Raw genomic sequence first — 56,855 nt, forward strand, 5'->3', positions numbered from 1 at the left:
GTTTTGGGCGCCCAAAACGACAACAAATGCGAGCCAGTTGGGGGATTCACCCGGGGGAGCGCAGGACGGTGAAGCCTGCCCCGTGTTCCGGGAGGCCGTGTTCCGGGAGGCCGGGGCCGGGGAGCACGACGGCGATCGGGGCGCCCGGCGCCGTCACGCGCCCGAGTTCGCGGACGACGTCGTCCCTCTCCCCGGGCGGCAGGCCCGCCAGGGCGTCCACCGCCCAGACCGCGGGAAACACCGAGTCGGCAAACGGCAGCACGGCGTCGGCAGCCACCGAGGCCTCCAGGCCCCTGGCGCGCGCGGAATGGATGTTTTCCTCGGACGGGTCCACGCCGGTGAAATGGATGCCGGACGCTACGAACAGGAGCCCGTCCGTGCCGTGGCCGCAATCGAGGCCGAGCACCGAATGCCGGCCCTCGGACTTGAGCAGCGCCACGAACCCGGCCAGCCGGTCCTCCCGGATACCTGCCATAGCTCCAGTCAAGGACGGTGGCGGCCCAAAGACAATGGCCAGTTATCGGCCGTCCAGTCGGAAACCGTTCAGTTGAAGACCACGGTCCGGTTGCCGTCAAGGAGCACCCGGTGTTCGGCGTGCCACTGCACGGCCTGGGCCAGCGTCCGCGCTTCCACGTCGCGGCCCATCTGGACGAACTGTTCGGGCGTGCGGCGGTGGTCCACCCGGATGACTTCCTGCTCGATGATCGGACCCTCATCCAGGGCGGCCGTGACGTAGTGGGCGGTGGCGCCGACGAGCTTCACGCCGCGGGCATGCGCCTGGTGGTACGGCCTGGCGCCCTTGAAGGACGGAAGGAAGGAGTGGTGGATGTTGATGGCGCTGCCGGTGAGCTCGGCGCACAGGTCGTCGGAGATGATCTGCATGTACCGGGCGAGGACCGTGAGCTCGATGTCGTGCTCCGCCACGAGGGCGCGGAGGGTGTCCTCGGCCTGGACCTTGGTGTCCGGGGTGACCGGGATGTGGTGGAAGGGGATGCCGTAGAACTCGGCCAGGCCGGCCAGGTCCTGGTGGTTGGACACGATGGCCGGGATCTCGATGGGCAGGGTTCCGGAGCGCTGAAGGAACAGCAGATCGTTGAGGCAGTGCGCCGAGGTGCTGGCCATCAGCAGGGTGCGGACCTTGCGGCCTGCCGGGTTGAGGCTCCACCGCATGCCGAAGGCCTGGGCCACCGGCTCGAGTGCGGCCTGGAGCCCGGCGTGCGGCGCCGCCGTCGTGGCCTCGACCCGCATGAAGAAAGTGCCTGTGCTCTGGCTGCCGTACTGCTGGGAGTCCGTAATATTGCAGCCCGCCACGAGGAGGGCGCCGGCGACGGCGTGGACGATTCCCGGCCGGTCGGGGCAGGAAAGGGTCAGGATATAGGAGGCAGTCAGCTGGTCGTCAATCACGTAGAACAGCCTACCCGCGCGTAACCGCGGGCCCGGGCACCGGGCGCGGCCACCGGGTGCGGGCAGGGCCCTGGGGTAGGCTTAACCCGTCGCAACTGGCGTTGGGTGGTGAACCACCAGGGAGCGGCACTCACGAAGACCACGGATCGTACGCCTGGGCCGAGGGTCCTGTTTTGCCGGCTGGCAGCACGATGCTGCCAGCCCGCCGCCGGCACCCGCTACGGGTGCCGGTCCCCGGCTCGTGCCCCGTCTTCCGGGTGCCGTAATCTGGGGGCGCCGCAGCGGGCCAGCCGGTAACCTGACCTTAAAGCAGTGCCGTCGCCTAGCCAGGAGTTATCCGTGACCACTTCCGTTAGCCTTTCATCCGCCGCCGTGAGCAACCAGCCGCTGGCCGACCTTGATCCCGAAATCGCCGCAGTCCTTGCCCAGGAGCTTGGCCGCCAGCGCGGCACCCTGGAAATGATCGCCTCCGAGAACTTCGCCCCGCGCGCCGTCATGGAGGCCCAGGGCTCGGTCCTGACCAACAAGTACGCCGAGGGCTACCCGGGCCGCCGCTACTACGGCGGCTGCGAGTACGTCGACGTCGCCGAGCAGCTGGCGATCGACCGCGTCAAGGACCTCTTCGGCGCCGAATACGCCAACGTGCAGCCGCACTCGGGCGCCCAGGCCAACGCGGCCGCGCTCGCCGCCATGATCACTCCGGGAGACAAGATCCTGGGCCTGTCGCTGGCCCACGGCGGCCACCTGACCCACGGCATGAAGCTGAACTTCTCCGGCAAGCTCTACAAGGTTGCCGCGTACCAGGTCGAGGAAGACACCTTCCGGGTCGACATGGACAAGCTGCGCGCGCAGGCCGTCGCCGAGAAGCCGCAGGTCATCATCGCCGGCTGGTCCGCGTACCCCCGCCATCTCGACTTCGCCGCCTTCCGCTCCATCGCCGACGAGGTCGGCGCGCTGCTCTGGACGGACATGGCCCACTTCGCCGGACTCGTGGCCGCCGGCGTGCACCCGAGCCCGGTGCCGCACTCCGACGTCGTGACCTCCACCGTGCACAAGACCCTCGCCGGCCCGCGCTCCGGCGTGATCCTGGCCAAGCAGGAATGGGCCAAGAAGCTCAACTCCGCCGTCTTCCCGGGCCAGCAGGGCGGCCCGCTCATGCACGTGATCGCCGCGAAGGCTGTGGCCTTCAAGATTGCCGGGACCGCTGAATTCAAGGAGCGCCAGGAGCGCGTCCTGGAAGGCGCCCGGATCATCGCCGACCGCCTCAACCAGGCCGACCTGGCCGACGCCGGCGTGTCCGTCCTGACCGGCGGCACGGATGTGCACCTGGTCCTGGTGGACCTGCGCAACTCCGCGCTGGACGGCCAGCAGGCCGAAGACCTGCTGCACTCCGTCGGCATCACCGTCAACCGCAACGCCGTGCCGTTCGATCCCCGCCCGCCGATGGTCACCTCGGGCCTGCGCATCGGCACCCCGGCCCTGGCCACCCGCGGCTTCGGTGCCGAGGAGTTCACCGAAGTTGCAGAGATCATCGCCGCGGCGCTGAAGGCCGGTGCGGCCACGGACGTGGAGGCCCTGCAGTCCCGCGTGGACAAGCTCGCGGCGGACTTCCCGCTGTACCCGCAGCACGAGCAGTGGTGACGCGGATGAGCAACCCGGCCCGGGAAACAACGGCCACGGCAACAACGGCGCAGATCCTCGACGGCAAAGCCACCGCCGCCACGATCAAGGCCGAACTGACCGAACGCGTTGCCGTGCTCAAGGCCCAGGGCGTCGTCCCCGGCCTGGGCACCATCCTGGTGGGCTCGGACCCGGGCAGCACCTGGTACGTGGCCGGCAAGCACAAGGACTGCGCCGAGGTGGGCATCACGTCCATCCGCCGCGACCTGCCCGAGGACACCAGCCAGGACGAACTGCTGGCCGTGGTCCGCGAGCTTAACGGGAACCCGGAATGCACCGGCTACATCATCCAACTTCCGCTGCCCAAGCACATCGACCAGAACACCGTCCTGGAGGCCATGGATCCCGAGAAGGACGCCGACGGCCTGCACCCGATGAACCTGGGCCGGCTCGTGGCCAGCGTCAGCGGGCCCATGACGTCCCCGCTGCCCTGCACGCCCAAGGGCTGCGTGGAGCTCCTGACCCGGCACGGGATCAACCTCAACGGCAAGCGCGTGCTGGTCGTCGGCCGCGGCGTCACCATCGGCCGCCCGGTGGGACTCCTGCTCACCCGCAAGGACGTCAACGCCACGGTCATCCTCGCCCACACCGGCACGGTGGACCTGCCCGCCGAACTCCGGCAGGCCGACGTCGTGATCGCCGCAGCCGGACAGCCGCACATGATCAAGGCGGGCGACCTCAAGCCCGGCGCGATCGTGCTCGACGTCGGCGTCAGCCGCGTCGACGACGGCAACGGCAAGGCCGTGGTCACCGGAGACGTGGACCCGGCTGCTGCCGGCGTCGCCGCCTGGCTGTCCCCGAACCCCGGGGGAGTGGGCCCGATGACCCGCGCCATGCTGCTGGCCAACGTGGTGGAAACCGCGGAACGCCACGTGGGAATCGCTTAGCCCGGTGGTCGAGCCTGTCGAGACCTGATTTCGACGGGCTCAATCACCGGTCCGCCCCAGGGCTCAATCGCCGGTCCGGCAGGGCGCCTACTCCCGCGGGAGTAGGCGCCCTGCCCCGTTAATGCCCCGACAAGCAGACGACGCCGGCCCGCTCCGCCGCTAGGCTCGGGGTATGCAGCGCCGATTCCAGGGTCCGCCCACGAGCTTCGTGGTGATCGCCGTGGCTTCGGTCCAGGTGGTGGGCACCCTCTTCGCCGCAGCCCGGCAGCCGGACCACAGGCCGCTGGACGCGCTGGCCTTCGCGCTGCTGCTGGCCGGCCCGGCCGCGCTGTCCCTGCGGCGCCGCGCACCGCTGGTCATGCTTCCCGCAGCCGTGGCAGCCGCCGGGGCCTACCTGGCCCTCGGCTATCCGTGGGGGCCGGTGTTGCTCTCGCTGGCGCTGGCCCTGATCCTCACCGCCGCAGCCGGCAAGCGCTGGCAGGCATGGACCGTGGCCGCACTGTGCGCCGCTGCCGTGACCATCGGCTCGGTCCTCAGCGGCGCTGAGACCGCGCTGGTCCGCGCGTTCGCGGGCACCGCCTGGCTGGCCATCCTTGTCCTGCTGGGCGAGGGCATCAGGCTCAGGAGCGAGCGGGTGGCCGAACGGCACCGCCAGCGCGAAGCCCGGGAGCAGGCAGCGCGGGATGAATACCGCCTGGCGCTGGCCCGCGATATCCACGACGTGGTGGCCCACTCGCTCTCCCTGATCAACGTCCGGGCCTCCGTTGCGCTGCATCTGGGCGACCGGGATCCGGAGCAGTTCCGGCCGGCGCTGGAGGCCATCAAGGCGGCCAGCAAGGAATCCCTGGACGAGGTCCGCCAGCTGCTGGGAGTGTTGCGCGACGATGTCCCGCTCGGCCCGGCGGCCGGTCGCGGGCTCGGAAGGCTGCCCGCACTGGCCGAGACCGCGCGCCGGGCCGGACTCGAAGTGCGGCTGGAGGAGCGGATCGAGGTCCCGCTCACGGCTCCCGTCCAGGAGGCCGCCTACCGGATCGTGCAGGAGGCCCTGACCAACGTGGTGCGGCACGCCGGAGCCGGCCGGACCGCCGTCGTCCTGGCCGCTCCCGCTGCCGGCCCGGACGCCGGACGGCTCACCGTAACGGTCGACGACGACGGCCGTGGCGCTGCCGGGGCCGCCGAAGGAAACGGGGTGACCGGCATGCGGGAAAGGGCTGCGGGGCTGGGCGGAACCGTGGAGTTCCTGCCCCTGGACCCGGGCTGGCGGGTCCGGGCGGTCCTTCCGGCGGCGGGGGTTCCCGGGCCGGCGCCGTCGTCCCGCGGCACGGGGAACGGCCGGCGGTGATCCGCATCCTGATCGCCGATGACCAGACGCTCATCCGCGCCGGATTCCGGGCCCTCCTGGACGCGGAGCCGGACATGGACGTGGTGGCGGAATGCGGCACGGGGGACGAGGCGGTGCGCCTGGCGGCCCGGGACAGGCCCGACGTCGTGCTGATGGACATCCGGATGCCGCACGGCGACGGGCTGGACGCCACCCGCCGGATCCTGGCCGATCCCGGCCTCGCGGGAACGCGGGTCATCATCCTGACCACCTTCGAACTCGATGAGTACATCGCCGAAGCGGTGCGGGCCGGGGCAGCCGGGTTCCTCGTCAAGGACACCGAACCGGCGGAACTGCTCCGCGCCGTGCGCGTCGTGCACGACGGCGACGCGCTCCTCTCGCCCTCGGTGACCCGCCGGATCATGGCGGCGCTGGCGGTGCAGTCCCGCGCCGCCACACCGCCCACGGCCCTGGACCGGATCACCGAACGCGAACGGGAAGTCCTGCAACTCGTGGGCGAGGGGCTTAACAACGCGGAAATCGCGGAGCGGCTCTTCATCACCCCGCTGACCGCGAAGACCCACGTGTCCCGGATCATGGCCAAGCTGCAGGTCCGCGACAGGGTGCAGCTGGTGGTCCTGGCATACGAATCGGGCCTCGTCCGGCCCGGCTGGGCCGGGTAGTGGCCTGCCGGGCTGCCGGCGAGGGTGCGCCGGGCGGGGCGGACGGTGCGGGTGCACCGGGCGGACTCCCGCCGGAGTACGCCGGGCGGGGACAATGACTCCCGGCGGCGGACGCGGCGCGAACGCCCGCGCGGAAGACTCGGTACAGGGCCGGAAACACGGCCCGAACCGAGAGTCTGGACAACTGACATGATTACCTCAATGACCGCGGCAACCGCCGACGTCCTCACCACCTACGGGCCCTGGCACGACGGCGGATTCTCGCCCTGGTTCCTGCTGTTCCCGCTGTTCTGGATCCTCGTGATCGGCCTGTTGATCTTCATCGGCCGGCGCACGTGGCGCTCCAACCGCCGCTGGGCCGCGACGCAGGGCGGCGAAAGCGTGCTGCGGGAACGCTATGCCCGCGGAGAAATCGACGAGAACGAATACCGCAAGCGCCTGCAGGTGCTGCGCGGCGACACGAAATAGGCCGGCGCGGGCCGGGGGATCCGTTGGGTCCGCCCGGCCCGGGGCGGGCTGGGCTGGCCCGGGCCGGTTCCCGGCGCAGCGCCGACGCAGCCAGCAGTCGAAGACAAGGAGCAGGCTTGTGTCCTCATCGGTGCTTTACATGTCGATGTCCCTGGACGGGTACATCGCGGGTCCGAACGACGAGCCGGGAAACCCCGGCGGCGATGGCTTCGGCCGGCTGCACGAGTGGTTCATCACCGTGGACGGGGAGTTCTTCCGGCCGTCCGGGGCCGCCGGGGAGTTGTTCGACGAGATGAACGCGCCCGGTGCGGTGCTGGCGGGCCGGTGTACCGCGGAGCAGGCCGATCACTGGAAAGGTGATCTTCACGGTGTCCCGATCGTGGTGCCCAGCCACCGGCCGCCGGATCCCTCGGTGGCGGACTATCCGTTGGTGATGTATGTGGCCGCCGGCTGTTCGAGCTGTTGCCGTCGCGCGTCGAGCTGGAGGTCATGCGGGTGATCGACACACCGGAGGCCACCCACATCCGTTACCGGGTCCGCCGCTGAGCCGGCCGCGGCGGACCCGCCCACGACCATCGACCCGCTGCTCAGGCCGCTCCTCAGGCCGCCGCCGGTGTCATCCGCAGCGCCAGCATCCCGCCTTCGAGGAGCCGCGGTTCAACGATCCGCAGCGTGTGCCGGGTTCCGTCCTCCGGCAGCATCTTCTTGCCGTGCCCGAGCACGATGGGCGAAACCAGCAGAACGTACTCGTCGACGAGATTCTCCGCCATGAGCGTCTTGACGAGCGTGGGGCTGCCCCAGACGATCACGTTCTCCCGCTCGCGAAGGGCGCGGACCCGGCCGGGTATGTCAGCGGCGATAATCGTGCTGTTGTTCCAGCCGGCGTGTTCCAGGGTGGTGGACACGACGTACTTGGGCATGGCATTGAACTTGTCGGAGATGAAGTCGCCCGATCGCGACGGCCAGGCGGCGGCGAAGCCGTCATAGGTGACCCGGCCGAGCAGCATCGAGTCCGCCTCGGCCAGCACTTCGCCGTTGAACGCGCCGGTGGCGTCGCTGAAAAACGGGCCCGTCCAGAGCTGGGGCTCCTCGGCGACGTTGTCCAGGGTGGTAAAAGCGGTGACGGTGAGCTTGCCCATGAAGATCTCCTTCGGCTTGGTGACGGTTGGCCTGCAGCGCGGTTGGCCTGCCGCGCCCGGATGTGCAGAGCCTGCACTTCACGACATTGTGCGCGGCCTCCGCGACCCTGGACAAGGTATCGGCTCAGCTGAAGTCGTTGTTGCACTGTCCAAAAGCGACCGCGAACCCGTGATTCCGATGACGGGGAATGGGCCGAATTCGAGGAACATTTCGATAAAAGCAAAGTCCAGTTCGGCAACTGCGGGCCACCCTACGCCACCCCCCTGCGAGCACGAGCATGCCTGCATCCGTTGCCCCATGCTCCTCGTTGACCCTGTCATGATCGACCGCCTCGACGAGATCAACACCGACCTCACCTTTGAGTGGGTCAGTTGGTGCGGGATCTTTTTCATGAGAGGTGGTCCTTGGATTGAGGGGGTGATGGGCGGAAGCCCTCAGGGGGCGGCCCCGCGGGTTGGCCGGCCGCCGTTCCTGCAGGACGTCAGCGGGGATGTTGGGTATCAGACCGTCGTCAGCACGGGGACGGTGAGTTTACCGTCGCGCATGGTGGCGACAGAGTCGGTCAGGGGGACGAATTCGGTGTCGTGGGTGACCATGACAGTGGCAACCATGAAGTCGTCGGTGACGCGGCGGAGGAGCCGGACGATGGAATCGCTGCGTTCGTGGTCCAGGGCCGCGGTTGGCTCGTCCACGAGCAGGACCTTGGGATGGCCCATCAGGGCGCGGGCGATGTTGACCCGCTGCCGCTGGCCGCCGGAGAGCTGGTGCGGGCGTTTGTCGGCGCTGGAGCTGAGTCCGACGATGTCGAGGAGTTCGGTGGCTTTGGCCCGGGCAGCCTTGAGGGGTTTTCCGCGCAAGTGGTCGCCGATGATGAGTTGTTCGACGGCGGTGAGGGACGCGAGCAGGTTCGGCTGCTGGAAGATGATGCCGATGTTCTCCCGCCGCAGCGCGGTGAGGTCCTTGTCCCGGAGCCCGGTGGCGTCGGTGCCGTCGATGATCACCAGTCCATGGGTGGGGCGGACGAGGGTGGCGGCGGCGGCCAGCAGACTGGATTTTCCGGATCCTGACGGGCCGACGAGGGAGATCATCTGGCCGGCTTGCACGGTGAGGTTCACGGCGTCCAGGGCTTTGATGGTTTCGTCCCCGTCCGGGTATTCGAGCGTGACGTTGACGAGGTTCAGGGGGCTGGGAGTGGAGGACATGGTGTTACTTCCTTTCAGAATGTGCACGGGTCGGAATCTGTGGCGGGGCCGCGGGCGGGACCCGCTGGCTGCGGAGGGCCTCTAGTTCCCGCCGAGGGCGATCAGGGCGTCGACCTTGGTGACGCGGCGGACGGCCAGTGCCGCTCCGGCCAGGCCGAGGGCGATGATTCCGAGGATGGGCAGGAGTGTCGTTGCGGGGTTGACCAGGAAGGGGGCTGCCCGGGCTGCGAAGAAGCCGCCGAGGATGCCGATCCCGCCGCCGATTCCGGCCCCGGCCACCAGGACGATGGCGGCCTGGGCGATGGCGTCGCGCAGGACGTAACCGCCGGATGCTCCCATGGCCTTCAGGACAGCGATGTCGCGGGTCCGCTGGACGGTCCATACGGTCAGGAAGGCCACGATGACCAGGGCGGAGATGCCGTAGAGGAAGGCCTGCATCAGCGTCAGGGAGCCGTTTTCGCTCTTGAAGGAGCCCAGGGCCTGGAAGGATCCGGTGCGCGAAGCGCTCACGCTGTTCGCTGCCGCGTTGGCGGCGGCCTCGTCAACGGTGGCGCCGTCCTTGTAGGTGATGGCGGCGACGGTTCCGAGCTGGTCAGGGTCGGTCAGGTGGGCGAGTTTGGCCCAGGTGGGCAGGGCGGTCCAGATGACACTGGTGTGGGAGTACCACCGGTCCTCGACCACGGCGCTGACAGTCAGTTCGGTTCCTCCGACGCTGGCCTTGTCCCCGATGTTCAGGGACAGAGCCGTGGCCACGGTCTTGCCGATCACGACAGTGTCGGCGGTAACGGGTGACGGTGCCAGCTGGCCGTCCGGTGCAACGCCGAAGACTGCGACGTTGGTGGTCCCGGTGCCCGTGCCGCCGTCTGTGGCCACGGACTGGAACCGGGTCTGGCTGATGCCCAGGGCTTCGGCGTTTTGGACTCCGGCCCGGTTCTTCCAGCTGTCGACCTGCGCGGCGGTGACTTCACTTTCCGTGAAGGATGCCTTGGGCTCGTTTGTGCCGGGGGCGCCGAAGACGATGCTGTCCACCGCCTTGGACGCGACTCCGCCGCCGTGGCTGCTGCCGAGTTTGTCGATCGCTGAGGTCGACTGGTCGCCCAGGCCGGCCGTCAAGCCGGAGAGCATGACGAGCAGCAGGGTGATCAGCGCGATGACGCCGCCCATCAGGGCGAACCGTCCTTTGGCAAAGCGGATATCGCTTAGGGCAAGAAACACGTTTTTTCTTCTTTCAATTGGTGAGGCAACGGCAGGGAGGTCTCTTGTATCCACTCTCCCGCGGGTCGGAACCGGCACCATCGGGGAGTCGGTTGATAGGCGGGGGAAGAACGGTTGATCCCCGGGTCAACCATGTGGTTGATCCCGCCCGGGCCGGGCACGCATAAGCTGATCCAATGCCTGCCACGGAACCACTCCGCCCCCTGGACGAGTCCGATCTCAACGGACCCGGCGACCCGCTCAGCGGCCTGGACGCTGCACCCTCCGTTGCGATCCTGCGCGTCCTGAGATTGACGCTGCACGTCGGCTTCGCCGCCCTGCTGGGTGTGGCTGTCCTGAGGCTGCTGGTCTCCGGTGGCGGGGACCCGCTGCGGTATGTCTGGGCCGGGACCGCGCTTGTTCTGGCCGGGGTTTACCTGACCGGCACCATCCTGGAAAAGCGCTTCGCCGCCGGCACCACGGGTTTCGATCCGCGCCGCTACGGTGTCCTGTGGCTGGGGCTCGTCACCGCCCTGTGGGCCATCCTGCTGGCCGGGAGCGCCGACTTCGCCTGGCTGGCATTCCCCCTCTTCTTCCTCCACCTGCACCTGTTGCCGCGACGGATCGCGCTGTTGACCATCGCGTTGATGACGGCGGCGGTGATCGCCGCCCAGTGGGCCGCCAGCGGAGTCCCGGCCCCCCAGGTGGCGGTCGTCCTGGGTCCGCTGTTTGGTGCGGCGTTTTCCGTCGTCACCGGGCTGGCCTACCTCGCGCTCTACCGCGAGGCGGAGAACCAGCGCCGTGCAGCCGATGAACTCCGCCGGACCCGTGCGGAGCTGGCAGCTTCCCAGCACGACGCCGGCGTGCTAGCCGAGCGCGAACGGCTGGCCCGGGAAATCCACGACACCCTTGCCCAGGGGCTCTCCAGCATCGTGCTGGTGGCCCGCGCGGCGGAAAAATCGCTCTCCGACGGAGATACCGCCGCCGCTGCCGCACGCTTCGCGCTGGTGCAGCAGACCGCCTCGGAGAACCTGGCCGAAGCCCGGAATTTTGTCCGCGGGCTCTCCTCCCCGCACCTGCAGGAATCCTCCCTGGTGGATTCCCTGCGCCGGCTCTGCGAGAGTACGGAAACCAGCGCCGTGGCCCGGGGCTTAGAGTTGCGGTGCCGGTTTGAACTCGACGGCGACCCCGTTGAACTGCCGCAACCGTACCGGGTGGCCCTGCTCCGGGCCGCCCAGGCCAGCCTCGCCAACGTCAGAGACCACGCCAAAGCCAGCAACGCCGTGGTGACCGTCGCATTTCTGGGCAGCGAAGTCACCATGGACATCTTTGATGACGGTGTCGGCTTCGACCCCGCAGGGTTGGCCGCCCACATGAATGCCCGGACGGACGGGAGCGGTTTCGGGATCCCGGCCCTGCAGGAACGGGTGACCGCGCTGAAAGGCTCTCTCGAACTCGAATCAGCACCGGGGGAGGGGGCCGTAGTGGCTATCCGCCTGCCCCTGGACGACGTGCCTGAGAGGGAAGAACAATGAACGACATCCGCATTCTGCTGGTCGATGACCATCCCGTGGTCAGGACCGGGCTGCGGGCCATGCTCACCGAATTCGAGGGCATCTCAGTAGCAGCCGAAGCAGCCGACGGCGACGCAGCGCTCAAGGAACTAAAACGGTTACAAACCCTGGGCGACCCGGTCGACGTCGTGCTCATGGACCTGCAAATGGGTGCCGGCATGGACGGAGTCACCGCGACCGCACAGATCAGGCTGCTGGAAGTGGCCCCGCCGGTCCTGATCCTGACCACCTACGACACGGATGCGGACATCCTGGCCGCCGTGGAGGCAGGCGCCAGCGGGTACATGCTCAAGGACGCACCGCCAGAACAGATCCGGCAGGCCGTGCTGGCAGCCGCCGCCGGCCAGACTGTCCTGGCCCCCAAAATAGCGGCCCTGCTCATGAACCGGATCGCGAATCCTGCTCCTGCCCTCACCCCACGGGAAATCCAATTGCTCGGGCTGCTGGCGACCGGACTGTCCAACCGGGCCATCGCAAAACAGACCTTCATCTCCGAGGCAACCGTGAAAACCCACCTGGTGCACATCTACGGAAAGCTCGGCGTGGACAACCGCACCGCAGCCATCGCCGCAGCAACCCGGCGACGCATCATCCGGGCCCCTGGTCAGTAGCTGCATGCGCTGAACCGAGGCGCTTCCACAACTCGACCATGGAAGTCGCGTCGTGAAAAGTGCCGAGGCGTCGGGGATCACGGGGGTTGAGAGGTGACGAACCGGATCGCTTGCAAGGTAATCCAGGCACTTCCCATCGGCCGAGAATGGCCCTTGGAACTGGCCGAAAGCCGCCGGGCAGCCCACGCCGGCACCGCGCGCCCTTTCCTTGTTCGAACGCCGCTACTAACGTGGTGCGGGTGGCTGAACTCCAGTCGAAAGCGTCCCCCGTGGACAGGCCCCCCGGCGCCGGGGCGCCGCAGTACGTCATCACCGCCGGGAACCTGACGAAGTACTACGGCGACGTCGCCGCCGTCGACGGTATCTCCTTCCGCGTGGCGGCCGGAGAGGCCTTCGGGCTGCTCGGGCCCAACGGGGCCGGCAAGTCCACCGCGATGAAGATGATCGGCGGGGTTTCCCGGCGGACCTCCGGCAGCCTGAGCGTCATGGGGCTGGATCCGGACCAGCACGGGCCCGAGGTCCGCGCCCACCTGGGCGTCGTGCCGCAGCAGGACAACCTGGACGAGGAACTCCGGGTCCGGGACAACCTGCTGGTCTACGGACGCTACTTCGGCCTGCCGATGAGCTACCTGCGGCCCAAGGCAGACGAACTGCTCGAATTCGCCCAGCTCACTGACAAGGCCAGGTCCAGGGTCGACGCGCTCTCCGGCGGCATGAAGCGCCGCCTCACCATCGCCCGCTCACTCATCAACGAGCCCCGGATCCTGCTGCTGGACGAGCCCACCACCGGCCTGGACCCGCAGGCCCGGCACATCCTCTGGGACCGGCTGTTCCGGCTCAAGGAACAGGGCGTCACGCTCATCCTGACCACCCACTACATGGACGAGGCCGAGCAGCTCTGCGACCGCCTGATCGTGGTGGACAAGGGCAGAATCATGGCCGGAGGCTCACCGGCGGCCCTGATCCGCGAACACTCCAGCCGGGAGGTCCTGGAGCTGCGGTTCGGCTCGGACCGGAATGCGGGCATCGGCGCCGAACTGGCAGGCATCGGCGAACGGGTGGAAACCCTTCCGGACCGCGTGCTGATCTACGCCCACGACGGCGAAGCCGCCCTCGAGCAGGTTTCCGCCCGGGGACTGCGCCCGCTGGCCTCCCTGGTGCGCCGCTCCTCGCTCGAGGACGTCTTCCTGCGCCTGACCGGCAGGAGCCTCGTTGACTGAGGCGGCACCGGGGGGCCAGAGGCCCCTGTCCCAGCCGCCACACGCCGCACCCGTGCACGCCCACGCGCCCGCCGTCTCGGCGGCCCGGGCGCGGCGGTGGGGGGCCTTCTACTACGCCGAGCAGGTCCTGCGGGTCATGAAGGGCTACGGCTGGACCATCATCATGTACGGCGTCGGGCAGCCGGTGGCCTACCTCTTCGCCATGGGCGTAGGCCTGGCGACGCTGGTCGAGGCCAACGGCGCGCCGGGCTTCGGCGGCGTCAGCTACCTGGTGTTCATCGCCCCGGCCCTGCTGGTCTCCGCCGCCGTCATGACGGGCGCCAGCGAGTTCACCTTCCCGGTGATGGACGGCTTCAAATGGCGCCGGGTCTACTACGGCCCGCACGCCTCGCCGCTGACCCCGCAGCAGATCGCCGCCGGGCAGATCATCGCCGTCACCGTACGTTTTGTGCTGCAGTCGGCCCTCTTCTTCGCCGTCATCGCGCTGTTCGGGGCGTCCCCCGGCGGCTGGGGCGCGGTCTCGATCGTGGTCGCGACCCTGGCCGGGCTGTCCTTCGGACTGCCCCTGATGGCCTACGCGGCGTCGATCACGGACGACAAGGGCCAGTTCGCCATGGTCATGCGGTTTGTCGTCACCCCGCTGTTCCTCTTCTCCGGCACGTTCTTCCCGCTGGACACCCTGCCGCCCGCGGTGCGGTGGATCGGCTGGATCTCACCGATCTGGCATGGAACCCAGCTGGGCCGGGTCTTCACCTACGGGTACCAGGAGCCCCCGCTGCTCACCGCCGCCCACCTGGTGTTCCTGCTGGCCCTCAGCGCCGCCGGCTGGACGCTGACCAGGCGGCAGTTCGCCCGGCGGATGGGCCCATGAGCGTCACGGAGGCCGCCCGCAACCGCCGCTACGGGGCGCTGTACTCCCGCAACGTGCGCGCCGTCGTCGGGCGCGGGCTGATGGCCACCAAGAGCAGCAACGCGCTGGTCATGCTCTCGGGCTTCTTCGAACCCGTGCTCTACCTGATCTCCATGGGCGTGGGCCTGGGCGCCATCGTCGGTCCGGTGCAGGGACCGGGCGGGCAGGAGATCAGCTACGCCGCCTACATCGCGCCGGCGCTGCTGGCCGTCTCGGCCATGAACGGCGCCGTCTACGACTCCACCTGGAACGTCTTCTTCAAGATGAACTTCGCCAGGCTGTACCAAGGCATGCTTTACACCTCGCTCGGGCCGCTGGACGTCGCCATGGGGGAGATCTTCCTGGCCCTGCTGCGCGGGCTCCTGTACGCCACCGGCTTCACCGCGGTGCTGGGCGTGCTGGGGCTCATCACCACGCCGTGGGCCGTCCTCATGATTCCGGCCTCGGTCCTGATCGCGTTCGGCTTCGCGAGCCTCGGGATGGGCATCACGAGCTTCATGAAGACGTTCCAGCAGATGGACTGGATCAGCTTCGTGATGCTGCCGATGTTCCTGTTCAGCGCCACGTTCTACCCGCTGAGCGTCTACCCGCAGCACATCCAGTGGCTGATCCAGGCCATGCCGCTGTGGCACGGGGTGGAGCTGCTGCGCCAGATCAGCGTGGGGGTGTTCAGCCCGGCCACCGCGGTGCACCTCGGCTACTACCTGGCCATGGTCGCCGTGGGCATCCTGCTCACCACGGGCCGACTGCGCGCGCTCTTCCTGAAGTAGGGCGGTCCCGGACCCCAACTGACTAGCAGTAGTTGTCGTTTTGAGCACCCAAAACGACAACTACTGCGAGCTAGTTGGGATGGACGGCGGCAGCGCGTTCGCCCGGGGTGGAAGCGTCCGGCGGCGGGGGCCGCGTTTGAGACAATGGAGTCATGCGAACTCTGGGCAGCCTCAACTCCTCGTCCAAACCGGCCAAGGGCGGGTTCTCCATGTTCCGGATCAGCGGGCCCGGCATGATGGTCTTCATCATCGCGTTCCTTGTCGCCGTCATCTTTGCGGCCAACCAGAACGACGTCGTGGGCTGGGTCGTGGCGATCATCGCCGCCTTCTGGCTCGCGCTGGCATCCTTCGTCGTCTTCAGCATCCAGAAGGCGGCCAAAAAGGCCGGAGCCAAGCTCAACGAGGCGCAGAACGCGTTCAACGCGGCGACCGGCCGGGCGCCTTCGACGGCCAGCGCCGACCACGGCGGCACCCGCCTCGTGGGGGCGCGCCGCGAAGCGGACGAGGTCCGCGACCTCAAACTCGACCACTCCTTCAAGATCGTCCAGGTCCAGGCCCGCGTCGTCGAGGACGAACGCGCCAAGGGGGCGGCCGCGGACCAGGACAGGATCCGCCGGGCCCTGGAGACCATCGCCATCACCGCCACCAACGCCCGCGACATGATCAAGTCCGGCGGCGCCGACGAGCCCGTGGCCGGAACCATCATCGACTAGAGTGGATCGGGTGATCTCGGCATTGAAGAAGGACCACCTTCGCATCGCATCAGTCAACGTCAACGGCCTGCGCGCCGCCTACAAGAAGGGCATGGCGGAATGGCTGGAGCCCCGCGGGGTGGACATCCTCTGCCTCCAGGAAGTCCGGGCACCGGATGCGATCGTGGCGGAACTCCTCGGTGAGGGCTGGTACATCCTGCACGCCGAAGCCGAAGCGAAGGGTCGCGCCGGCGTCGCCATCGCCTCCCGCGAAGAGCCCCTCGCCACCCGCACCGGGATCGGGGACGACTACTTCGCCACCACCGGCCGCTGGGTCGAGGCAGACTACACCGTCCGGAACGCCGAGGGCCAGGCCTCCCGGCTGACGGTCGCCAGCGCCTACGTGCACTCCGGCGAGGCCGGCACTCCCAAGCAGGACGACAAGTTCCGATTCCTCGACGTCATGGTCAACCGGCTGCCCGAGCTGGCCAAGCACAGCGACCACGCCCTCGTCGTGGGCGACCTCAACGTCGGCCACACCGAGCTGGACATCAAGAACTGGAAGGGCAACGTCAAACGTGCCGGCTTCCTTCCCGAGGAGCGCGCGTATTTCGACCGCTTCTTCGGCGATGAAATCGGCTGGAAGGATGTTCACCGGGGCCTGGCGGGTAACGTCGACGGCCCCTACACCTGGTGGTCGCAACGCGGCCAGGCCTTCGACAACGACACCGGCTGGCGCATCGATTACCACCTGGCCACGCCCGCCCTCGCTGCTGCCGCAGTGTCAGCCGTCGTCGACCGGGCACCGTCCTGGGACACGCGCTTCTCCGACCACGCCCCGCTGGTAGTGGACTACCGGCTCTAAGCCCCTGAAGGTTTTCACATCATGACGACTCCGACCACCCCTGGTACCAAGAAGCGCATCCTTTCGGGCGCGAAGCCCACCGCGGACTCCCTGCACCTGGGAAATTACATCGGTGCTGTCCGCAACTGGGTGGACATGCAGTCGGAATACGACGCCGTGTTCTTCATTCCCGATCTCCACGCGATCACCGTGGACTTCGAGCCTTCCGAGCTGGCCAAACGCACCCGCGTTGTCGCCGCCCAGTACATCGCCGCCGGCATCGACCCGGACAAGAGCATCTTCTTCGTCCAGTCCCACGTTCCCGAGCACGCGCAGCTCGCCTGGGCCCTGAACTGCATCACCGGATTCGGCGAAGCCTCCCGCATGACGCAGTTCAAGGACAAGACCCAGAAGTCCGGCGCCGACGCGGCAACCGTAGGCCTGTTCGCGTATCCCACGCTGATGGCCGCCGACATCCTCCTCTACCAGACGGATCTGGTGCCCGTCGGCGAGGACCAGCGGCAGCACCTGGAGCTGACCCGCAATCTGGCCCAGCGCTTCAACACCCGCTTCGGGCACACCTTCACCGTGCCGGAGGCCACCATCCTCAAGGCCACCGCCAAGATCTACGACCTGCAGAGTCCCACGGCCAAGATGTCCAAGACCGGCGGGTCACCCCACGGTTCCATCCAGCTGCTGGAGGACCCCAAGATCGCGGCCAAACGCATCAAGTCCGCAGTGACGGACACCGGCACGGAAGTCCGCTTCGATGCCGAAGCCAAGCCCGGGGTGTCCAATCTGCTGACCATCTATTCCACGCTGACCGGCAAGTCGGTGCCGGACCTTGAAACCGAATACCAGGGCAAGATGTACGGCCACCTCAAAGCGGATCTGGCGGAGGTGATGGTGGAGTTCCTCACGCCGCTGCGGAACCGTACCAACGAGCTCATGGCGGATCCGGCAGAGCTGGACAGGCTGCTGGCCCGGGGCGCCGAGCGTGCCCGCGAAATCGCGTCGGTGACGCTCAGCCAGGTCTACGAGCGCATGGGTTTCCTGCCGTCGCTGAGCCTCGCGGGAGTCTACTAGCCCGATGGCGTCCGTCAGCAAAGCCACCGCAGACGACACCGGCCGGGCCACTGCCCGTGGCGCGGGCCCCCGCCGGAACGGGCAGGACCGCAGCGAGGGCATCAGCATCGGCGTGATCCTGGGCTTCCCGCCGGACATTGCCGAGGAACTCCAGCGCTGGCGTGCCTCGTTCGGGGACCCCATGGCCGGCGTCATCCCGGCACACATCACGCTCGTCACCACCACCCTGACCCAGGACTGGGAGGCGACCTGCCGCCACGTGCGGGAGATCGCCCGCCGGCAGCCGCCGTTCACCGTCACCATCGCCGGCACCGGGTCCTTCCGGCCGGTCTCCCCGGTGGTCTTCCTCAACGTCGACGACGGCTTCGAGGACTGCGTCAGCCTGCACCGGCAGCTCCAGGCCGGGCCGCTGGAGAGCGAGTTGCCCTTCGCGTACCACCCGCACGTCACGGTCGCCCATGACGTCGCGCCGGAAAGCCTCGATGAAGCCGAAACCGCGCTCAAGGATTACCGGGCCACGTTCCCGGTCGCTAGCATGGGACTTTACGAGCACGACGACAACGGCATCTGGCAGCTACGGGAAGAGCTTGACTTTGGCACCGAACCCGACGACGACGGCGGCCGCGCCGCCTGCTGAACCTCCCCTTCCCACCGATCTTGCCCTGCTGAAGCGCGAAGTCATCCGGAAACGGGTCGACTGGGGCAGGGCCCGCCGCTCCGGCGGCGGACCGCTGGCCACCCTGCTGCCGCTGGTCCAGTGGCTCCTCGCCCGGCTCAACGCGTTCCGGCCCATGCGCGCCTTCCAGCACTACAACCTCCGGCACGGCCCGCTGATGAGCGCCGGCATCGGCTTCAGGATGTTCTTTTCGATCACGGGCCTGCTGGCCACCGGTTTCTCCGTCGCGGGGCTGCTGCTGCGCGGGCAGCCCGCCCTGCTGGACCGGATCATCAGCTCCGTCGTTTCCAGCGCTCCCGGCCTGTTGAAGGTCGACGGCGGTGAGGGCCTGGTTGACCCGCAGGAACTGCTGAATCCCAACGGCCTCGGCTGGGCCGCCGTGATCGCCGCGGCGGTGACCCTGGTGACCTCGCTCGGCTGGATCGACGGCCTGCGCGACGGCCTGCGCGGCGTCATGGGGCTGGGTCCGCGGAAGCTGAACCCGGTCCTGGTCAAGCTCCGCGACCTCGGTACCCTGGTGCTTTTGGGCCTGGCCCTGGTGATCAGCGCCGGCGCCTCGCTCGTGTTCGGCACGGCGGCCGGCTGGGTCACCGACCAGCTCCGCCTGGATCCCCTGGTGGCCGGGCCGCTGGCCACCTCCATCAAGATTGCCGTGCCCCTGCTGCTGGGCTGGTGCACGGCACTGATCATGTTCCGGCTCGCGGCGGGGCTGAAGCTGGCCCGGCGGGCCCTGCTGGAAGGCACCATCCTGGCCGCCGTGGGCACCGGTGTGCTGCAGATCTTCAGCGCCGAGCTGCTGGCCGGTGCCGGCCGGAACCCGATCCTGGCGCCCTTCGCCATCATCATCGGCCTGCTGATCTGGTTCAACCTGGTCAGCCAGGTCTACCTGCTCTCCGCCGCCTGGGCAGCGGTCCGCGAGACGGACCTGAACGCCGGCCCCGCGGCGGCGACGACAGGATGGGGCGCCCGCCAGGTGCAGCCGGGCAAGACCCCGCCCGCGGGAAAACAGTCTGCGGGAAGTCAGCCTGCCGGCGGTGTGTTCAGGCGTCGAGGTACTGGTCGGCCCACGCCGAGATGATCTTCGCGGCTCGCGCCGCCTGGCCCTTGCCGGTCAGCAGGTGGTCGCTGCCCTCGAGCGAGACGAAGCTGCGCGGGTGCCGGGCCGTCTGGAAGATGGTGCTGGCGTTCTCGATCCCCACCGTGTTGTCGGTGGGGGAGTGGAGCACCATGAGCGGCTTGTGCAGGGCCCTGATGCAGTCCGTCAGGTCGGCGTTTTCGAGATCCTCGACGAAGTGCCGGCGGATCTGGACCCGCTTGCCGCCGAGATCGACTTCCGCGCTGCCCTCGCTGAGGATCCGGTCCAGCGCCGCGTCGAAGACGTGGGCCACGTGCTTGGGCGAGAACGGGGCGCCCACGGTGGCCACGGCGTCCAGGTCCGGGATCAGCCGGGCGGCCGCCAGGACCGCGGCCCCGCCGAAGGAATGCCCCACGAGCAGCGAGACCTGCCGGCCCGAGGCGCCCATGAATTCGGCCGCCTTCACGGTGTCCGCCACCTTGTGGCTGAAGGATCCCTCGGACCACAGCCCGGCGGACTCGCCCAGGCCGAGGTTGTCGAAGCGGAGCATGCCCACCCCGTTGTCCGCCAGCGCCTTGCACATCCGGGACGCCGCGGGGCTGTCCTTGCCGAGCGTGAAGCCGTGCGAGAAGACGCCCCAGCCCTTCACCTTCCCGTCGGGGACGTCGATGATGCCGGAGAGCAGTTCACCGGTGGAACCGTGGAATGAGACTTTTTCGGAACGGGACATGGCGGCCCTTTCGTTTAATTCGGATTACGACGACGGCGCCCCCACCCGGAAGGTGAGAGGCGCCGTCGTCGTACTGCTTGGGGAGTGCGGCCGTCAGACCTTGCGGGACAGGATGGCCTGCTTGACCTCGGCGATAGCCTGCGTGATCTGGATGCCGCGGGGGCATGCCTCGGTGCAGTTGAAGGTGGTGCGGCAGCGCCACACGCCTTCCTTGTCGTTGAGGATCTCCAGGCGCATGTCGCCGGCGTCGTCGCGGGAATCGAAGATGAAGCGGTGCGCGTTGACGATTGCCGCCGGGCCGAAGTACTGGCCGTCGGTCCAGAACACCGGGCAGGACGAGGTGCACGCGGCACACAGGATGCACTTGGTGGTGTCGTCGAACCGCTCGCGGTCCTCGGCGGACTGCAGGCGTTCCTTGGTGGGCTCGTGGCCGCGGTTGACCAGGAAGGGCATGACTTCGCGGAAGGACTGGAAGAACGGCTCCATGTCCACGATCAGGTCCTTCTCCACCGGCAGGCCCTTGATGGGCTCGACGGTGATGGGCTTGGACGTGTCCAGGTCCTTGAGCAGCGTCTTGCAGGCCAGGCGGTTGCGGCCGTTGATGCGCATGGCATCGGAACCGCAGACGCCGTGGGCGCACGAACGGCGGAAGGAAACACTGCCGTCGAGTTCCCACTTGACCTTGTGCAGGGCATCGAGGACGCGGTCGGTCCCGTACATGGTCACCTTGAAGTCATCCCAGGTGGATTCCTCGGAGACCTCGGGGTTGTAGCGGCGCACGCGCAGGGTGACATCGAAGGACGGGATCTCCCCGCCGCCTCCGATGTGGGCGGGCAGTTCGATCTTGGAGGCTGGCTCAGCAAGTTCAGCGGTCATCTTAGTACTTCCTCACCATCGGCTCGTAGCGCGTAAAGACAACCGGCTTGGTGCCAAGCCGGATGCCGGCGATCGCCTCCGCAGAACCATCCGCAGGGGCATGCTCATCCTTGTACGCCATGGAGTGCTTCATGAATTTTTCGTCGTCGCGCTCGGGGAAGTCCTCGCGGAAGTGTCCGCCGCGGGATTCCTCGCGGTGCAGGGCGGCCACGGTCATGACCTTGGCCAGTTCCAGCAGGAAGCCCAGTTCCACGGCCTCGAGCAGGTCAAGGTTGAAGCGCTTGCCCTTGTCCTGGACGCTGATGCGCTGGTACCGCTCCTCGAAGGAGGCGATGTCCGTCAGGACCTGGTTCAGCGTGTCGGCGGTGCGGAACACCTGCATGTTGGCATCCATGGTGTCCTGCAGTTCCTTGCGGATCGCAGCGACCTTCTCGGTGCCGTCGGAGGTGCGGACGTGGTCCAGCAGGTTCAGCGTGTAGCCCTCCGGATCGGCGGGGAGTTCCACGTAGTCGGCGGTCTTGGCGTATTCCGCTGCGGCGATGCCGGCGCGCTTGCCGAAGACGTTGATGTCCAGCAGTGAGTTGGTGCCGAGGCGGTTGGAGCCGTGCACCGAAACGCAGGCGACCTCGCCGGCGGCGTAGAGGCCCGGGATGACGGTGTCGTTGTCCTGGAGCACCTCGGCGCTGATGTTGGTGGGGATGCCGCCCATGGCGTAGTGCGCCGTCGGGAAGACCGGAACCGGCTCCGTGTAGGGCTCGACGCCGAGGTAGGTGCGGGCGAACTCGGTGATGTCCGGCAGCTTCGCGTCGATGTGCGCCGGCTCAAGGTGGGTCAGGTCAAGGAGGACGTAGTCCTTGTTCGGGCCGCAGCCGCGTCCCTCACGGACTTCGTTGGCCATGGAGCGGGCCACGATGTCGCGGGGGGCGAGGTCCTTGATGGTGGGGGCGTAGCGCTCCATGAAGCGCTCACCCTCGGAGTTGCGCAGGATGGCGCCTTCGCCGCGGGCGGCCTCGGAGAGGAGGATGCCCAGGCCCGCCAGGCCTGTCGGGTGGAACTGGAAGAACTCCATGTCCTCCAGGGGGATGCCGCGGCGGAACGCGATGCCCATGCCGTCACCGGTGAGGGTGTGGGCGTTGGAGGTGGTCTTGAAGACCTTCCCGGCGCCGCCGGAGGCGAAAATCACGGACTTGGCCTGGAAGACGTGCAGTTCGCCGGAGGCGAGGTCGTAGGAGACGACGCCGGCAACGCGCTTCTGCTTGTACGGCGTGCCGTCCTCGCGGACGGCGTCCTCCTCGACGGTCAGCAGGTCCAGCACGTAGTACTCGTTGTAGAACTCGACGTTGTGCTTGACGCAGTTCTGGTACAGGGTCTGCAGGATCATGTGGCCGGTGCGGTCGGCGGCGTAGCAGGCGCGGCGGACCGGGGCCTTGCCGTGATCGCGGGTGTGGCCGCCGAAACGGCGCTGGTCGATCCGGCCCTCGGGCGTGCGGTTGAACGGCAGGCCCATCTTTTCCAGGTCCAGGACGGCGTCGATCGCTTCCTTCGCCATGACCTCGGCGGCGTCCTGGTCCACCAGGTAGTCGCCGCCCTTGATGGTGTCGAAGGTGTGCCACTCCCAGTTGTCTTCCTCGACATTCGCCAACGCCGCGCACATGCCGCCCTGCGCCGCGCCGGTGTGGGACCGGGTGGGGTAGAGCTTGGTCAGTACTGCTGTTCGCGCGCGCTGGCCGGATTCGATGGCCGCGCGCATCCCGGCGCCACCGGCACCGACGATGACGACGTCGTACTTATGGACCTGCATACCAGACGCTCTTTCTCTCAAAATTCGCTATAAGACACCGGCCGGCGGAGCCTGGCCGGTGAATTCTCGTGACATCCCGGCCTGCGCTGGGCAGGCAGGGACCGGTTGCCGGAACGGGCCGCCAGCAGGTGGTGCTGATCATGCCCGGAGGGGCACCGGCCCGCTACGGGTGCGCCGTTAAGGCGCGGGGCAGAAACCGCCCGGCAGCTGCACACCGTTGACCACGGGGCACGGGTTGAAGGTGAAGATCACCAGGGTGCCGAGGATGATGATGACGGCGGTGGCCGCGAAGAGGACAATCTTCAGCCAGAGGCGGGTGGAGTCCTTCTCGGCGTAGTCGTTGATGATGGTCCGGACACCGTTGGTGCCGTGCAGCATGGCCAGCCACAGCATCGCGAGGTCCCAGACCTGCCAGAACGGGTCGGCCCACTTGCCGGCGACGAAACCGAAGTCGATCGCGTGGATACCCTCGCCCACCAGGAGGTTGACGGTCAGGTGTCCGAAGATCAGGACAATCAGGACGACGCCGGAAAGCCGCATGAACAGCCATGACAGCATTTCGAAGTTTCCCTTGGAGGAACCGCTGCGGCGGTACTGCGGCGCAATGCGCCCGCCCGCCGTGGTCTTCTCGCTGATTTGTCCACTACTGCTTTGTCCACTGCGTGGGGCCTTGATCTCTGTTGCACTCATGGCTTAGTGGCCTCCAAGGGCGAGGGAAAGGTGGCGGATGGAGAAGCCAACCATGACGACGAGCCACAGGGCCAGAACCGTCCACAGCATCTGGCGCTGGTACTTCGCGCCCTTCTTCCAGAAGTCGACGGCGATGATCCGCAGGCCGTTGAAGGCGTGGAACACGATCGCTGCGACAAGGCCCGTTTCACCCAGGGCCATCAGGGGATTCTTGTAGGCGCCGATCACGGCCGTGTAGGCCTCGGGGGACACACGCACCAATGAGGTGTCCAGCACGTGGACCAACAAGAAGAAAAAAATCACTACACCGGTAATGCGGTGTCCAACCCAGGACCACTGGCCTTCACGGCCGCGGTACAAGGTGCCAGCTGGTTTTGTCGGCACTGAATAAACCTCCCTGCAACGCAGCGGCGCTGGCATGGGATCCACGCGGGGGGAACGCCTGCTGCGAGAGCACTCAAAAGCTCAAGCCTAAATCTAGGCTTCGCTCACAGCTTATTCAATTCAGCGGGGGGATCGTGACGGCGCCCCGGCGCGGTATTCATCCAGTTTTGAGACTAACGCCACACCGGCGGGCGTTCAAGCGGATCCGGGGGCCAGGTTCACGGGCTATCCGGCGGTGGTCGGCTAAAGTAGGCCGTGATGAGTACAAACAAGATGACAAGCCAGGGTTCACCACTTGACCGTTTCATTGCGGTGATTCCCGCCGGCGGGGTGGGGACCCGCCTCTGGCCGCTGTCACGGGCAGCCGCCCCCAAGTTCCTCCACGACCTCACGGGATCGGGCAGTACTCTGCTGCGCGCAACCTACGACCGGCTGGAGCCGCTCACCGGCAGGCACGTGCTTGTGGTCACCGGAACGGCGCACCGCGCGGCGGTCTGCCGGCAGTTGCCGGAAGTGCAGGAAGCGGATCTGGTGCTGGAAAGCGAACCCAAGGACTCGGGGGCGGCGATCGGACTTGCCGCGGCCATCCTCTACGAACGGGACCCGGACACCATCATGGGCTCCTTCGCCGCGGACCAGGTCATCAGCCCCGACGAGTTGTTCCGGGATGCCGTCCGCGAGGCGATCCACACGGCCGCGGCCGGCAAGATCGTCACCATCGGCATCAAGCCCACCCACCCCTCCACAGGGTTCGGCTACATCCGCTCGGGTGCCTCCCTCAACATCCCCGGCGCCCCCAGTGCCCAGTCCGTCGTCGAGTTCGTGGAGAAGCCCAGCGAGGAAGTCGCCCAGCAGTACCTGGACAGCGGTGAATACGTCTGGAACGCCGGCATGTTCGTGGCCCCGGTTTCGCTCATGCTCAAGCACCTCGAGGCCAACCAGCCCGAACTCTTCGCCGGCCTGCAGGAAATCGCCAAGGCCTGGGACACCCCCCTGCAGGACGAAGTCACGGCCCGCGTCTGGCCGACCCTGCCCAAGATTGCCATCGACTACGCCGTCGCCGAACCCGCCGCCGCCGCCGGCGACGTCGCGGTGGTGCCCGGCGCCTTCCGCTGGGACGACGTCGGGGACTTCGCCTCCGTGGGCCGGCTCAACAGCGCCAAGGAAGTCGACGACGTCACCGTCATCGGCGAGGGCGCCCGGGTGTTCACCGAAAACGCCAGCGGCGTGGTGGTCTCCGACACCAAGCGCGTCATTGCCCTGATCGGCATCAAGGACGTGGTCATCGTGGACACCCCGGATGCCCTGCTGGTGACCACCAAGGAACATTCCCAGCGGGTCAAGCAGGCCGTCGATGCCCTCAAGGCCAAGGGTGACACAGACGTCCTGTAGCAGTGCAGTGGCCCTGCCCGCGCAGTGCAGTGGCCCTGCCGGTGCCGCCGGGGCGGCCCCGGATGTTCAGGAATCCGTAATGCGCCGTTCGCTATGCCGCTAATCATTGTCCGGTCGCTAGAGTTAGTCAGTGCACAACTACACTACTGAAGCTGAGCCCACCACTCTGGTGGGGCCGTGGCTGGAGCCCCTCCTGCCGGAGCTGATCGCTTTCCGCCGTGACCTGCATGCGCACCCCGAGCTGTCCTTCAAGGAGTTCCGCACCACGGACAGGCTGGCGAAACGGCTCGAGGCTGCCGGCCTGAAGCCGCGCCGCCTCGACGGCACCGGCCTGACCGTGGACATCGGCGAAGGCCCCATCGCAACCGCCCTCCGGGGCGACATCGACGCCCTGCCCATCATCGAGGAAACGGGCCTGGAGTTCGCGTCGAAGAACCACGGCGTCACCCATGCCTGCGGGCACGACGTGCACACCACCACCATGCTGGGCATCGCCCTGATCCTGCAGCGCATGCACGAGGCCTCGCCGCTGGGCGGCTCGGTCCGGATCGTCTTCCAGCCCGCCGAGGAAACCATGCCCGGCGGAGCGCAGGCCTGCATCGAGCAGGGCGTCCTGGAAGGCGTCCCGCGCATCCTGGCCCTGCACTGCGATCCCAGGATCGAGGTGGGCAAGATCGGTACCCGGATCGGCGCCATCACCTCCGCCTCGGACACCATCAAGATTGAACTCTCGGGACGCGGCGGCCATACCTCCCGCCCGCACCTGACCGAGGACCTCGTTTTCGCCCTGGCGCAGATCGCCGTCAGCGTCCCCGCAGTGCTCTCCCGCCGCGTCGACGTGCGCAGCGGCGTCTCCGTCGTCTGGGGCCAGATCTCCGCGGGCTCCGCGCCTAACGCCATTCCCGGCAGCGGCTACATGGCCGGCACCATGCGCTGCCTGGACCGCGACGCCTGGCACGGCGCCGGCAAAATCCTCGACGAGGTCGTGCAGCAGGTCGCCGCGCCCTACGGCGTCGACGTCCGCCTGGAACATACCCGCGGGGTCCCTCCCGTGGTGAACTCCGAACAGGAGACCGCGCTGATTGAAGCCGTGGCCCGTGCGGAAATCGGCGAGGGCTCCGTGGTCCTGACACCCCAGTCCATGGGCGGGGAGGACTTCGCCTGGTTCCTCGCGGACATCCCCGGGGCCATGATGCGCCTGGGCACCAGGACCCCGGGCGGGGAAGAGTACGATCTGCACCGCGGAGACTATATCCTCGACGAACGGTCCCTCGGGATCGGCATCCAGGTCCTCACCGCGGCCGCGCTGCGTACCCTCCGCGACCTCTAAGCCGCACCGCGCACCCACCCAAACCACCCAAAACCCCCCGCGCGAACCCACCCAAACCCCGCGCGAACGTACACTTGGGGCCCCGATTTCGACGGTTTCGGGGCCTCAAGTGTCCGTTCGGCCGGGGGTGCGGGCACCGGATTGAGTTGTGCGCAATTGAATTGCCCGCTACCGTAGGGGGATGACCGATGCTCCCCGCCTCCACTCTCCCCGCCTGAACAGGCAGCTGTGCTTCGCTATGTACTCGGCGTCCCGCGCTGCCACGGCCGCCTACCGGCCCATGCTCGAGCAGCTCGGCCTGACCTATCCGCAGTACCTCGTGATGCTGGTGCTCTGGGAGGAGCAGCCGCGCACCGTCCGGGCACTGGGGGAGGAGCTGGGACTCGATTCGGGCACCCTCTCGCCCCTGCTCAAGCGGCTGGAATCCTTGGGTTTCGTGGAGCGGCGGCGGTCCGCCGCGGACGAGCGCAGTGTCGAGGTTTTCCTGACCGACGCCGGCACCGCGCTGAGCGCCGGGGCCGCCGGCATCCCGCAGCGGCTTGCGGAGGCCGCCGGACTTTCCGGCGCAGAACTCGACCGGCTCCGGGAGACCCTGAACCGGCTGACCACCGCGCTCCATTCGTCCCGCTGAGGCCAGACCCCGGGCAGTGGGCCGCGTGTGCCTCCCCGGACCCGCGCATTTCGCGTCCAGTCCCCGCGCCTATCCCGCGCAACAGACCTGTACTTCCCACGCAACAGAACGGAATCCCATGAAGACTCTCTACACGGCAGAAGCACTGGCATCGGGCGAGGGCCGCGACGGCAACGCCCGCACCCGGGACGGCAAGCTCAACGTGACCCTGGCCAGCCCGGTGGAACTGGGCGGCAACGGGGAAGGCACCAACCCGGAGCAGCTGTTCGCCGCCGGCTACGCGGCATGCTTCCACTCCGCATTGCGCGTCGTGGGACGCAAGGAGCGCGCGGACCTGACGGATTCCGCCGTTGCGGCGAAGATCCACTTCGGCGCCCTCGCGGACGGTGCCGGCTACGGCCTGGCCGCCGAGCTCGAGATCGCCCTTCCCGCCGTCGACCGGCAGACCGCCGAGGCGCTGGTGGCCAAGGCCCACCGGATCTGCCCGTATTCCAACGCCACCCGCGGCAACATCACCGTCGCCATCACCATCCTGGCGACCGCCGCATGAGCGCCGACACCGCCGCAAACAGCCCCACCACCGCCCTCCCTGCGACCACAAGGGAAATCCGGCTGGCGTCGCGGCCGCACGGCCGTCCCGTGCCGGAGAACTTCCGCCTCGCGGAATCCCGGCTGCCTGCACTCCGGGACGGCCAGGTGCTGGTCCGCAACCTCTACATCTCGGTGGATCCCTACATGCGCGGCCGGATGAATGACGCCAAGTCCTACTCCGCGCCGTTTGCGCTGGACGCCGCGCTCGACGGCGGCGCCGTCGGCGAGGTCATCGCGTCCCGGGCCGAAGGGCGGAGGGTGGGTGACGCCGTCGTGCATCTGCTCGGCTGGCGGGAGTACGCCGTGGTGGAGGCCGCGGCGACCACCCTGGCGCGCACGGACCTGGCCCCCGCCCCGGCCTTCCTCGGCGCCCTGGGCATGACGGGGCTCACGGCCTACGCCGGGCTGCTGAAAGTGGCCGGGTTCCAGCGCGGCGACGCCGTCTTCGTCTCCGGGGCTGCCGGAGCGGTGGGCTCGCTCGTGGGGCAGATCGCCAAGGCCGAGGGCGCTTCCCGCGTGATCGGCAGCGCCGGAAGCCCCGAAAAGGTCGCGCGGCTGCTCGAACTCGGCTTTGACGCGGCGTTCAACTACCACGACGGTCCGGTGCGGGAACTGCTCCGGGAGGCCGCCGGTTCAGAGGGCATCGACGTCTACTTCGACAACGTCGGCGGCGAGCACCTCGAGGCGGCACTCGCAGAACTGAATGTCGGCGGACGCGTGGCCCTGTGCGGGGCGATTTCCCAGTACAACGCAACCGTTGCCCCGGCTGCCCCGCGCAACCTGGCCGTCGCGATCGGAAAGCAGCTGACCCTCCGGGGCTTCCTCGTCGGCGGGCAGCGGCAGCACGCGGCAGAATTCGCCGCCCGGATGTCGGGGTGGCTGGCCGACGGCACCGTGCGCTACGACGAGACAATCGTGGACGGGCTGGAAAACGCGCCGCAGGCCTTCATCGACCTGCTGGACGGCGCCAACACGGGCAAGATGCTCGTCCGCATCTGACGCCCCGGCCGGCGCGAACGTACACTTGGGGCCCCGATTTCGACGATTTCGGGGCCCCAAGTGCCCGCTCGCGCAGACGGCGGCTACCGCCTGGTAACAAGTTCTCAACAATCCGGGAAATCACGGCCGGCTGTGCTGTCTGGACGTGTCCCGGGACACTAGGGTAGCTTCCATCAGAGCGCCGCTCGTCGTAGCGCCTACTCTTTCGTCCTGGAGGAAAATTGAAGAACTCACTGCGAGCAACCCTCAAACGCGGTTCCATGGCCGGAGCCGCCACCGCGGGCATGGCCGCTCTTCTGCTGACCGGCTGCGGGTCCGCCCCGTCCGGATCCGGCGCGTCAGGCTCCGCGGCGAAATCGGATTACACGGCCTGCATGGTGTCCGACTCCGGTGGATTCGACGACAGATCGTTCAACCAGTCCGGCTATGAAGGCCTGCAGCAGTCGGTCAAGGACCTCGGCATCCAGGAGAAGCACGTTCAGTCCAAGGCTGACACGGACTACGACCCCAACCTGCGCTCCATGGTGCAGCAGGGCTGCAAGCTCACGGTCACTGTCGGCTTCCTGCTCGGCGACGCTACGAAGAGCATCGCCGAGGCCAACCCGAACAGCCACTTCGCGATCATTGACTACAACGACCCCACGTTCCCCAAGAACGTCAAGCCGATTGTTTACGACACGGCCCAGGCAGCATTCCTGGCGGGCTACCTGGCCGCGGGAACGTCAAAGACCGGGAAAGTGGCCACTTTCGGCGGCATTAACATCCCGACTGTCACGATCTTCATGGACGGCTTCGCCGACGGCGTGAAGTACTACAACGACAAGAAGGGTAAGAACGTACAGCTCATCGGCTGGGACAAGGCCAAGCAGGACGGCACCTTCGTCGGTGACTTCAAGCAGGTCGACAAGGGCAAGGTCCTGACCCAGGGCTTCCTGGACCAGGGTGCGGACATCGTGCTCCCCGTCGCCGGGCCGGTGGGTTCCGGCGCAGGCAGCGCCATTGTGGACGCCAAGTCCAAGGGCAAGGACGCCAAGCTGATCTGGGTTGACTCCGACGGCTACCTGACCGCCCCTGACTACAAGTCCGTGATCCTGTCCTCGGTCCAGAAGACCATGTCCACCGCTGTGGAGACGGTGATCAAGGATGACAAGGACGGCAAGTTCGACGCCGCGCCGTACATCGGCACCCTCGAAAACGGCGGTGTGGCCCTGGCGCCTTTCCACGATCTCGATTCCGCCGTGCCGGCGGAGCTGAAGAGCGAACTGGACCAGCTGAAGAAGGACATCGTTTCCGGAACCGTCAAGGTTGAATCAAAGTCCAGCCCGACCAAGTAGGCACCAAACCGCGGGGCGTGCTGCCCTTCCGCCGTTACCCCGGCCGAAGGGCAGCGCCAGTGTTTTGCTTGCCAGTGTTTTGCTTGCCGCGTTTTGCTTGCCAGCGTTCTCCTTGCCGCCCTGCTCTGCCCAAGGACTCCTGCGGACACTAGGCTGTGATTACCCGCTGCCCCGCCGCCGACAACGCGCCGGATCAGATCCATACACACAGATTGGTTGGGGTTTTGAAACTCGAACTGAGAGGGATCACGAAGCGATTCGGATCCCTGATAGCCAACGACCACATCGATTTGGTCGTAGAGCCCGGGCAGGTCCACTGCCTGCTGGGGGAAAACGGCGCAGGGAAGTCCACCCTGATGAACGTGCTCTACGGACTGTACGACCCCACCGAAGGTGAAATTCTGATCGACGGCAAACCCGTCGTCTTCAAGGACCCCGGACAGGCGATGGCGGCGGGCATCGGCATGGTCCATCAGCACTTCATGCTGATTCCGGTCTTCACCGTGGCTGAGAACGTGGCGCTGGGCAACGAGGCCACCAAGGCTGCCGGGCTTCTCAACCTCGAATCCACGCGACGGAAGATCCGCCAGATTTCCGAGCAGTACGGGTTCGACGTCGACCCCGACGCCGTTGTGGAAGACCTGCCCGTGGGCGTCCAGCAACGCGTCGAAATCATCAAGGCCCTGGTCCGGGATGCAGAGGTCCTGATCCTGGACGAGCCCACTGCCGTGCTCACTCCGCAGGAGACCGACGAACTGCTTGACATCATCCGTCAGCTCAAGAGGGACGGGAAATCGATCGTCTTCATTTCCCACAAACTGCGCGAGGTGAAGGATATTTCGGACACCATCACCGTCATCCGCCGCGGCAAGGTCGTAGGCCAGGCAGAGCCTACGGCCTCACCCACAGAGCTGGCCTCCGCCATGGTGGGGCGGGCAGTGAGCCTGACGCTGGACAAGGCACCCGCCAAGACCGGCGAGGTCACGTTCAAGGTCCGTCACCTGACAGTGATCGACCACAACAGCCAGCACGTTGTCGACGATCTGTCCTTTGACATTGCCAAGGGCGAGGTGCTCGCCATCGCCGGGGTGCAGGGCAATGGCCAGACGGAACTGACCGAAGCCATCCTTGGGGTCCAGCCGCACGCCTCGGGATCCATCACCCTGGATGGCGAGGAACTGCTGGGCCGCAGCGTCAAGCACGTTCTCGGAGCCGGAGTCGGTTTCGTTCCCGAAGACCGAACGCTGGACGGACTGGTGGGCACGTTCTCGATCTCCGAAAACATGATCCTGGATCTCTACGACAAGGCACCCTTCGCCCGGGGCGTCGGCATGAAGCCTGGCGTGATCGCCGACAACGCCGCGAAAAAGGTCGAGGAATTCGACGTCCGGACACCGTCCGTGTCGGCGGCCGTGGGCACTCTCTCCGGGGGCAACCAGCAAAAGGTCGTGCTCGCGCGCGAACTGTCCCGGCCGCTCCGTCTGTTTATTGCTTCGCAGCCCACCCGGGGGCTGGACGTGGGGTCGATCGAATTCGTCCACAAGCGGGTCATTGCTGAACGGGACCACGGAACGCCCGTCATGATCGTCTCCACCGAACTGGACGAGGTGATGCAGTTGGCCGACCGGATCGCGGTTCTTTACCGGGGACGGCTGGTGGGCATTGTTCCCGCCACCACCTCCCGCGACGTGCTGGGCCTGATGATGGCCGGAGTCCCGGCCAACGAGGCCGAAGCCAGCGTCGCAGCCCACTCCGACAGCCGCCCGACGCCGGCCGCGGTCCCGGATGCGGCTGGCCGCGAAGGAGAAACACATGTCTGAGAAGACGACCCCGGAGCCGGCAGCCCAGGCCCGCAAGCACGCCACGGATCCCGCTGGGCCGCCGAAGGCCGCGCAGTCCCCGTCCGGGGCCGACGCTGCAGATGCGGTCCTTGACACCGCCGAATCGGACGTGGTCCTTGACGCCGCCGGCGGCCAGATCCCGCCGTCGGCCGTTCCGGCAGCGACGCAACGGCGGAACCTGGATGGCGGCGCTTCAGTGCTGCGCCAGATCTTCGCCGGCAACGCCATGGTTTCCGTGCTCTCCGTGCTGCTCGCCATTGTGCTTGGCGGCATCCTGATGGCGGTGACCAATCCCAAGGTTGCGGCGACAGCAGGTTATTTCTTTGCCCTGCCCGGGGACCTGCTGACCGAGGTGTTCCGCCCGTACACGGCCCTCGTCCAGGGATCCATCTTCAACTGGGCAGGGGCGGACCTGGCCGCGCAGCTGTATCCCATCACAGAGACGCTCACCGTTGCCACCCCGCTGATCTGTGCCGGACTGGGTGTGGCACTCGCCTTTCGTGCGGGCCTGTTTAATATCGGCGCGCAGGGGCAGATCATTTTCGGCGCACTGTTTGGCGCTTACGCCGGTTTCGCCTGGCATCTTCCCGTGGGGCTGCACCTCGTGGTCGTCATCCTTGCCGGACTCGTCGGCGGCGCGATATGGGGCGGCGTTGTCGGCCTGCTGAAGGCCAGGACGGGGGCGCATGAAGTGATTGTGACGATCATGCTCAACTACATTGCGAACTTTCTTCTGCTGTTCCTGCTGACCACTCCGGCCTTCCAGCGCAGGGGCTCCACCAACCCCATCTCGCCGTTCCTGGACTCCAGCGCTCTGTTCCCCGGACTGCTGGGCCCTCAGTTCCGGCTGCACGCCGGTTTCATCGTTGCGATCCTGGCCACGGCATTCGTCTGGTGGCTGCTGAACCGGTCCACCATCGGCTTTGAATTCCGCGCCGTCGGCGCCAACCCGAGCGCTGCCAGGACCGCCGGAATCAACGTCTCCCGCAGCACCATCGTGGTGATGGCGATCGCTGGCGCCCTGGCCGGCCTGGCGGGCATAGCCCAGGTGTCGGGGACGGAAAAATACCTTTCCGGCGGTGTGGCCGCCTCCATCGGCTTCGATGCCATCACCGTCGCGCTGCTCGGACGCTCCACGCCGTGGGGCACCTTCTTTGCCGGACTCCTGTTCGGGGCCTTCCGCGCGGGCGGCGTTGCCATGCAGGCCCAGACCCAGACCCCCATCGATATTGTGCTGGTCATCCAGTCCCTGATCGTGCTGTTCATCGCGGCACCGCCGCTGGTCCGTGCGATATTCGGACTGAACCCCCGCAAGAAGAAGTCCACCAGGGGTAGTACCGCCGCTTCAACCGCCGGCGGCGTGAAGAGCGGAGCAGCAGCATGAGCGCCACCTCACAACCTCCCGCCAGCCAGCGGACCACCGATGGCCCTGCACAGTCCAGTGGTCCGGCCGGCGTCAAGACGGGCACCGCTGAACTCGTGAGCTGGAAAGCCGGCATCGGACTCGGGCTTCTGGCGGTGCTGGGCGTAATCCTGTTCGGCTTCCTGGCCAACACCAAGACAGCCGGGTTCCGCATCGCCGAGGCCCGCGACCCCAACGCCTCAACAGCGGCAGCCTGGGTAACCCTGGTGGTGGCACTGGCTGCCGCCGCCTACTTGGGATACCTGTGGACCAACCGGCGCCGCACGGGTGCGGCTGTGGGGCGCTGGATTCCGGCAACCACTGTCGCGGCGGTCGTGGTCCTTGGCCTGGCCGCCCTCGGCGTTGCCCGGGTGGAAAAAATCGCCCTGCCGTCGATGGCGCTGGGCTGGATCTGCTCCGTCCTGCTCCTCGCGATGGCCGCGTACGCCTGCTTCCTGACGCTCCCCCATCGCCGGATCCCGGGCTGGCTCGGCGGCGTTTTCGCCGTCGTCTTCCTGATCGGTTTCATGGTCTGGATCGTTGCCGGGGGCCGGGACGCCGAGCCGTCGATCTCGCTCGGCGGCCTCATGGCGGGGGCGGTGACGCTCGCCGTTCCCCTCGTGTTTGGCTCACTCTCCGGCGTGCTCTGCGAGCGTGTCGGCGTTGTCAATATCGCCATTGAAGGGCAGCTGCTGCTTGGGGCGTTTTCGGCAGCGGTGGTGGCCACCGTGACGGGCAACGTCTACCTCGGACTGGTCTCTGCCGCTGTAGCCGGCGGGCTGGTCTCGCTGGTCCTGGCCGTGGTGAGCATCAAATACCTGGTGAACCAGATCATTGTGGGCGTGGTGCTCAATGTCCTGATCAGCGGGCTCACCAGCTTCCTGTTCTCCACCCTCCTGACCGCCGACCCGCAGCACCTGAACAAGCCCGGCCGGCTCGAGCCTGTGGACATCCCGTTCCTGGTGGATATCCCGGTCATCGGCCCCATCCTGTTCCGCCAGTCGCTGGTGGGCTACCTGATGTACGTGGCCGTCATTGTCGTCTATGTCGGGCTGTTCCATACCAAGTGGGGCCTGCGGGTCCGGGCAGTGGGGGAGCACCCCCAAGCTGCGGACACCGTCGGCATCAACGTGAACCGGACCCGGTTCCGGAATGTCCTCATGGGCGGGGCGGTCGCCGGCATCGGCGGGTCCTTCTTCACCCTGGTCTCGGTGGATGCGTTCAGCAAGGACATGTCCGGCGGCCGCGGCTACATTGCGCTGGCTGCCATGATCTTCGGCCGCTGGAACCCGATTGGAGCATTCCTGGCCGCCCTCCTCTTCGGTTTCGCGGACAACCTGCAGAGCATCATCACCATCATCGGCTCACCTGTTCCCAGCCAGTTCATGGCGATGCTGCCCTATGCGCTGACGGTGATCGCGGTGGCCGGACTGGTGGGCCGCTCCCGTCCGCCGGCCGCCAGCGGCATACCCTACGTCAAGGGCTGAGCGGCGTGGACGGACAGGACGTCGACTGGAAGGCCCTCGAGGCCGCGGCCGTCGCGGCCATGAAGAACGCCTACGCGCCGTATTCGAAGTTCCCGGTCGGGGCCGCGGCCCTCACCGGGGACGGCCGGATCGTGAGCGGCTGCAATGTCGAAAACGCCAGCTACGGGCTGACCCTCTGCGCCGAATGCGTCCTCGTGGGCAATCTGCAGATGACCGGGGGCGGCCTCCTCCGCGCCTTCTACTGCGTCGACGCCCACGGCACCATCCTGATGCCGTGCGGACGGTGCCGGCAGCTGCTGTACGAATTCCGGGCTCCCGAGCTGGAGATCATGACCACCCAGGGCATCAAGACCATGGACCAGGTGCTGCCCGACGCCTTTGGCCCCCACCATCTGGAGGAACCCCGGTGACGCAAACCCCCAATCAGCCCGAAGCGTTCGACGCCGTCGACATCATCCGCATCAAGCGGGACAAGGGCGTGCTCAGCCCTGCCCAGATCGACTGGACCATCGACGCCTACACCCGCGGTGCCATCGCCGACGAGCAGATGGCCGCCCTGAACATGGCGATCCTGCTCAACGGCATGGACCGGGCCGAGATTTCGCGCTGGACGGCGGCGATGATCGCCTCCGGCGAGCGGATGGACTTCTCCAGCCTGCGGCGCCCCGGCGGCGGTGTGAAGCCAACCTCGGACAAGCACTCCACCGGCGGGGTGGGGGACAAGATCACGCTCCCGCTGGCGCCCCTCGTGGCGGTCTTCGGAGTTGCGGTACCGCAGCTGTCCGGCCGCGGCCTGGGCCACACCGGCGGCACCCTGGACAAGCTGGAATCGATCCCCGGCTGGCGCGCGGCGCTGAGCAACGAGGAAATGCTCGCCCAGCTCGAGGACGTGGGCGCGGTCATCTGCGCGGCCGGGGCGGGGCTGGCCCCCGCCGACAAGAAGCTCTACGCACTGCGGGACGTCACCGGAACGGTCGAGGCCATTCCGCTGATCGCCTCCTCGATCATGAGCAAGAAGATCGCCGAAGGCACCGGTTCGCTGGTGCTGGACGTCAAGGTGGGCAGCGGTGCATTCATGAAGGACGAGGCCCGGGCCCGGGAACTGGCCGAGACCATGGTGGCCCTCGGCAAGGACGCTGGCGTCAACACCGTCGCCCTGCTGACCAACATGGACACGCCCCTGGGGCTCACCGCGGGCAACGCGATCGAGGTCGAGGAATCCGTCGAGGTGCTCGCCGGCGGCGGCCCGGAAGACGTCGTCGAACTCACCGTCCGGCTGGCGGAGGAGATGCTGGCGTGCGCCGGCGTCCACGACGCCGACCCGCGGGCCGCGCTGAAGGACGGCCGGGCGATGGACGTCTGGAACCGCATGATCGCCGCGCAGGGCGGGGACCCGCGGGCCAAGCTGCCGGTCGCCAGGGAGTCCGAGGTCATCTATGCGCCGGCCGACGGCGTGCTGGTGCAGCTCGACGCCCTGGCCGTCGGCGTCGCCGCCTGGCGCCTCGGCGCCGGGCGCGCCCGCAAGGAAGACGCGGTCCAGGCCGGTGCCGGCGTGCGCCTGCACGCGAAGCCCGGCGCCGTGGTGCGCGCCGGCGAGCCGCTCATGACGCTGCTGACGGACACCCCGGAGAAGTTCGCCCGGGCCAGGGAAGCGCTGGAACACGCCGTCGTGATCGCCCCGGAAGGCTCGCGGCCGGCCCAGCAGCTCATCATCGACCGCATCGCCTAGGCTAAAGCGGTGCAGGCGATCAACGACTTCATCCTGGCTGCCGCCGGGCAGCCCTGGGTCCTGTTCCTCGTGTTCGCCTGCTGCGTCATCGACGGCTTTTTCCCGCCCATCCCGAGCGAATCGGTGGTGGTCGGGCTGGCCGCCGTGGCTGCCACGGCCGACGTCCCGGACCCCGCGTTCCTGATCGCCACCGCCGCCGCCGGCGCCTTCCTGGGCGACAACACCGCCTACCTGATCGGCCGGGGCACCGGAACGCGCCGCTGGGCGTGGATGCGCGGGCCGCGCATGCAGAAGGCCTTCCTCTGGGCCGGACTGGAGCTGCGGAAGCGGCCGGCGTCGCTGATCCTCGTGGCGCGCTTCGTCCCCATCGGCCGGGTGGCCGTCAACCTGACAGCCGGCGCCACACACTACCCGAGGCCCAGATTCATGAGCCTGACGGTGCTCTCGGCGTTGCTGTGGGCCGGATACTCCGTGGCCATCGGAATGTTCTTCGGGCAGTGGTTTGAGGACAACCATCTGCTGGGGGCAGTGATCGCCATCATCTGCGCGATCGTCCTGGGCATCGGCGTGGACCTCGGCATCAGCAGACTGCGCGGGAAGATTCCGGAGGAAGCGGATAGTGCCGCGCCGCCGTCGGAGGTTTAAGACGGCGGCGTCCCGGGCCGCACAGGCCGCCGCTGAGGCGCGCGCACTCCGGCCTGGGAAATTCTTGGCCGACGGCGGATTTTATCCGTGAAGGCGTAGCGGATCCATTCACGCCATGGGACACTGAAGAGCGCTTTTCCATCACTTTCTAGGAGCACTGCCTGCGTGGAATTCATCAATGAGGCCATTCTCCATGCCGCGGGCCAATGGTGGATTTATCCGACGCTGCTGGTGTTCTGCTTCATCGACGGCTTCGTGCCGATTCTGCCGAGTGAAACACTGATCGTTGCCCTGGGCGCCCTGTCCCTCTCGTCCGGGCAGCCGAACATGTGGCTCGTCATGGCCGCCGGCGCCCTCGGGGCCATCGGCGGGGACAACATGGCATACCTGCTCGGGCGGCACGTCGGCGTGGAACGCTTCCGCTGGATGCGCAAACCGAAGGTCCAGCGGGCCATGCACTGGGCCCGCTACGAGTTGGACAAGCGCGGCGCCATGCTGATTTTCACGGCCCGCTACATCCCGGTGGGGCGTGTGGCGGTCAACTGGATCGCCGGCACCACCGGCTATCCCCGCCGCCGGTTCGTCATCCTCGACATCTGCGCCTCCATCACCTGGGTAGCCTATTCTGCCGGGATCGGCATCATGGCCGGCACCTGGGTCCACGAACACCCGCTGCTGGGTGTGGGCATCGCCATTGCCTTCGCCATCGTGCTCGGCATCGTGATCGACCACCTGCTGACCTGGCTGCACCGCTGGCGCGACACCCGGGCCGCTGCCGCGGCGGCCAGCCGGGCCGCCGCCGATGCCACCGCCACCGACACGGCGGCCGGCGGCGGGGCCTTGTCCATGACACCGCCGGCGCCCGCCGACGTCGAAGCCTGATCTCCCGGCCCGGTAGTAGCACCCGCCAACACCCCGCCCGGTGGCAACACCCGGCCCTTGGATATCCGGCTGGCATTGCACGGGCTCCGACCTTAGGGTGGGAACGTGACTGAGACTATTCCTGACGCTGCCCCTGACCTCGAATTCGATCTGAAGGGCCTCCCCAAGGTTTCCCTTCACGACCACCTGGACGGCGGACTTCGTCCGGCCACCATCATTGAACTTGCGGAGGCGGCCGGCCACACCCTGCCCTCGACCGACCCCGTCGCGCTGGGGGAGTGGTTCCGCGAATCCGCAGACTCCGGCTCGCTGGTGCGGTACCTCGAGACCTTCGACCACACCGTCGCCGTGATGCAGACGAAGGAAGGCCTGTTCCGCGTCGCCCAGGAGTTCGTCGAGGACCTGGCGGAGGACGGCGTCGTCTACGGGGAAGTGCGCTGGGCCCCTGAGCAGCACCTGCAGCAGGGCCTGAGCCTGGACGACGCCGTCGAGGCCGTGCAGGCCGGGCTGGAAGCCGGGGTGGACGCCGTCGCCGAAACCGGGCGCGAGATCCAGGTGGGCCAGCTCATCACGGCCATGCGCCACGCGGACCGCGGCCAGGAGATTGCCGAACTGGCAGTCCGCCACCGCTACAAGGGCGCGGTCGGCTTCGACATCGCCGGCGCCGAGGACGGCTTCCTGCCCTCCCGTTTCAAGGACGCCTTCACGTATCTTGCCCAGCACAACTTCCCGGTGACGGTCCACGCGGGCGAGGCAGCGGGCCTGGACAGCATCCAGTCCGCGCTGGTCGACGGCCGCGCCCTGCGCCTGGGGCACGGCGTGCGGATCGCCGAAGATGTCACCGTCGAATTCGACGACGACGATAGCGACGACGACGCCGCAGCCGACGGCGGGGATGAAGTGAACGACAACATCGGCATGGTGACCCTCGGTGAGCTCGCCAGCTGGGTCCGCGACCGCGGCATTGCGCTGGAGATCTGCCCGTCCTCCAACCTGCAGACCGGCGCCATTGCCGGCTTCGGCGAGGGGATCGAAAGCCACCCGCTGGACATGCTCTACCAGCTGGGCTTCAACGTCACCATCAACACGGACAACCGGCTCATGAGCGGCGTGACGCTGACCGACGAGTTCGAACTCCTCGTGGAGACCTTCGACTACGACCTTGACGACCTGCTGGAGCTGACGCTGAACGCCGCCGAGGCCGCGTTCCTTCCGCTCGAAGAAAAGGAAGCGCTGGTCGAATACATCAACGATGCCTACGCGGACCTTGGCTAAAGAGGACAGCTTACCCGTCCAGGGGTTGGTGGCAGTGCTGGCGGCGCTCCGCGAGCACTGCCCCTGGATGGGTGCCCTCACCCATGAGTCCCTCGTGGAGTATCTGCTCGAGGAGGCCTACGAGGTCGCGGAAACCATCGAGGCCGGCGGTGATGAAGCGGAACTGAAAGGCGAACTCGGCGACGTCCTGCTGCAGGTGGTGCTCCACTCCCGGCTCGCGGAAGAACGCAACGCCTTCACCTTCGACGACGTCGCCCGCGGCCTCGCCGCCAAGATGATCCGCCGCAATCCGCATGTCTTCCGCGCGGACGGCTCGCTGCAGGATTCCTTTCCCGCCACCATGGAGGACATCGTCCGTACGTGGGACGCCGTCAAGAAGGCGGAAAGGCCGGACCGCGGGCACGCCCTCGAGGGGGTTCCCGCCGCGCTTCCTGCCCTGGCCCGGGCACAGAAGCTCCTGGACCGCGCCGAACGTGCCGGGCTGCCGGCCCTCCCGCAGCCCGGCCCTCCCGGACCAACCGCCCCCGCTGCCACCGCCCCCGCGCCTGCCACCGCCGCGCCCGCCACCGAGGAGGAACTCGGCGAGCTGCTGTTCGGCATCGTGGCGGCCGCCCGCGCCGGCGGGCTCGACGCCGAACGCGCCCTCCGCGGGGCAGCCCGCCGCTTCCAGGACCAGCACGGCGCCAGCCATAACGGCGCCAGCCATAACGGCGCCAGCCATAACGGCGCCAGCCATAACGGCGCCAGCCATAACGGCGCCAGCCATAACCCTGTCAGCCACAACACCGGATCATGACGTCCGGGTACCGGCCAGGTTTCCGTAACCTCCGGCGCTCTCGACTACGCTAGTAGCGACCCGGACGCCGGGTGTCAGCCTGATTCCCAGCTAGAGTCCCAGCAGTCAGATTCCCAGCCGATCGCTTCACCCAAAGGAGCATATTCATGGCGCTTATCGATGCCATCCACGCCCGCGAGATCCTCGATTCCCGTGGCAACCCGACCGTAGAAGTTGAAGTTCTGCTCTCCGACGGCCAGATCGGCCGCGCGGCAGTTCCCTCCGGAGCCTCCACCGGCGAGCACGAGGCCGTTGAACTGCGCGACGGCGACAAGGGCCGTTACCTCGGCAAGGGTGTCCAGAAGGCCGTCGACGCCGTCATCGACCAGATCGCCCCGGCCCTGATCGGCTTCGACGCCACCGACCAGCGCAGCATCGACCAGTCCATGATCGACCTGGACGGCACTGCCAACAAGAGCAAGCTCGGCGCCAACGCCATCCTGGGCGTGTCCCTGGCCGTCGCCAACGCCGCCGCGGCCTCCGCCGACCTGCCGCTGTACAAGTACCTGGGCGGCCCGAACGCCCACGTCCTGCCCGTCCCGCTGATGAACATCCTCAACGGCGGCTCGCACGCCGACTCCGACGTCGACATCCAGGAATTCATGGTTGTGCCGCTCGGCGCCGAAACCTTCTCCGAAGGCCTGCGCTGGGGCGTCGAGGTCTACCACGCGCTCAAGGCCGTGCTGCAGGAAAAGGGCCTGTCCACCGGCCTCGGCGACGAGGGCGGCTTCGCGCCGAACCTGCCGTCCAACCGTGCAGCCCTGGACCTGATCCAGGAAGCCATCAAGAGGGCCGGCTACACCCCGGGCACGGACATCGCCCTGGCCCTGGATGTTGCCTCCTCCGAGTTCTTCAAGGACGGCGCCTACCAGTTCGAAGGCAAGTCCCTGAGCTCCGCCGAGATGAGCGAATACTACGCCGGACTCGTTGCCGACTACCCGCTGGTCTCCATCGAGGACCCGCTGGACGAGAACGACTGGGAAGGCTGGAAGACCCTCACGGACAGCATCGGCGACAAGGTGCAGATCGTGGGCGATGACCTGTTCGTGACAAACCCGGAGCGCCTGCAGACCGGCATCGAGACGCAAACCGCCAACTCGCTGCTGGTCAAGGTCAACCAGATCGGTTCACTGACCGAAACCCTCGACGCCGTGTCCCTGGCCCAGCGCGCCGGTTACACGACCATCACCTCGCACCGCTCCGGCGAGACCGAGGACACCACCATCGCTGACATCGCCGTTGCCACCAACGCGGGCCAGATCAAGACCGGTGCCCCGGCCCGCTCCGAGCGCGTCGCAAAGTACAACCAGCTGCTGCGCATCGAAGAGGAACTCGACGACGCCGCACGCTACGCGGGCCGCAGCGCCTTCCCGCGTTTCAAAGGCTAGAACCCGCAAAAACCGGTGGCCGGTGGCTATGGTTGAAGGACCATGGCCACCGGTTTCTGCTTTGGCGTGGCCCACCGCAAGCCAGCCCGGCAAGGACCGGGCATTACAGGAGTGACATGGCTACCCGCCGTCCCAAGGTCCCCCGGGCCACGCCTGCGGCCCCGAGGTCCCCGGACACGGGCGACGGCGGCGACGTCGTCCAGGGCGATTTCGGCGGTGTGCGCGGCAGCGGAACAGCCAGCGGAACCGGCAGCGGAACCGGGACAGCCGCCTCAGCCGTAAAACCCGCGGCCGGCAACCCGGCAGCGGGCGTTCCGGGGTCACGAAGCCCGGGGTCACAAAACCCGGGGCCACGAAGCCCAGAAACCGGAGAACGGCAGACCGGAGTGCCGCCGACCGGAGAACAGCGGGCCGGCCAACGGGCGGCCGGGCCCGGCGGCCCGGGAAAGCGTCCGGCAGGTGCCGGCACGGGGCCGTCCGCCCCGAACCGGACGCCCACGGCGAAACGCGGCACGGACGGGCCTGCGGAGTCCCTCGATCCCGTGCCCGCCAAGGCGTTCTCGGGCCGCATGCTGGCCCTGGCGGTCGTCATGGTTGCCATCACTATCATGCTGGCGCCCACTGTGAAGATCTTCCTCGACAAGCGCGCCGAAATCGCCGCGCTCCAGGCGGATATCACGGCCAAGCAGGCGCAGCAGACCGACCTCAAACGCCAGGTCTCGCGCTGGCAGGATCCGAACTACGTCAAACAGCAGGCCCGCGACCGCATTAACATGGTTATGCCCGGTGAGACGGGCTACTGGGTCTTCGGCAGCGATCTTCCTGCCGGGCAGTCCGGTGGCGCGGCCGGCGAAGGATCAGCACAAGACCCGGCCGACCTGCCGTGGGTGGACGCCCTCTGGCAATCCATCAGGCGGTCGGCAACAGACTAGAAGCGGCGCCCGCCGCGGGATTGTCCGATGGACGATCCTTTACAGGGCAGGAAGGTGCCGCGCCAGTGGACGAGAACCGAGTGGACGAGAATTCCAGCGCCGGGACCCAAGTGGCGGCGAACCCGGCACGCACGCCGGAGGAATCCCGCCGGCCGTCAGCGGCGGACCTCGATGTCCTCAGCCGCCAGCTGGGACGACCGGTGCGTGACGTCGTGGAAATCCCGGCCCGCTGCGTCTGCGGCAACCCGCTCGTGGCGGCCACCTCGCCCCGGCTCAGCAACGGCACGCCGTTCCCCACCACCTTCTATCTGACGCACCCGGTCATCACCGCTGCGGTGTCTCGGCTGGAGGCCGCCGGCCTGATGAACGCGATGAACGATCGGCTCGGGGCTGACACGGCGCTGGCCGCGGAGTACCGCGCCGCCCACGAGGCCTACCTCGCCTCCCGCGCCGAGATCGGGGCCCGTGCCGGCATCGGGGCCGTGCCCGAAATCGCCGGCGTGTCCGCCGGCGGGATGCCGACCCGCGTCAAGTGCCTGCACGTCCTCGTGGGCCATTCGCTCGCCGCCGGGCCCGGCGTGAACCCGCTCGGGGACGAGGCCATCGCCGCGATCGGCGAATGGTGGACCACGGACCGCTGCTACTGCGACGGGGCCTGGGATACCGGCGGGGAGGCACCCTCGCGGGACCTCAGCCGGCACGGGCCGCAGGGGCTGCCCGGGATCGTCGGGCGTCCGGCCCCGGTGCGCAAGCCCCGCACCGAGGAGTCCGGTGACACCGGCAACGCCGGCAGCGACAGTGCCGGGGCCGGCCAATGACCCGGGTCGCCGCCATCGACTGCGGAACGAACTCCATCCGCCTGCTCATCGCAGATGCGGCAACTGACGGCGGCGCCCCCCGGCTGGGCGACATTGTGCGGGAAATGCGCGTGGTCCGGCTGGGCCAGGGTGTGGACGCCACCGGTGAACTGGCCCAGGAAGCCCTGGACCGCACCTTCGCCGCCGCGCAGGACTACGCGGGGCTGATCCGCCGCCACGGCGCCGGGAAAGTGCGCTTCGTGGCGACCTCCGCCACCCGGGACGCCCGCAACCGCCGGGTCTTTGTCGACGGCATCCGCGGGATCCTGGGTGTCGAGCCGGAGGTCATCACCGGCGACGAGGAAGCGGCGTTGTCCTTCGCCGGCGCCAGCAGCGTCCTGCCCTCACGCGGCGCGGATCCCGTGCTCGTGGTGGACCTGGGCGGGGGCAGCACCGAATTCGTGCTGGGGGACGCCGGCGGCGTCATCGCCGCCAAATCCGTGGACGTCGGCTGCGTCCGGATGACCGAACGCCACCTGCGCAGCGACCCGCCGACGGCGGACCAGATCGCCGCGGCGGAGGCCGACGTCGACGCCGCGATCAGCGAAGCGGCACTGCTCGTGCCGCTGGAACGCGCCACCGCCGTCGTCGGCGTCGCGGGCTCGGTCACCACCATCACAGCGCACGCGCTGCGTCTGCCGGAGTACTCCCCGGCGGCCATCCACGGCAGCGAGCTGTCCCTGGCGGCGGTGCGGCAGGCCTGCACGGAACTGCTGGGGATGTCCCGGGCGGAGCGTGCCGCGCTGCCGTACATGCACCCGGGCCGGGTGGACGTGATCGGAGCCGGCGCGCTCATCTGGCGGCGCGTCCTGGAACGCCTGGCGGACGTCACGGACGGCCGGATCACCACGGCCGTGGCCAGCGAGCACGATATTCTTGATGGAATCGCCCTCAGCATCAGCTGAAATTGCGCATCACCGGGTGCACAGCGCCACCAGCTGTACCGCCGATAGGACGCGAATGACCAGAGCAACAGCCCGGCCCCGCCGGACCGCCTCCGCATTGATGGCTTTGGCCCTTGCCGGCGGAACTTTCACCGCGGCCCTGACGGATGCCGTCCTGGCTGCGCCGGCCGCCCACGCTGATTCCTGGCGGGACAAGGAATACTGGCTCGCCGAGTCCGGCATCACCAAGGCCTGGGAGGTCTCCAAGGGCGCCAACGTCAAGGTCGCCGTGATCGACAGCGGCGTGGACGGCACACACCCTGACCTGAAAGGTGTGCTCAGCGGCGGCGCCGACGTTTCCGGTGCCGGCGGCCCGGGCGGCCAGGAGAGCATCGGTCTGAAATCCGAGCACGGCACGCTCGTGGCGACCATGCTCGCCGGGCGCGGGCACCAGCCCGCGGGGTCCACGGCCAGCCCGAGCCCGGGCCCGGGTTCCTCCGTCGGCCCGGACGGAATCGTCGGGGTCGCACCGGAGGCCCAGCTCCTCTCTGTCTCCACGTGGCTCGGATCGGCCAACCCCGGCGGCAAGAGCGACCAGGACCAGATCCCCGAAGCCGTCCGGTGGGCCGTCGACAACGGCGCCCGGGTCATCAATATCTCGCTGGGCAGCACCTCACCGGAGTGGCCGCAGAGCTGGGACGCGGCGTTCCTGTACGCCGAACAGAAGGACGTCGTCATCGTCGCCGCCGCCGGCAACCGCATCGGCGGCAACGTGCAGGTCGGCGCGCCGGCCACCATCCCCGGAGTGCTGACCGTGGCCGGACTGAACCGCCAGGGTGCCGCGAGCATCGACTCATCGTCGCAGGGCATCAGCATCGGCGTCGCGGCTCCGGCCGAGAACCTGGTGGGGGGCCTGCCCGCGGGCGGCTACGCCGAATGGGCGGGGACCTCCGGTGCGACCCCCATCGTTTCCGGCGTCGCCGCGCTGATCCGTTCCAAGTGGCCGGAAATGCCGGCCAGCCAGGTCATCAACAGGATCGTCAGCACCGCCAGGGATGCCGGGGCCGCGGGCAAGGACCCGTTGTACGGCTTCGGCGTGCTCGACGCCGAGGCGGCCCTCAAGGCCGACGTTCCAGAAACCAAAATCAATCCGCTTGGCTCGATTTCGGACTGGATCCGGGTGCACCGGCGCGGGAATCCGGCCACGACGGCGGCCGCGGCCGGCCCGGCGCCCTCCAGCGCCGCGCCGACGCTTCCGGACGCCACGGTGCCGGCGGCAGAAGCGCCGTCGCAGCTCGACAACGCCGTCCCTGCCATGGTGGTGCTGGGATTCGGTGGCCTGTTCGTGTGCATCGTGGGAGCCGCGGCCATCCAGCTGCGGCGCGCCATGCGGGGCCCCGGAGCCGGTCCCGCCAGCCTGGAAACAGGGGTTTTGGATCCGCTGGAACCGGGCGGGCAACCATAGCTGGTGAAAAATTTCACAAACCAATGTATCCTTTAAGGCATGGCATCCTCCCCTCAGCTCCAGGACCGTCCCAGGGTACTCATCGTCGGCGGCGGGTACGTCGGCCTGTACGTAGCCCTCAAACTGCAGAACAAGATCGCGAATGCCGGTGGCATCGTCACCGTCGTTGATCCGCTGCCCTACATGACCTACCAGCCCTTCCTGCCGGAAGTTGCCGGCGGCAACATCGAGGCCCGCCACGCCGTTGTCTCGCACCGCCAGCACCTGAAGCAGACCGAACTGATCCAGGGCCGCATCACCTCGATCGACCACGCCAACCGTACGGCCGTGGTGGCACCGGCCGACGGCGGCGAAAACTTCGAAATCCCGTACTTCGACATCGTGGTCTCCGCAGGCGCCATCACCCGCACGTTCCCGATCAAGGGCCTGGCGGACAAGGGCATCGGCCTGAAGACGATCGAGGAAGCCGTTGCGCTGCGCAACAAGGTCCTCGAGCGCATCGAAGCCGGTTCACTCATGACGGACCCGGCCGAACGCGCCCGCGCCCTGACGTTCGTCGTCGTCGGCGGCGGCTTTGCCGGCATCGAGTGCATCACCGAAATGGAAGACCTCGCCCGCGCCGCGGTCAAGAACAACCCGCGCGTCAGGCAGGAGGAAGTCCGCTTCGTCCTGGTCGAGGCCATGGGCCGCATCATGCCCGAGGTCACCGAGAAGCAGGCCGTATGGGTTGTGGAGCACCTCCGCAGCCGCGGCATGGAGGTGCTCCTCAACACCTCGCTGGACAGCGCCGAAGGCACCCTGAAGCTCATCAACCTCCCGGACAAGTCCCCGGCACAGGAGTTCCAGGCCGACACCCTGGTCTGGACTGCCGGCGTGCAGGCCAACCCGATGGTCCGTTCCACCGACTTCCCGCTCGAGCCGCGCGGACGCGTGCGCGTCCTGCCCGACCTCCGCGTCGCCGGCGATGAGGGCATCGTGCCGAACGCCTGGGCCGCCGGCGACGTCGCAGCCGTGCCGGACCTCACGGGCAGCGGCCTGCCGGACGGCACCTGCGTGCCGAACGCCCAGCACGCGCTGCGCCAGGCCAAGCGCCTCGCCAAGAACCTCTGGGCCTCCCGCTGGGACAAGCCGCTCAAGGACTACAAGCACAAGAACCTGGGCGCCGTCGCCGGCTTCGGCGAATGGAAGGGCGTTGCGAACATCAACCTCGTCGGCCGCATCGGCCTCAAGGGCCCGCTGGCCTGGCTGGCACACCGCGGCTACCACGGTCTGGCCATGCCGACCGTGGAGCGCAAGATCCGGGTCATCTTCGGCTGGATCCTCGCCTTCTTCATGGGCCGCGACACCACACAGCTGATCGACCTGGACAACCCGCGCGGGGCCTTCGTCGCTGCGGCCGCCCCGGCACCCAGGCCTGCCGCCGCCCCGGCAGCCCCGGCTGCCTCGGCCGCGGAAAGGCCGGCAGCGGACGCTGCCAAGGCACGCTCCAAGCAGTCTGTCCCGGCCGACGCCAAGTAGCCCGCAGAAGCCTGACGACGGCGGCTGTTCCCTTCCGGGGGAGCGGCCGCCGTCGTCGTTGTCGGCCGTGGCGGCCGGGCGGGGAGCCTAAACTGGCTCCATGACAGCTGAAAAGGACCTCCACGCCCTGCTGGCGACCATCCATCCCGTGCTCCGCGAGGGCGAGTTCGTCTATGTCCTGTGGCCGCACGGCAAAGCCCTGGCGGGCGGCATCGCGGCCGCCGTGCGGGAGGCCGAGGGACTGACCGTGGTGTTGCCGCGGGCCGAGGCGGACCGGCTGGGGCTGTCCTATGACTTTGTCGGGGCCTGGATCACTCTCGAGGTGCATTCCTCCCTGGAAGCGGTGGGCCTGACGGCTGCCGTCGGCACAGCACTGGCCGCGGCGAAAATCAGCTGCAATGTGCTGGCCGGCTTCCACCACGACCATCTGCTGGTGCCTGTGGCGGATACGGAACGGGCGCTGGAGGTCCTGCACGAACTGGCCGCCGACAGCGGCCGGCCTCGGCCCGCGGCGGTGCAGGTGCTGCGAAGCGAACAGCCGGCGGACCGCCCCGCCATCCTGGCCCTCACCGCCGCGGCTTTCGCCGTCTCACCGCTGACCGGGCTGCCCGTCGAGGGGGAACCGGAAGAGGTCGGGCTGCTGCGCCGGCTTTTCGACTGTGCGGATTACCTCCCCGAATTCAGCATCGTGGCTGTGCTCGACGGCGAGATCGTGGGGCATGTCATCAGCACCCGTGGCCGGGTGGGGGAGCTGGAACTCCTGGGACTCGGCCCCATCGGCGTGCTGCCGCGCCTCCAGCGCCACGGCATCGGTTCCGCGCTCATGAAGGAAACGGTGGTCCGGGCCAACGCCGCGGGGGAGCGGGGCATTGCGCTGCTGGGGGACCCGGACTATTACGCCCGATTCGGCTTCGTGCCCTCCACATCCCTCGGCGTGGAGCCGCCGGACCCCGCGTGGGGCGTGCACTTCCAACTGCTCCCGCTCGCGGTCTGGCCCGGCGGCGTCAGCGGGACCTTCCGCTATGCCGGGCCGTTTAATGAACCCTCCGGCGTCGCGTAAGGGACGGCCCGGCGGGATACCATGGACCGGGCGCCCCAGTAGCCCAATTGGCAGAGGCAGCGGACTTAAAATCCGCGTGTTGTGGGTTCGAGTCCCACCTGGGGCACAGGTCAGGCGGCGGCGCCCGGGGTGAAGTAGTTATGGGCTTCCAAGTACCTCACCTTCGGGGGTTCCGGTATCCCGGCCTCTGCACTGAAAGGCCCGATCTGCTCCTGCGCGAAGGCGTCGTAGAGCTCCTTGGACTGCCAGAGGTCCGTGACGAGGATCCCGTTGTCCGTGGCTGCCACCCAGTGCCCGAGGGCACCGGCCGGACCGGGCCCTCCTGGGGTGAGGCCCATTTTGCCGATGACCTGGTCATATTGCTCCAGGGTGGCACCAGCAAATTCCATGATGACTGCAACTGCCATGTCCCTCACCTCACAACCGGCAGGCCGCAACGCGGCGGCCCACAAATGTATTGATATGGCTTGGTCTACGCTCCACCGTGGGGATCGTCAATAACCGACGGAAAGGCCACTGTCCTGCTCCGCGCGGGTTTGCTCCCCGCGGGACGTTCTTCGGACACTCCAGCAAGAAGAAGTCCGAACGGCGCAGGTTCACCACGATGGTCAGGATCATGCAACTGCCGGGGACGTGGCCGCCAGTGCGGCGCGAGTAGCCGGGACCGCAGCGACGGCGGTATGTCCGCCACCGTTGTCCCCCAACTCCACAGATTTCTCCCAGGCAACGAGTGTTATCAGGATGTGACCGTAGTCCCTTATTTTCCGGTGGGATATGCATTAGCTTGAAGCTAAATCAGGAACACCTGATCTTTCGCGTCAAAGGCCGTTCGCACCTTTAGATCGAGGAGATTATACATGACTTCACTGCCCCAGGTGGCGCCCCGCATCGCTAAGCTCACTGCGCTTAGCATCGGCGTCGCCCTTCTGGCTACGGCGTGTGGCGGTTCGCCCGCGCCGACGTCAACAGGATCCGCTTCGGCCAAGGCTGCGGGCATCTCTTGTCCCGCGCCGAGCGCGACCAGTGGCGCCACCACCCCGCCCGGCGCCGGCGGAGCCGTACCGCCGTCCTCCACGACGACTGACACGCCGCTGAAGATTGGATCGCTCCTGCCGACCACCGGGTCCCTGGCGTTCCTCGGCCCGCCCGAAATCGCCGGCGTCAACCTCGGCATCAAGGAAATCAACGACGCCGGCGGCGTGCTCGGCAAGCCGGTCGAGGTCATCCACCGCGACTCCGGCGACACGAAGACCGACATCGCCACCCAGTCCACCACGTCATTGCTTGGCCAGGGCGTCAGTGCGATTGTCGGTGCTGCCTCCTCGGGCGTGTCCAAGACCGTGATCAACCAGATCACCGGTGCGGGGGTCCTCCAGTTCTCCCCGGCCAACACCTCTCCGGACTTCACCACCTGGGACGACAAGGGCCTCTACTGGCGCACGGCACCCTCTGACGTGCTCCAGGGCAAGGTCCTCGGGAACTACATGGCCACCTGCGGGGCCCAGACCGTCGGCATGATCGTCCTCAACGACGCCTACGGAACCGGCCTCGCAAAGAACGTGCAGGCAGCATTTGAAGCAGCCGGCGGCAAGGTGGTTGCGCAGGAACTCTTCAATGAAGGTGATTCCCAGTTCAGCAGCCAGGTGGACAAGGTCATTGCGGCCAAGCCGGATGCCATTGCCCTGATCACCTTCGACCAGGCCAAGAGCATTATTCCGCTGGTGACAGGCAAGGGCGTCAAGCCCACCCAGCTCTTCATGGTGGACGGCAACATGGTCGACTACAGCAAGGACTTCCAGCCAGGCACCCTGAAGGGCGCGGAGGGCACCATCCCCGGCACGTTCGCCAAGGAGGACTTCAAGAAGAAGCTCCTCACCATCGATCCTGCGCTGAAGGACTACACCTACGCCGGCGAGTCCTACGACGCGTTGAACCTGATCGCCCTCGCAACAGAAGAAGCGAAGAGCACCAAGGGCGTTGACATCGCCAAGCACCTCAAGGACGTCTCCGAGGTCGGCGAGAAGTGCAACACGTTCCCGTCCTGCGTCACCCTGCTCCGCAACGGCAAGGACATCGACTACGACGGCCAGTCCGGCCCCATCACGTTCTCGGACGCCGGAGACCCGACGGAAGCCTACATCGGCATCTACCAGTACCAGGATGACAACACCTTCAAGGCGGTCAAGGAAGAATTCGGCAAGCTGTAAGCAGCCTCCTCCCGACTAGCAAGAGACCCCCGTCCGGTTCGGACGGGGGTCTCTTGCGTGCGCGGGAGCGGGGCGGGCCGAATCGGGGCGAAGGCGTCACGCGCGGCAAGCTTTGGCCCGCCAGGGGACTGCCCGACGCGGGAATTCAGGCTCCGGCTCAAGAGCACCCGCCCAAAAGACTGCGCTGCGTGACGCCGTCGTCGATGCGGCAGGTGACAAAAGCGCCGAGGGCGCCGGAGGCAGGGCCTTGCGAAAGCGCCGTTGTTGCGTGAGGAACGAGCGCAGGCGCCGAGCAAGGGCCTGCGGAGGCGACCGGAGCCTGCCCACGCCTCTGAGCGCCTATGGGTATTGCCCGGAAGCCTACTCGACGGTGTCGGCCAGGGTGCCCAGGTACAGCTGGATGACCTTGGGGTCCTTCATGAGTTCCCGGCCGGTGCCCGTGTACGCGTCCTTGCCCTGGTCCAGCACGTAGCCGCGGTCGCAGATCTGCAGGCAGCGGCGTGCGTTCTGCTCAACCATGATCACGGAGACGCCGGCCCGGTTGATCTCGTGGACCCGCAGGAAGGTCTCGTCCTGTTTGACGGGGGAGAGGCCTGCGGAGGGCTCGTCGAGCAGCAGCACGGCCGGATCCATCATCAGGGCCCGCCCCATGGCCACCATCTGGCGCTCGCCGCCGGAGAGCGAGCCGGCCCGCTGGGCGCGCCGCTTGCCGAGGTCCGGGAACAGGCCGGTGACGAAGTCGAACCGCTCGGAGAAGTCCTTGGGCCGCTGGAACATGCCCATCTGCAGGTTTTCCTCGATGGTCAGGGTGGCGAAGACGTTGTTGTTCTGCGGGACGAAGCCGACGCCGCGGCTGACGAGCTTGTTGGCCTTCAGCCCGGTGATGTCCTGGCCGCGCACGACCACCGAGCCGGAGTGGACCTTGACCAGGCCGAACATAGCCTTCAGGAGCGTGGACTTGCCCGCACCGTTGGGCCCGATGATGCCGATCAGTTCGCCCTTGCGGGCTTCGATGCTGCAGCCGTTGAGGATGTTCACGCCGGGAAGGTAGCCGGCCACCAGGTTGGTGACCTTGACGACCGAATCGCCGTCGTATGTGGGCTGTGCGGCGGGCGCCGCGCTGGTGGCGCTCATTCTGTGTCCTTCTCTGTGCGGCTGGGCTCATCGGCGCTGTTCTGGCCGCGGTCCGCGCCGGGGCCCTGATCCTTGGACTCGGCCTCAAGGACGTCGAGGGAGATGATGCCGGCGTTTTCGGTGCCGACGATCGACTCCTCGTCGGCTTCAAGCTCGGCGGCGAGTTCCTTGATTCCCTCGGTGTCGCCGAGATCCACGTCGTGGTGGGCGCCCAGGTAGGCGTCAATCACGGCCGGGTTCTTCATGACGTCGGCGGGCGGGCCTTCGGCAACGATCTTGCCCTCGGCCATCACCACCACCCAGTCGGCAATGTGGCGGACCATGTTCATGTCGTGCTCGACGAACAGCACGGTCATGCCCTCGGCCTTGAGGTTCCTGACGTGGTCCAGCAGTGACTGCGTCAGCGCCGGGTTGACGCCGGCCATCGGCTCATCCAGCATGACCAGTTTGGGCCGGACCATGAGGGAACGTGCCATTTCCAGCAGCTTGCGCTGCCCGCCGGACAGCGACGCCGCGTAGTCGTCCTTCTTGGCGTCCAGCTTGAACTTCTCCAGCAGCACGTCGGCCTGGGCCGTGATCTCCTTTTCCCGGCCGCCCCAGATGCCCTTGAACAGTGCCTTGGACAACCGCTCGCCGGACTGGTCGGAGGCGCCGAGGCGCATGTTTTCCATGACGGTGAGTTTGCCCATGACCTTGGTCAGCTGGAAGGTGCGCACCATGCCCATCCGGGCAACCTTGTACGAGGAGACGCCGGCAATGCTCTGGCCTTCGAACTGCCATTTGCCGGTGTTCGGGGTGTCGAAGCCGGTCAGCAGGTTGAACAGGGTGGTCTTGCCGGCACCGTTCGGACCGATCAGGGCCGTGATCTTGTGCCGGGGGATCTCCAGGTACTCGACGTCGACGGCGTTGAGGCCGCCGAAGCTGCGGGTGACGTTCTCCGCGACCACGATCGGATCGCGTTTCTTGCAGCCCGGCGCCGTCTCGCCGGCGGCAATCGGCCGGTCATCCGTCATGTAGTTGATGGTTTCGTTTTCCGCCTTGCGGGGTTCTTCGCTATGCGTGCTCATGCGAACGCCAGCTCCTTCTTGTTGCCGAAGACGCCCTGCGGCCTGAAGATCATCAGCAGCATCAGCGCGACACCGACCAGGATGAAGCGGAGCTGCCCGGCCTGGACGGTGTTCAGCCAGGTGACGGCGCCGGATTCGATCAGGCCGAACAGGATGCCTTGTGTGAGGGACAGCACGACCCAGAAGATCATCGCGCCGACCACCGGGCCCAGCACCGTGCCGAGGCCGCCGAGCAGCAGGCAGGTGTAGAGGAAGAACGTCAGTTCGGTGCCGTAGTTTGCCGGCTGGACCGCGCCGCGGGGGAGCGTGAAGACCATGCCCGCGAAGGCGCCGAGCACGCCGCCGATGATGAGGGCCTGCATCTTGTACGAGTACACGTTCTTGCCGAGCGAGCGGACGGCGTTCTCATCTTCGCGGATGCCCTTCAGGACGCGGCCCCAGGGGCTGCGCATCAGCAGCCAGACCAGGGTGCAGCAGACGATGACGAGTGCCCAGCCGACGACCCGGATGAAGAAGTCCCTGTTGTTCATGCCCAGATAGGAGCCTTCAGGGAACGGGTTCATGGCGTAGAAGTCGCCTTCGAAGGCGGCGAGGCCGTTGGCCGAACCGGTCACCGGGGTCAGCTGGTTCGTGGTGACGATGTAGCGGACGATTTCCGCCGCCGCGATCGTGACGATGGCGAGGTAGTCGGCCCTCAGCCGGAGGGTGGGAATACCCAGCAGCATGGCGAAGATTGCCGAGCAGACCACCGCGATGAGCAGGCCGACGAAGAACGGGACCTTAAAGGTCAGGGTGGAGATGGCAAACCCGTAGGCTCCCACAGCCATGAAGCCGGCCTGGCCGAAGTTGAGCAGGCCCGAGTAGCCGAAGTGGACCGCAAGGCCGAGCGCGGCGAGCGCGTAGGCCGCCGTCGTCGGGCTGAACAATTCAGCGGCGGCGCTGGAAAGAATGAATCCGAAGTTCATGGCGCTCCCCTAACCCACGCGCTCGCGGCGGCCCAAAATGCCCTGGGGCCGGAACAAGAGGACAACAATCATGATGAACAGCGCTCCCACGTATTTGAGGTCGGCAGCGAGGCCGAACACGGTGGTCAGCTCCACGAAGATGCCGACGATGATGGATCCGATCAGGGCACCGAAGACCGTGCCGAGGCCGCCCAGGGTCACGCCGGCGAAGATGAGCAGCAGGATCTGCGAGCCCATGTCGAAGGTGACGCCGGGCCGGTAGTACGCCCACAGGATGCCGCCGAGGGAGGCCAGCATGCCGCCGGCAATCCAGACAATCCGGATGACGGAGTCGACGTCGATGCCCGACGCCGCAGCCAGGGCCGGGTTGTCGGCTACCGCACGGGTGGCCTTGCCGAGCCGGGTCTTCAGCAGGATGATGCCGAGCAGGGCGATCACGACGGCGCTGATGACCAGGGACCAGAGGTTGTTGGGGGAGATGGAGACCGGGCCGAGCTGGATTTCCGCGCTCTGGGCGAACGGCAGCTGCTGCGTGGCGCCGCCGAAGTAGAACTGGATCACGTACCGGACGGCCAGCGCGAGGCCGATGCTGACGATCATCATCGGGACCAGGCCCGTGCCGCGGCGCCGCAGCGGCCGCCACAGGCCGGCGTCCTGCGCCCAGCCGAACAGGCCGCCGCCGAGCAGGGCCAGGACAATGGCCAGCCAGAACGGGAGGTTCATGGCGTTGAACACGAAGACAAGGACCGCTCCGAGCGTGACCATCTCGCCGTGGGCAAAGTTGGTCAGGCCGGTAGTGCCGAAGATCAGCGAGAGGCCCACGGAGGCGAGCGCGAGCAGGAGCCCGAAGCTCAGCCCGGCCACCAGCCGGTTGAGCAGGTTCTTGCCGAAGTCCTGCTGCTGGACGACGATGCCCTTGCCGAAGGCAAAGATCACCGAGACGTTGGAGGTCTGGCTGAAGGTGACCTTGCGGGGGTTTTCCTGGCCGTCGGCGAGCTTGATGCCCTCCGGCAGCGTGGACTCGTCAAGCTTGACCTCGTATGTTCCCTGGGTGGGGACGCCGATGGTCCATGAGCCGTTGGCTGTCGATTTGGCGGTTCCGGTGAAGTCGCCGCTTGTGGCGGTGACGGTCACGTCGGCGATCGGTGCGCGGTCGTCGCCGCGAAGAAAGCCGCTGATGCTGTTCGAGAACTGCGTGGCCGACGGGGATGGTGCCGGCGAGGGGCTCGTGGCCTGCGACGTCGGGGCGACGATGAGCAGTAGCGCGGCGGCGGTGGCAAAAACGGCCCCGACAGCGTTCAGCAGTCTGCCGCGCCGTCTCTGCGACAGGCCTCTCGGTGTACTTCTCAAATTCAAAACCTCCACATGGTGGTGTCGGTTGCGCCTGTGCAACCGCTGTTAACGGTCAGGGGGACGAGCGGCGGTGCGTTGCTGCCTTGTTGCAATGCGGGGTAACGCGCGCAGAGGTGGTGCGTGCAGCTTGTGACATCCATCACCCTGTTGGCCCATGTTACAGCCCGGGCGGGCCAATGAATGCCGTCGCGAGCAGGGAAAACGTCGCGATCGGATAACAACCGCGAGGCCCCGGCCCTCCTGCGATTCGTCGGTTCCGGCACGGGGGAGATCACGGTTGGGTTGCGGCCTTTTCCCTGCGGGAACTATCCCTGCCTTTCGGGCGTGGGAATTGGTAGCGTGATCTTTAATCAAGTCCTGACTAGGACAAAATACAGCTCACGCCCTCATCATCATTCACCCCCTTATCTGGAGGACACCAGCAATGGCACTTGGCGGAAACCCGATCTTCAACGGAAAGAATTTCCGGGGGGCCACCCAGGCACCGTCTGTCCCGCAGGCTTACGGGCAGGGCCCCTACGGGCAGAACGCCTACGGCCAGGGCCAGTACGGCCAGGTTCCGGGCCGGGCTCCCGGCCAGGTCATAGATGCCCAGGGCGGGTGGGCTGCTGCCCAGCAAGGGATGAGCCAGGAGCAGCTGCAGCAGATGTACAACCGGCCCGCCGCCGGACCTGCCGACACCGGCCGGATGACGTTTGACGACGTCATCGTCAAGACCGCGGCCTGCCTCGGCGTGCTGGTTGCCGGCGCCGCCGTCACGCTCCTCGTGGCGCAGGGCCTGGCCATGATGCTGATGCTCGTCGGCGCGCTCGGCGGATTCGTCCTCGCCCTCGTCAACACCTTCAAGAAGCAGCCCTCCCCGGCGCTGATCCTGGCCTACGCCGGGCTGGAAGGCCTCTTCCTCGGCGGTCTGACCCGCGTCCTGGACGGGATGTTCCCGGGTGTCGGCCTGCAGGCCGTCATCGGCACGCTCTCCGTCTTCGCCGTGACCCTGGTGCTGTTCAAGAGCGGCAAGGTCCGGGCCACGCCCAAGGTCATGCGGTTCTTCATGATCGCCATGATCGGCTACGCCGTCTTCGCGCTGATCAACTTGGTCATGATGTGGACCGGCGCCGTGAACTCGCCGTTCGGCCTGCGCACTTCCGTGGAGATCTTCGGCATCCCGCTGGGCGTCTTCATCGGCCTGCTGGCGATCGGCCTCGCCGCGTTCTCCCTGATCATGGACTTCACCAGCATCGAAGCGGGCGTCCGCAGCGGTGCCCCGCAGCGCTTTTCCTGGACCGCGGCGTTCGGCCTCACGGTGACCCTGGTGTGGCTCTACGTTGAGATCATCCGCCTCCTGGCAATCCTCCGCGGCGACGACTGACCAGGACCAACAAGCAAACGGTTCCAGGAGATGGGGCCCCGCCGCGGCGGGGCCCCATCTCCGTCTTCCCCGGCCGTCAGCTGGGCCGGACGCCGTCAGCTAAGCCGCTCGCTGTCAGCTGAGCCGCTCGAGGATGACCGCCATGCCCTGCCCGCCGCCGACGCACAGGGTGGCGAGGCCCAGGCCCGCATCGCGCTCCCGGAGCCCGTTCAGCAGGGTCGCGGTCAGGCGGGCGCCGGTCATGCCGAAGGGATGCCCCAGCGCTATGGCGCCGCCGTGGACGTTGAGCTTCCCGGGATCGATCCCCAGTTCCCGTGCGCTCGCCACGACCTGGACCGCGAAGGCCTCGTTGAGCTCCACGAGGTCGA

The 56,855-nt window shown here is 67.6% G+C and carries 56 protein-coding genes, 1 tRNA gene and 1 riboswitch (1 of these 58 running past the window's edge); of the genes, 41 read left to right on the plus strand and 16 right to left on the minus strand.

The genetic code is table 11. The annotated features are described in order from the left end of the window. Window positions 1-46: 46 nt before the first annotated feature. Both J9611_RS02625 and purU read right to left on the minus strand, forming a co-directional pair. A complete protein-coding gene (locus J9611_RS02625) occupies window positions 47-475 on the minus strand; it encodes a class I SAM-dependent methyltransferase (protein ID WP_211877509.1) in 429 nt (142 codons plus the stop codon). Window positions 476-543: 68 nt separating this feature from the next. Beyond that, window positions 544-1,404 (minus strand): formyltetrahydrofolate deformylase, encoded by an 861-nt coding sequence (gene purU / locus J9611_RS02630; protein ID WP_211877510.1) that lies wholly within the window; start codon window positions 1,402-1,404, stop codon window positions 544-546. An 81-nt stretch (window positions 1,405-1,485) separates the two neighbouring features. Beyond that, a riboswitch (ZMP/ZTP riboswitch) is annotated at window positions 1,486-1,571 on the plus strand. A 172-nt stretch (window positions 1,572-1,743) separates the two neighbouring features. Between purU and glyA the strand changes: the two genes are divergently transcribed. From glyA to J9611_RS02660, 6 genes are all read left to right on the plus strand, one after another. Then, on the plus strand, window positions 1,744-3,045 hold the full coding sequence (glyA, locus tag J9611_RS02635) for a serine hydroxymethyltransferase (protein WP_307857001.1): 1,302 nt from the start codon (window positions 1,744-1,746) through the stop codon (window positions 3,043-3,045). A gap of 5 nt (window positions 3,046-3,050) precedes the next feature. Then, the gene (locus J9611_RS02640; protein WP_211877511.1) at window positions 3,051-3,971 is read left to right on the plus strand and encodes a bifunctional methylenetetrahydrofolate dehydrogenase/methenyltetrahydrofolate cyclohydrolase; all 921 of its coding nucleotides are present in this window, start codon (window positions 3,051-3,053) and stop codon (window positions 3,969-3,971) included. 172 nt (window positions 3,972-4,143) lie between these two features. Next, the gene (locus J9611_RS02645; protein WP_211877513.1) at window positions 4,144-5,313 is read left to right on the plus strand and encodes a sensor histidine kinase; all 1,170 of its coding nucleotides are present in this window, start codon (window positions 4,144-4,146) and stop codon (window positions 5,311-5,313) included. Then, window positions 5,310-5,975: a response regulator gene (locus J9611_RS02650; RefSeq protein WP_211877514.1), complete on the plus strand. Its 666-nt coding sequence runs from the start codon at window positions 5,310-5,312 to the stop codon at window positions 5,973-5,975. The genes J9611_RS02645 and J9611_RS02650 overlap by 4 nt, the downstream gene beginning before the upstream one ends. Window positions 5,976-6,176: 201 nt before the next feature. After that, on the plus strand, window positions 6,177-6,443 hold the full coding sequence (locus J9611_RS02655; RefSeq protein ID WP_211877515.1) for an SHOCT domain-containing protein: 267 nt from the start codon (window positions 6,177-6,179) through the stop codon (window positions 6,441-6,443). 118 nt (window positions 6,444-6,561) lie between these two features. Beyond that, window positions 6,562-6,942 (plus strand): dihydrofolate reductase family protein, encoded by a 381-nt coding sequence (locus J9611_RS02660; RefSeq protein WP_211877516.1) that lies wholly within the window; start codon window positions 6,562-6,564, stop codon window positions 6,940-6,942. A 100-nt stretch (window positions 6,943-7,042) separates the two neighbouring features. On the opposite strand, the gene J9611_RS02665 is transcribed toward J9611_RS02660, so the two are convergent. The 3 genes from J9611_RS02665 to J9611_RS02675 all read right to left on the minus strand — a co-directional run bounded on the left by J9611_RS02665 (window position 7,043) and on the right by J9611_RS02675 (window position 10,000). After that, on the minus strand, window positions 7,043-7,582 hold the full coding sequence (locus tag J9611_RS02665) for a dihydrofolate reductase family protein (RefSeq protein WP_211877517.1): 540 nt from the start codon (window positions 7,580-7,582) through the stop codon (window positions 7,043-7,045). Window positions 7,583-8,083: 501 nt separating this feature from the next. Further along, window positions 8,084-8,785, minus strand: coding sequence for an ABC transporter ATP-binding protein (locus J9611_RS02670; protein ID WP_211877519.1), 702 nt, complete (start codon window positions 8,783-8,785; stop codon window positions 8,084-8,086). 81 nt (window positions 8,786-8,866) lie between these two features. Further along, complete coding sequence (locus J9611_RS02675; RefSeq protein WP_211877520.1) at window positions 8,867-10,000, minus strand: ABC transporter permease; 1,134 nt, start codon at window positions 9,998-10,000, stop codon at window positions 8,867-8,869. A 176-nt stretch (window positions 10,001-10,176) separates the two neighbouring features. Here J9611_RS02675 and J9611_RS02680 point away from each other — a divergent pair, with 176 nt between their 5' ends. The 10 genes from J9611_RS02680 to J9611_RS02725 all read left to right on the plus strand — a co-directional run bounded on the left by J9611_RS02680 (window position 10,177) and on the right by J9611_RS02725 (window position 19,440). Then, on the plus strand, window positions 10,177-11,514 hold the full coding sequence (locus J9611_RS02680) for a sensor histidine kinase (RefSeq protein ID WP_211877521.1): 1,338 nt from the start codon (window positions 10,177-10,179) through the stop codon (window positions 11,512-11,514). Continuing rightward, on the plus strand, window positions 11,511-12,164 hold the full coding sequence (locus J9611_RS02685) for a response regulator (RefSeq protein ID WP_211877522.1): 654 nt from the start codon (window positions 11,511-11,513) through the stop codon (window positions 12,162-12,164). Before J9611_RS02680 ends, J9611_RS02685 begins: the two co-directional genes overlap by 4 nt. A 269-nt stretch (window positions 12,165-12,433) precedes the next feature. Then, a complete protein-coding gene (locus J9611_RS02690; RefSeq protein ID WP_211877649.1) occupies window positions 12,434-13,384 on the plus strand; it encodes an ABC transporter ATP-binding protein in 951 nt (316 codons plus the stop codon). Between the two features lie 52 nt (window positions 13,385-13,436). Continuing rightward, window positions 13,437-14,255 (plus strand): ABC transporter permease, encoded by an 819-nt coding sequence (locus J9611_RS02695; RefSeq protein ID WP_307857002.1) that lies wholly within the window; start codon window positions 13,437-13,439, stop codon window positions 14,253-14,255. Next, window positions 14,252-15,064 (plus strand): ABC transporter permease, encoded by an 813-nt coding sequence (locus tag J9611_RS02700; RefSeq protein ID WP_211877523.1) that lies wholly within the window; start codon window positions 14,252-14,254, stop codon window positions 15,062-15,064. The genes J9611_RS02695 and J9611_RS02700 overlap by 4 nt, the downstream gene beginning before the upstream one ends. Before the next feature lie 152 nt (window positions 15,065-15,216). Next, the gene (locus J9611_RS02705) at window positions 15,217-15,777 is read left to right on the plus strand and encodes a hypothetical protein (protein ID WP_211877525.1); all 561 of its coding nucleotides are present in this window, start codon (window positions 15,217-15,219) and stop codon (window positions 15,775-15,777) included. Window positions 15,778-15,787: 10 nt separating this feature from the next. Further along, window positions 15,788-16,621, plus strand: a complete 834-nt coding sequence (locus J9611_RS02710) for an exodeoxyribonuclease III (RefSeq protein ID WP_211877526.1) — start codon at window positions 15,788-15,790, stop codon at window positions 16,619-16,621. Between the two features lie 21 nt (window positions 16,622-16,642). Further along, window positions 16,643-17,686: a tryptophan--tRNA ligase gene (gene trpS / locus J9611_RS02715; RefSeq protein WP_211877527.1), complete on the plus strand. Its 1,044-nt coding sequence runs from the start codon at window positions 16,643-16,645 to the stop codon at window positions 17,684-17,686. A gap of 4 nt (window positions 17,687-17,690) precedes the next feature. Further along, window positions 17,691-18,323: a 2'-5' RNA ligase family protein gene (locus J9611_RS02720; RefSeq protein WP_211877528.1), complete on the plus strand. Its 633-nt coding sequence runs from the start codon at window positions 17,691-17,693 to the stop codon at window positions 18,321-18,323. Next, window positions 18,280-19,440 carry a YihY/virulence factor BrkB family protein gene (locus J9611_RS02725; RefSeq protein WP_211877651.1) on the plus strand — a complete coding sequence of 387 codons (1,161 nt, stop codon included), beginning with the start codon at window positions 18,280-18,282 and terminating at the stop codon, window positions 19,438-19,440. The genes J9611_RS02720 and J9611_RS02725 overlap by 44 nt, the downstream gene beginning before the upstream one ends. On the opposite strand, the gene J9611_RS02730 is transcribed toward J9611_RS02725, so the two are convergent. The 5 genes from J9611_RS02730 to sdhC form a co-directional block, all read right to left on the minus strand. Further along, a complete protein-coding gene (locus tag J9611_RS02730) occupies window positions 19,403-20,167 on the minus strand; it encodes an alpha/beta hydrolase family protein (RefSeq protein ID WP_211877529.1) in 765 nt (254 codons plus the stop codon). The two genes, J9611_RS02725 and J9611_RS02730, sit on opposite strands and share 38 nt — an antisense overlap. A 93-nt stretch (window positions 20,168-20,260) precedes the next feature. Beyond that, entirely contained in the window at window positions 20,261-21,043 is a 783-nt protein-coding gene (locus tag J9611_RS02735; protein ID WP_211877531.1) for a succinate dehydrogenase iron-sulfur subunit, read from the minus strand. 1 nt (window position 21,044) lies between these two features. Beyond that, window positions 21,045-22,844, minus strand: coding sequence for a succinate dehydrogenase flavoprotein subunit (sdhA, locus tag J9611_RS02740; RefSeq protein WP_211877532.1), 1,800 nt, complete (start codon window positions 22,842-22,844; stop codon window positions 21,045-21,047). 177 nt (window positions 22,845-23,021) lie between these two features. Next, entirely contained in the window at window positions 23,022-23,534 is a 513-nt protein-coding gene (locus J9611_RS02745; protein WP_211877533.1) for a succinate dehydrogenase hydrophobic membrane anchor subunit, read from the minus strand. Window positions 23,535-23,537: 3 nt separating this feature from the next. Beyond that, window positions 23,538-23,918 (minus strand): succinate dehydrogenase, cytochrome b556 subunit, encoded by a 381-nt coding sequence (gene sdhC / locus J9611_RS02750; RefSeq protein ID WP_211877534.1) that lies wholly within the window; start codon window positions 23,916-23,918, stop codon window positions 23,538-23,540. Window positions 23,919-24,176: 258 nt separating this feature from the next. Here sdhC and J9611_RS02755 point away from each other — a divergent pair, with 258 nt between their 5' ends. From J9611_RS02755 to J9611_RS02865, 23 genes are all read left to right on the plus strand, one after another. Further along, window positions 24,177-25,310 (plus strand): mannose-1-phosphate guanylyltransferase, encoded by a 1,134-nt coding sequence (locus J9611_RS02755; protein ID WP_211877535.1) that lies wholly within the window; start codon window positions 24,177-24,179, stop codon window positions 25,308-25,310. 130 nt (window positions 25,311-25,440) lie between these two features. Beyond that, window positions 25,441-26,640, plus strand: a complete 1,200-nt coding sequence (locus J9611_RS02760; RefSeq protein ID WP_211877537.1) for an amidohydrolase — start codon at window positions 25,441-25,443, stop codon at window positions 26,638-26,640. A 181-nt stretch (window positions 26,641-26,821) separates the two neighbouring features. Beyond that, window positions 26,822-27,271 carry a MarR family winged helix-turn-helix transcriptional regulator gene (locus J9611_RS02765; protein WP_211877538.1) on the plus strand — a complete coding sequence of 150 codons (450 nt, stop codon included), beginning with the start codon at window positions 26,822-26,824 and terminating at the stop codon, window positions 27,269-27,271. A 118-nt stretch (window positions 27,272-27,389) separates the two neighbouring features. Further along, a complete protein-coding gene (locus J9611_RS02770) occupies window positions 27,390-27,821 on the plus strand; it encodes an organic hydroperoxide resistance protein (protein WP_211877539.1) in 432 nt (143 codons plus the stop codon). Further along, window positions 27,818-28,861 carry an NADP-dependent oxidoreductase gene (locus J9611_RS02775; RefSeq protein ID WP_211877540.1) on the plus strand — a complete coding sequence of 348 codons (1,044 nt, stop codon included), beginning with the start codon at window positions 27,818-27,820 and terminating at the stop codon, window positions 28,859-28,861. The genes J9611_RS02770 and J9611_RS02775 overlap by 4 nt, the downstream gene beginning before the upstream one ends. A gap of 221 nt (window positions 28,862-29,082) precedes the next feature. Beyond that, complete coding sequence (locus J9611_RS02780) at window positions 29,083-30,195, plus strand: BMP family lipoprotein (protein ID WP_246527284.1); 1,113 nt, start codon at window positions 29,083-29,085, stop codon at window positions 30,193-30,195. Window positions 30,196-30,419: 224 nt separating this feature from the next. Beyond that, window positions 30,420-32,015 (plus strand): ABC transporter ATP-binding protein, encoded by a 1,596-nt coding sequence (locus J9611_RS02785; protein WP_246527285.1) that lies wholly within the window; start codon window positions 30,420-30,422, stop codon window positions 32,013-32,015. Continuing rightward, window positions 32,008-33,420: an ABC transporter permease gene (locus J9611_RS02790; RefSeq protein ID WP_211877541.1), complete on the plus strand. Its 1,413-nt coding sequence runs from the start codon at window positions 32,008-32,010 to the stop codon at window positions 33,418-33,420. The genes J9611_RS02785 and J9611_RS02790 overlap by 8 nt, the downstream gene beginning before the upstream one ends. Then, on the plus strand, window positions 33,417-34,925 hold the full coding sequence (locus J9611_RS02795) for an ABC transporter permease (RefSeq protein ID WP_211877543.1): 1,509 nt from the start codon (window positions 33,417-33,419) through the stop codon (window positions 34,923-34,925). The genes J9611_RS02790 and J9611_RS02795 overlap by 4 nt, the downstream gene beginning before the upstream one ends. A gap of 5 nt (window positions 34,926-34,930) precedes the next feature. Next, window positions 34,931-35,335, plus strand: a complete 405-nt coding sequence (locus J9611_RS02800) for a cytidine deaminase (protein ID WP_211877544.1) — start codon at window positions 34,931-34,933, stop codon at window positions 35,333-35,335. Further along, a complete protein-coding gene (locus tag J9611_RS02805; RefSeq protein WP_211877545.1) occupies window positions 35,332-36,654 on the plus strand; it encodes a thymidine phosphorylase in 1,323 nt (440 codons plus the stop codon). Before J9611_RS02800 ends, J9611_RS02805 begins: the two co-directional genes overlap by 4 nt. Window positions 36,655-36,663: 9 nt before the next feature. Then, window positions 36,664-37,299 (plus strand): DedA family protein, encoded by a 636-nt coding sequence (locus J9611_RS02810; RefSeq protein WP_211877546.1) that lies wholly within the window; start codon window positions 36,664-36,666, stop codon window positions 37,297-37,299. A 165-nt stretch (window positions 37,300-37,464) separates the two neighbouring features. Further along, window positions 37,465-38,181, plus strand: coding sequence for a DedA family protein (locus tag J9611_RS02815; protein ID WP_211877547.1), 717 nt, complete (start codon window positions 37,465-37,467; stop codon window positions 38,179-38,181). Window positions 38,182-38,286: 105 nt separating this feature from the next. Further along, window positions 38,287-39,456: an adenosine deaminase gene (locus J9611_RS02820; protein WP_211877549.1), complete on the plus strand. Its 1,170-nt coding sequence runs from the start codon at window positions 38,287-38,289 to the stop codon at window positions 39,454-39,456. Then, a complete protein-coding gene (locus J9611_RS02825) occupies window positions 39,434-40,252 on the plus strand; it encodes a MazG nucleotide pyrophosphohydrolase domain-containing protein (protein ID WP_246527286.1) in 819 nt (272 codons plus the stop codon). The genes J9611_RS02820 and J9611_RS02825 overlap by 23 nt, the downstream gene beginning before the upstream one ends. A 146-nt stretch (window positions 40,253-40,398) precedes the next feature. Next, a complete protein-coding gene (eno, locus tag J9611_RS02830; RefSeq protein WP_211877550.1) occupies window positions 40,399-41,679 on the plus strand; it encodes a phosphopyruvate hydratase in 1,281 nt (426 codons plus the stop codon). Window positions 41,680-42,221: 542 nt separating this feature from the next. Then, window positions 42,222-42,611 carry an FtsB family cell division protein gene (locus tag J9611_RS22870; protein ID WP_443701374.1) on the plus strand — a complete coding sequence of 130 codons (390 nt, stop codon included), beginning with the start codon at window positions 42,222-42,224 and terminating at the stop codon, window positions 42,609-42,611. Window positions 42,612-42,721: 110 nt separating this feature from the next. Next, complete coding sequence (locus J9611_RS02840; protein ID WP_211877657.1) at window positions 42,722-43,429, plus strand: DUF501 domain-containing protein; 708 nt, start codon at window positions 42,722-42,724, stop codon at window positions 43,427-43,429. Continuing rightward, window positions 43,426-44,373: a Ppx/GppA phosphatase family protein gene (locus tag J9611_RS02845; protein ID WP_211877554.1), complete on the plus strand. Its 948-nt coding sequence runs from the start codon at window positions 43,426-43,428 to the stop codon at window positions 44,371-44,373. The genes J9611_RS02840 and J9611_RS02845 overlap by 4 nt, the downstream gene beginning before the upstream one ends. Window positions 44,374-44,428: 55 nt before the next feature. Beyond that, window positions 44,429-45,817 (plus strand): S8 family serine peptidase, encoded by a 1,389-nt coding sequence (locus J9611_RS02850; protein ID WP_211877556.1) that lies wholly within the window; start codon window positions 44,429-44,431, stop codon window positions 45,815-45,817. Between the two features lie 39 nt (window positions 45,818-45,856). Continuing rightward, window positions 45,857-47,335: an NAD(P)/FAD-dependent oxidoreductase gene (locus J9611_RS02855; RefSeq protein ID WP_211877558.1), complete on the plus strand. Its 1,479-nt coding sequence runs from the start codon at window positions 45,857-45,859 to the stop codon at window positions 47,333-47,335. A gap of 100 nt (window positions 47,336-47,435) precedes the next feature. Beyond that, on the plus strand, window positions 47,436-48,395 hold the full coding sequence (locus J9611_RS02860; RefSeq protein WP_211877560.1) for an N-acetyltransferase: 960 nt from the start codon (window positions 47,436-47,438) through the stop codon (window positions 48,393-48,395). A gap of 32 nt (window positions 48,396-48,427) precedes the next feature. Next, window positions 48,428-48,501: transfer RNA gene (locus J9611_RS02865), tRNA-Leu, on the plus strand. 4 nt (window positions 48,502-48,505) lie between these two features. Here J9611_RS02865 and J9611_RS02870 read toward each other — a convergent pair. Further along, on the minus strand, window positions 48,506-48,802 hold the full coding sequence (locus tag J9611_RS02870; RefSeq protein ID WP_211877561.1) for a hypothetical protein: 297 nt from the start codon (window positions 48,800-48,802) through the stop codon (window positions 48,506-48,508). Between the two features lie 450 nt (window positions 48,803-49,252). Here J9611_RS02870 and J9611_RS02875 point away from each other — a divergent pair, with 450 nt between their 5' ends. Then, the gene (locus J9611_RS02875) at window positions 49,253-50,602 is read left to right on the plus strand and encodes an ABC transporter substrate-binding protein (RefSeq protein WP_211877567.1); all 1,350 of its coding nucleotides are present in this window, start codon (window positions 49,253-49,255) and stop codon (window positions 50,600-50,602) included. Between the two features lie 360 nt (window positions 50,603-50,962). On the opposite strand, the gene J9611_RS02880 is transcribed toward J9611_RS02875, so the two are convergent. The 4 genes from J9611_RS02880 to J9611_RS02895 are packed head-to-tail and all read right to left on the minus strand — an operon-like array spanning window position 50,963 to window position 55,118. After that, complete coding sequence (locus J9611_RS02880; RefSeq protein ID WP_211877569.1) at window positions 50,963-51,736, minus strand: ABC transporter ATP-binding protein; 774 nt, start codon at window positions 51,734-51,736, stop codon at window positions 50,963-50,965. After that, window positions 51,733-52,803: an ABC transporter ATP-binding protein gene (locus J9611_RS02885; RefSeq protein ID WP_211877571.1), complete on the minus strand. Its 1,071-nt coding sequence runs from the start codon at window positions 52,801-52,803 to the stop codon at window positions 51,733-51,735. The genes J9611_RS02880 and J9611_RS02885 overlap by 4 nt, the downstream gene beginning before the upstream one ends. Next, on the minus strand, window positions 52,800-53,768 hold the full coding sequence (locus J9611_RS02890) for a branched-chain amino acid ABC transporter permease (protein WP_211877577.1): 969 nt from the start codon (window positions 53,766-53,768) through the stop codon (window positions 52,800-52,802). The genes J9611_RS02885 and J9611_RS02890 overlap by 4 nt, the downstream gene beginning before the upstream one ends. Window positions 53,769-53,777: 9 nt before the next feature. Beyond that, window positions 53,778-55,118 (minus strand): branched-chain amino acid ABC transporter permease, encoded by a 1,341-nt coding sequence (locus tag J9611_RS02895; RefSeq protein WP_211877579.1) that lies wholly within the window; start codon window positions 55,116-55,118, stop codon window positions 53,778-53,780. 427 nt (window positions 55,119-55,545) lie between these two features. On the opposite strand from J9611_RS02895, the gene J9611_RS02900 reads away from it, so the two are divergent. Beyond that, window positions 55,546-56,487: a Bax inhibitor-1/YccA family protein gene (locus J9611_RS02900; protein ID WP_211877581.1), complete on the plus strand. Its 942-nt coding sequence runs from the start codon at window positions 55,546-55,548 to the stop codon at window positions 56,485-56,487. A gap of 114 nt (window positions 56,488-56,601) precedes the next feature. On the opposite strand, the gene J9611_RS02905 is transcribed toward J9611_RS02900, so the two are convergent. Then, window positions 56,602-56,855: the end of an acetyl-CoA C-acetyltransferase gene (locus J9611_RS02905; RefSeq protein WP_211877582.1), read on the minus strand. Its footprint extends 985 nt past the window's final position; only the last 254 of its 1,239 coding nucleotides appear in the window; its start codon lies off the right edge, out of view — the gene reads right to left on this strand; its stop codon occupies window positions 56,602-56,604.

This window comes from Pseudarthrobacter albicanus, from assembly GCF_018224015.1.
Taxonomy (GTDB): Bacteria; Actinomycetota; Actinomycetes; order Actinomycetales; family Micrococcaceae; genus Arthrobacter; species Arthrobacter albicanus.

What these genes read in the sequence shown, in the direction of transcription:
- J9611_RS02665 (WP_211877517.1), bottom strand. Translation starts at nt 7,582, where the DNA reads ATGGGCAAGCTCACCGTCACCGCTTTTACCACCCTGGACAACGTCGCC.
- J9611_RS02645 (WP_211877513.1), top strand. Translation starts at nt 4,144, where the DNA reads ATGCAGCGCCGATTCCAGGGTCCGCCCACGAGCTTCGTGGTGATCGCC.
- J9611_RS02855 (WP_211877558.1), top strand. Translation starts at nt 45,857, where the DNA reads ATGGCATCCTCCCCTCAGCTCCAGGACCGTCCCAGGGTACTCATCGTC.
- J9611_RS02860 (WP_211877560.1), top strand. Translation starts at nt 47,436, where the DNA reads ATGACAGCTGAAAAGGACCTCCACGCCCTGCTGGCGACCATCCATCCC.
- eno (WP_211877550.1), top strand. Translation starts at nt 40,399, where the DNA reads ATGGCGCTTATCGATGCCATCCACGCCCGCGAGATCCTCGATTCCCGT.
- J9611_RS02720 (WP_211877528.1), top strand. Translation starts at nt 17,691, where the DNA reads ATGGCGTCCGTCAGCAAAGCCACCGCAGACGACACCGGCCGGGCCACT.
- sdhA (WP_211877532.1), bottom strand. Translation starts at nt 22,844, where the DNA reads ATGCAGGTCCATAAGTACGACGTCGTCATCGTCGGTGCCGGTGGCGCC.
- J9611_RS02880 (WP_211877569.1), bottom strand. Translation starts at nt 51,736, where the DNA reads ATGAGCGCCACCAGCGCGGCGCCCGCCGCACAGCCCACATACGACGGC.
- J9611_RS02825 (WP_246527286.1), top strand. Translation starts at nt 39,434, where the DNA reads ATGCCTACGCGGACCTTGGCTAAAGAGGACAGCTTACCCGTCCAGGGG.
- J9611_RS02670 (WP_211877519.1), bottom strand. Translation starts at nt 8,785, where the DNA reads ATGTCCTCCACTCCCAGCCCCCTGAACCTCGTCAACGTCACGCTCGAA.
- J9611_RS02745 (WP_211877533.1), bottom strand. Translation starts at nt 23,534, where the DNA reads ATGAGTGCAACAGAGATCAAGGCCCCACGCAGTGGACAAAGCAGTAGT.
- J9611_RS02900 (WP_211877581.1), top strand. Translation starts at nt 55,546, where the DNA reads ATGGCACTTGGCGGAAACCCGATCTTCAACGGAAAGAATTTCCGGGGG.
- J9611_RS02770 (WP_211877539.1), top strand. Translation starts at nt 27,390, where the DNA reads ATGAAGACTCTCTACACGGCAGAAGCACTGGCATCGGGCGAGGGCCGC.
- J9611_RS02790 (WP_211877541.1), top strand. Translation starts at nt 32,008, where the DNA reads ATGTCTGAGAAGACGACCCCGGAGCCGGCAGCCCAGGCCCGCAAGCAC.
- J9611_RS02700 (WP_211877523.1), top strand. Translation starts at nt 14,252, where the DNA reads ATGAGCGTCACGGAGGCCGCCCGCAACCGCCGCTACGGGGCGCTGTAC.
- J9611_RS02730 (WP_211877529.1), bottom strand. Translation starts at nt 20,167, where the DNA reads ATGTCCCGTTCCGAAAAAGTCTCATTCCACGGTTCCACCGGTGAACTG.
- J9611_RS02685 (WP_211877522.1), top strand. Translation starts at nt 11,511, where the DNA reads ATGAACGACATCCGCATTCTGCTGGTCGATGACCATCCCGTGGTCAGG.
- J9611_RS02885 (WP_211877571.1), bottom strand. Translation starts at nt 52,803, where the DNA reads ATGAGCACGCATAGCGAAGAACCCCGCAAGGCGGAAAACGAAACCATC.
- J9611_RS02875 (WP_211877567.1), top strand. Translation starts at nt 49,253, where the DNA reads ATGACTTCACTGCCCCAGGTGGCGCCCCGCATCGCTAAGCTCACTGCG.
- J9611_RS02680 (WP_211877521.1), top strand. Translation starts at nt 10,177, where the DNA reads ATGCCTGCCACGGAACCACTCCGCCCCCTGGACGAGTCCGATCTCAAC.
- trpS (WP_211877527.1), top strand. Translation starts at nt 16,643, where the DNA reads ATGACGACTCCGACCACCCCTGGTACCAAGAAGCGCATCCTTTCGGGC.
- J9611_RS02705 (WP_211877525.1), top strand. Translation starts at nt 15,217, where the DNA reads ATGCGAACTCTGGGCAGCCTCAACTCCTCGTCCAAACCGGCCAAGGGC.
- J9611_RS02850 (WP_211877556.1), top strand. Translation starts at nt 44,429, where the DNA reads ATGACCAGAGCAACAGCCCGGCCCCGCCGGACCGCCTCCGCATTGATG.
- J9611_RS02845 (WP_211877554.1), top strand. Translation starts at nt 43,426, where the DNA reads ATGACCCGGGTCGCCGCCATCGACTGCGGAACGAACTCCATCCGCCTG.
- J9611_RS02775 (WP_211877540.1), top strand. Translation starts at nt 27,818, where the DNA reads ATGAGCGCCGACACCGCCGCAAACAGCCCCACCACCGCCCTCCCTGCG.
- J9611_RS02655 (WP_211877515.1), top strand. Translation starts at nt 6,177, where the DNA reads ATGACCGCGGCAACCGCCGACGTCCTCACCACCTACGGGCCCTGGCAC.
- J9611_RS02735 (WP_211877531.1), bottom strand. Translation starts at nt 21,043, where the DNA reads ATGACCGCTGAACTTGCTGAGCCAGCCTCCAAGATCGAACTGCCCGCC.
- J9611_RS02890 (WP_211877577.1), bottom strand. Translation starts at nt 53,768, where the DNA reads ATGAACTTCGGATTCATTCTTTCCAGCGCCGCCGCTGAATTGTTCAGC.
- J9611_RS02640 (WP_211877511.1), top strand. Translation starts at nt 3,051, where the DNA reads ATGAGCAACCCGGCCCGGGAAACAACGGCCACGGCAACAACGGCGCAG.
- J9611_RS02625 (WP_211877509.1), bottom strand. Translation starts at nt 475, where the DNA reads ATGGCAGGTATCCGGGAGGACCGGCTGGCCGGGTTCGTGGCGCTGCTC.
- J9611_RS02755 (WP_211877535.1), top strand. Translation starts at nt 24,177, where the DNA reads ATGAGTACAAACAAGATGACAAGCCAGGGTTCACCACTTGACCGTTTC.
- J9611_RS02765 (WP_211877538.1), top strand. Translation starts at nt 26,822, where the DNA reads ATGACCGATGCTCCCCGCCTCCACTCTCCCCGCCTGAACAGGCAGCTG.
- J9611_RS02870 (WP_211877561.1), bottom strand. Translation starts at nt 48,802, where the DNA reads ATGGCAGTTGCAGTCATCATGGAATTTGCTGGTGCCACCCTGGAGCAA.
- J9611_RS02795 (WP_211877543.1), top strand. Translation starts at nt 33,417, where the DNA reads ATGAGCGCCACCTCACAACCTCCCGCCAGCCAGCGGACCACCGATGGC.